The organism is Streptomyces sp. PKU-EA00015 (assembly GCF_013387495.1).
Taxonomy (GTDB): Bacteria; Actinomycetota; Actinomycetes; order Streptomycetales; family Streptomycetaceae; genus Streptomyces.
This window is the reverse complement of sequence record NZ_JABZEE010000001.1, coordinates 171,743-229,413: the sequence shown is the minus strand read 5'-3', so window position 1 is coordinate 229,413 and position 57,671 is coordinate 171,743. Positions and strand designations below refer to the sequence as shown.

Sequence of the window (57,671 nt, the reverse complement as noted above, 5' to 3'; positions counted from 1 at the left end):
GGACCTGGCTGCCCGCCACGGACGAGGCCCGGGCGCGCCTGCTCGAGGGGCTGGACCGGATTGTGCCCCTCGTGGACGACGCCGCAACCGGAGCCCGGCTCCTGCCGGCGATGCTGGGGGAGTACGGTCCGCGGCGTTACTTCTTGGTGTTCCAGAACCCCGCGGAAGCCCGAGGAACCGGCGGAATGCCAGGTGCCCACGCCATGTTGACGGCCGACAAGGGGGCGCTGGTACTGACGAGCTTCGGGCACGACGGTGAGATGGTGACCGCCCGGCCGAAGGTCGACCTCGGTGCCGAGTTCAACGCGATGTACGCAGTGGCCGACCCGGTGAACTCATGGCCCAACTCCAACATGAGCCCGCACTTCCCCTACGCGGCGCGCATCTGGTCGGCCGCCTGGCTGGAAAGAAGCGGCGAGCGTGTCGATGGCGTACTTTCCGTGGATCCGGCCGTCCTCGCCCGCCTGCTGGCGGCCTCCGGGCCGGCGCGTACCAGCGACGGAACGGTGGTCTCAGCGGACACCGTCGTGGAGATCAGCGAGCGCACCAACTACGTGACGTACGCGGACCCGCTGCAGCGCAAGGCATTCCTCCTCGAGGTGGCACGGGCCGCCGCGGGGCGATTGCTGACCGCGGCCGAGGACCCGCGGCTTCGGCCCAGACTGCTGACAGCCCTGTACGAGGTGCTGGGCAACGGGCAGATCAACGCCTGGAGCACCCGCCCCGACGAGCAGCGGGAACTGGAGTCACGGCCCGTCGGCGGCTCCCTGCCGCACGGGCCGGAGCCCTATGCGGGACTGGTGGTCAACAACGCCGCCGGCACCAAACTGGACTACTACCTGGACCGCACCCTGGACTGGCACTCCGGCCGGTGCACCGCCGCGGGCCGCGAGGTTACCGTGAAGGCAGTGCTCACCAACCGTGCGCCGTCCTCCGGACTTCCCCCCTATGTCACTCACCGCATGGACAAGCCCCCCTACGCGACGCGCAAGGGTGACAACAGGCTGCTGGTGTCCTACTACGCGACCTCCGGAGCGAGGCTCGAGGAGGCGACTGTGGACGGCAGGCCCGCTCTGCTGTCATCCGGCCTCGAACGCGGCCACCCGGTGTACACGCTCGATGTGGAAGTCCCTGCGGGTGGCAGCCGTATGGTGACGCTGCGCCTGCTGGAGCCTCCGACCGACCGGTCGCCCACGGTGCTGCACCAGCCGCTGCCCCGCCCCCTGAAGGCCACGGTGCACCGTGCCTCGCCCTGCCCCGCGACCTGAGTGCCTCGTCGGCGCTGGGGGCGGGCCATGAGGCTTCTGGGTGGATACTGGCGTCATGTCTGACTCATCCCTCTCCGTGGCGCACCAGGCGTTTCGAGTACTCACCGTCTGCACGGGCAACCTCTATCGGTCACCCGTCGCCGAGTGCCTTCTGAGACAACGCCTGGCTCCCCTGCTGGAGGCGATCCACGTGAGCAGCGCGGGCACGGCTGCGGCCCCGGGGATCCCGGTCGCGGGCACCGCCGCGTCCCTCCTCGGAACGGCTGTGGACCCGCCGGGTACGGTCACCCGCCGATTGACCGCAGGGTTGGTCGAGAGTGCCGATCTCGTTCTCGGAGCCGCCACCGAACATCGCGAGGCGGCTGTACGGCTTTCTCCCGTGCGGGCGTTGTCCCGGGCCTTCAGCCTGCGCGAGTTCGCGCGGCTGGTGCAGGCCGAGGACGCCGCAGGTCTGGTGGACCCGGCGGTGCGGTTCACTGCGCTTGTGAAGGGGGCGGCGGCTCGCCGCGGTTCGGCCGGGGCGGACGTGAGCGACGACGATGTGGCCGATCCTCTCGGCGCGAGTCCCCCGGAGGTGCGGGAGGTTTTCCGGAGGATCGAGGAGTCGGTTGACCGGATCGCGTCCGTGGTATTGGCACGCTGAGGCATACAGTGAGCTTTTTCATCCTCGGTCTGGTGCTGGCGGGATGAAGGCTGAGGATGGCTTGGACGAGGTTCGTGACCCGGGTGGTTGAGCACGGGAGCTTGCGGAGGAGTCTCCAGAACTTGAGGGTGGTGACGGTCTGCTCAAGGGCGTCCCGCCGACCGCGACAGGGGACACGCACCGTGCCGCCGGTGCCTGAGGGCCCTTCCCTTCCGCCCAGTTGTCGATCCCGGATTCGTTGAGGGCCTCGTCGGCCTTGCCCGGCCTCGTGCGCTACGTCGACGCCCTGCTCACCCCCGTTGACAGCCATGCCGCGCCAGTTGGCCACCTGGATCGCTGACGCGCGGTCGCCGATTTACTCCGCCTGCACGCCTTCACCCGCGGAGCTCCCTTCTCGTCCCGACATCGAATCCTTCTCGGCTGACGTCATCAGTCGTCACCACCGAAGTGCGACGGAGCCGAATTTCGTACAGGTAACGCCCTGGAAGAAGTTGCGGCGATGCGGTACTCGAGCTCTGGCAGGACTCGTGGTGGTATCTGAAATACCGGCATGCTGGGAGCGTCGTACTCTCGCGCTCACAGTGGCGGATGTATGGTCACCAGCTATGGGCGTTCCACTTGAACCGAGGAGTCTCACGCATCAGCACCTACTGGCTGCGGTGAATACCGAACTGTCCAGCAAGGCTGAGCGCGACACTGTGCGAGTGCTGGATGTGGGCTGTGGTGAGGGTCACCTAATGGCTTTTCTCCAAGCAGGGCTGACCGCCCTCAATCCGGGGGTCGCCGTCGAGGTGCACGGATTTGACGTGATCGACTCCTCATCGAATCGATCCGAGTTTCCCGTCTCGACTGTGGATCGTCTGCAAAGCCTACTGCCGATCGTCCCGTGGAACGACCGTGTGCAATCCATCTCACAACATGAGGCATGGCCGTACCCGGATCAGAGTTTCGACCTCGTGGTCTCGAACCAGGTCTTGGAGCACGTCGTCAGGCTTCCGCCATTCATGATGCAGCTCAGCCGTGTACTTGCGCCGGGCGGGTGCTCGGTACATGTGTTCCCGCTGAGGAACGCACTCTGCGACGGACACGTACTCATGCCGTTGATTCATCGAGTTCGGGGATATGAGCAACGTGCTGCAATGGCCTGTATGTGGAGTCGGCTTGGGGTGGGAAATGGTAGAACGGGAAACATCAGGGAAACCGCCGAACGCATCTCAACGTACCTGCACCTTGGTACGACGTACCGATATTTTCAGGAGTTCGTGAATGAAGCGAAGCATGTCGATATGAAAATTTCCTACCGGTATACACAGGAGCTGTACCAACAGAAGATCGCTGCCGTTGTCGGTGGAAAGAGCTTGAAGTCGTATCGCCGCTCCAGGCGAGCCGTGATGGACTGGATCACATTTTGCATGCTGCGACACGTGTCGTCCGTTACCCTAGTATTCGAAAAATAGAGCGAGCCGTTGTGGCGAAGGACCGGCAGACGCCAACTTCGTCGACAGTGCAGTATCTGCCCTGGCTGCGGGTCGGCTGCGATCCGCGACGTCCGGCGCGGCGGAGCCAGCCATTTCACCAAACCCGCGATCGGATGCCGAAAGCTCGACCATTCGATCGATTTTCCCGACTGCAGCCGCAGATCGGTCTTATTCTCCCCGAACATCTGATATATCCGCGTTAGGACGCGATAGATAAGCACAGCGGAAGGAGACACCAGGTGACCGACTGCACCAGCGAGGTGGAGCGAGGTAAGCGCTTTGCCTTCGGCCGCAACTGGCAGAACTTCAGCAGGCTGGTCGATGAGGACCGTATTACCGCCGCCCGGGAGTCCCTCGCGTTGGCCCTCGGTGTTACCGATGACCTCAAGGGCCGTACGTTTGTGGACATCGGCTGCGGCAGCGGGCTGTTCTCGCTGGCCGCGGTCCGGCTCGGCGCCAAGGTGCACTCCTTCGACTACGACCCGGACGCGGTGGCCACCACCCTGCAGTTGCGGGAACAGTACGCACCCGACAGCGACTGGAAGGTCGAACAGGGGTCGATTCTGGATCCGTCCCTGGTCTCTCGCCTGGGCCAGTTCGACATCGTCTACTCGTGGGGAGTGCTCCACCACACGGGTGCTCTGTGGGAAGCCCTGGACACCACCTGTCGTATGGTTGCTCCTGGAGGGCTGATGTACGTCTCGGTCTACAACGACCAAGGCCTGCAGAGCCGCTTGTGGAGGCGGATCAAGCAAAAGTACAACTCCTCCGGCTCGTTGACGCGCAGTATGTTGGTCGCCGGCAGCAAGATGTATCTCACCGCTCCCGGACGTGCGCTCGCGCTGGTGCGTTCCCCCAGGCCCGGACGAGCGACCGCTGACGGCCGACCGCGGCGTGCACGCGGCATGTCCGCCCATTACGACCTCATCGACTGGGTCGGCGGCTATCCATTTGAAGTCGCAGCTCCGGAGGAGGTCTTCCGTGTGGGGCGGCGCTACGGGTTCGAGCTCCGCCACCTCAAGACCTGCGGAGGTGGCCTGGGCTGCAACGAGTACGTGTTCGTCTCGAAGACCGATCCTGGCGTCCCGGCACCGTCGGCCGACTGCCGCCCGGTCACGGCATCGGCGTGACGCATTGCCGACGGCGAAGCGACCGTGCTGGCCGCCGACCGGCGCCATCAACCGTCTTGGGCATGCCGGCTGCGCGTCCGGAGAGCACTGCGCCGGCGGCGTCCGCCTAGTAGTACTTTGTCAGGTGGTGTCGTAACGCTGCCATGGCACGGTCTGTTGGCAGGTGGGGCAGGTGCGGTCCAGGTGGCGATGAGGTATCGGAGGAGGCCCAGGGCCTGGTAGAGGTCAGGCCCTGGAAGGTTGGAGATCCAGTACTTCACCGGCTCCGGCTCGTCCTCGGCCCACTGGGCGATCAGCCGGACCAGCGGGATCGTCCCGTCCGCGGCCGGCTTCGGGCGACGGTCGGCGAGACGGATCCGCAGGAGCACGAAGTGCGAGCTCATCGCCGCTCTCGAGCCCATGCGCCAGTCACGATCCGGCGCTGGTGACGGCCCGCGGCCAGTACGTGCTCTCGTAAGGACAGCGGTCGGACACGGTAGCGGAGCAGGGGCTTTGGCCCGACCTCAGGGCGGTGATGTTCGCCGTCGGGGATGCGGCACAGTTCCCGCCGCCTGGCCGCCTCCGACGTGTCCCAGCAGGCGGCCAGGGACCTGTGTTCTCCCATCGGCCGATGGCTATCACGCCTGGCTTCAGGGCCGCTACGAAATCTGGTTCAGCTCACTCAGTATCGAAATCCGGCCGAATCGCTTCCCTGCGACGCTCGCCCGGCGGCTCTACGGTCCAGCAGCTTGCGGTACAGCGCAATGTGCCGCTCCACCATGGTCTTCGCGCTCAGGTGTTCGAGGGCCCACTCCCGCGCCGCGTCGCCAAACCGTGCGGCTGCGGTGTCGTCGGAGAGCATCCAGTGCAGACCCCGCGCCAGCGCCTCCGCATCGGCCGGAGGCACCAGCACACCACGGTCCTGCAACAGCTCGGGGGTTCCGCCCACCGCAGTCGCCACCACAGGCCGACCGACCGCCATGGCCTCCATCACCGCGTTGCTCAGACCTTCTTGCAACGAAGGCAGGACCACGACATCGGCCCGAGCCAGGAAGGACGCCACATCCGTGCGATGCCCGAGGAAGCGTACGTCAAGGCCCAGCCGGTCCGCCTGTTGTTGGAGACGGGAGCGCTCCCCGCCTTCTCCGATGAGCACGAGCGTGCATCGGAGCCCGCGCTCCTGCACCATTCCCACCGCGTCCAACAGGTACTGGTGCCCTTTGTACCTACGGAGGTTGGCGACACAGAGCACCACGGGTAGGGACGTGTCCACCACGGCCGGAGCGGCCGACCGGTAGTCACACGCCTCCATTCCGTTGTAGATGACGCCGATCTTGTCCTTCGGCAGGCCTTCCTGACGCCGCGCGTCTTCGGCGACGGCGTGTGCATTCGCCACGACGAAGTCCGTCATGCTGGTTGCGATGCGTTCCACTGCCAGCCAGGTCCGGCGCCCCTCCTTGAAGTTGCCCAGACTGCGCCGTCCGGCCAGGCACACCGGAACCCCCGCCACACGGGCCGCCGGAGCTGCCGCGACATAGCAGTGGAACAGGAAGGCGTGGAGGATCTGTGGGCGTGTGTGCCGCAGGTGGGCTACAAGCCGGAGGAACGCCCGCGCGGACACCGCAGCGTTCGTCGCGACCCCCCGGGGACTGGTCATGGGCCGGATTCCCCGGCATCCCAGGCTGATCACAGGTACACCGGAACGCACCAGCTCGGATTCGCGTGGTCCCCGCCGCTCGGAAAGCAGCACCACGGTCGTCTCGATGCCACGCTCGGCGAGCCCGCGGGCCAGCATGACGAGTTGCTTCTCGGCTCCTCCCAGACCCAGTTGCCCGATCATCAGGCACACGCGGGACAGGCCTTGCCCGATGACAGCCTCGGGGGTTGGCAATAGCAGGGTGTCGTCGCGGTTCGCAGCCACTGATACCAGCTCCATCCAGCCAGCAGTTCAGGTCCGAAGCAGTGTGCCGTCGACCTGTCGTCGTCCAGCCTCTCAACTCTTCGCGTTCCGATATGACCCGCGACGCGCCATCGTCCGAGTGATCGAACGGAGAGCCGCACGCGCTCCGGACCGCAGGGCGAGCGGGCTTGGAGCAGACCGTGGCTGTTCGCCGGGTACCGTGCGCCGAAGCGCCGCAAGGAGGGCCGTCATATCCGCGTATGTTGGCAGCATCGCCATGGCTCGGGTACCGGTCACCTTGGCGAACAGGCACATCTGCGTGACGGCCAGCATCAGATAGGACACGGAAGAGGCCACCGCGCAGCCGACCGCACCCAGGACCGGCATCAGCACCAGGCTCAGGGCGATACTGCCGGCCAGGGCGGTCACGGCCGGCACGACAACCAGCCTGGCGCGGCGCAGCCGCAGCAAGTAGGCGCTCGGCGGCCGGCTCGCTCCGAGAGCCAGAGCACCCGGCGCCAGCAGCACCACGAGCGGCACGGCGTCCACGTACGCTTTGCCGAAGACGGTGGGCACCATCACCGGCGCGCAGGCGGCCAGAAGCAGGGCCGAGATCAGGCTCAGCAGAACCGACAGACGAGTGGTCCGCACGGTCACGTCGGCCGATTCGGCCGCACTGCGCTGAAACTGCCGGTTCAGGACGACCTGGGAGAGCACGTCGGGCAAGAGGCGGCTGTAGACGGTGAGGGTAGCCGCCAGCGTGTAGATCCCGACTTCCCGGGCGTCCGTGAAAATCCCGAGGAGAAATACGTCTGCATGCAGCAGCAGGAAGACCGATGCGGGACCGAGGTGGTACCGCATTCCGGTGACCACGGTGCTGCGCAGGAGCCCCACGTCCGGTCGGCGTGCTCCGGCCCCCCCCACCGCCATGAACACCAGCAGTGAGACGCCCTCCGTGGCGACCCACACGAGGACAACCGACATGGGTGACAACCCGCTCGTGGCAGCGAGCACCAGCAGCGTCCCGCACTGCAGGACGGACCTGGCGAGCGCCGCCAGGTTCGCGACGTGCGGCCGCCCCAGAAGAAGCACGATGTTGTTGGCATAGATGACTCCGACCCCCAGCGGGACGCCGATACATGCCGCCACAACGATGAGAATTCCCGAGAGGTGAAGCGTCTCGGGACCGATTGCTGCCACGCAGGCCGTTGTGACGAGTCCGCCCAGCGTCCCGAGCACCAAGGCGAGCGGAACACTGTTCCCTGCGAGTCCAGCCCTGCGCTCCGCGTCGGTCCACAACGTGCTCTGCGCCTGCTCGACGGAGAGGTGTCCGAGCGCGGTGGCCGTGGTCGCGACGGTGACCGCCATGTAGTAGACACCTCGGCCTTCCGGCTCCAGGGAACGGGCGATCACCGCGCTCGTGAAGGCGGACAGCACAAGGCATGCGACCTGGCTGCCCAGCATGCCCAGCGCCTGCCGTGCACCGTCAGCCACGGCAGTGCGGTGTGGCGGTCTCCGGGACGGCCTGCAGGTCCGCACACGTCCGGTGCCACAGTTCGAACTGCAGGAGCGCCCAGAGCCTGCTGGAGTGATTGCGCCCGTCACGGTGGGCGTCCAGCAGCCGCCTCACTTCTTCCGGCCGGAAAAGGCCGCGGGAGCGAGCCGTGTGATCGCTCAGCAGGTCGTTGGCCAAGGTCCACAGGTCCCCGCGCAGCCACTCCGCCAACGGCACTCCAAAACCCGCCTTCGGCCGGGAGAGCAGCTCCGTGGGCAGCCAAGGAGCGACTGCTTTCCGCAACAGCGTCTTAGTCTCCTGGCCGTCGACCTTCCAGCGAGCGGGAAGCCCTGCCGCCCACTCCATCACATTGTGGTCCAGGAATGGTGAACGGGCTTCCAGCGAGTGGGCCATGGTGGTGATGTCCACCTTCACCAGTAGATCCCCCGGAAGATACGTGTTGACGTCGACATCCATGAAGCGACTGACGTCATCGCCGGCACACGATTCCTCGTACGCTCGGTCGATGAGTGCGTAACTGTCGACACCGGCCACCTGTTCGCGCATGGCCTGGGAGTACAGCGCTGCCTTCTCGTCGTTGTGGAAGTACGCCATCAGGCTCGCATAACGGCGCTGCGGTGCCTCTCCCAGCAGACGGAGGATACGGCCGCCAGTGTGGAGACGTGTCCCCCTGCCGGACTGCTCCTCCAGCGACGAACCGATGCGCCTGAACATGCCGCGGAGCTGTGCGGGGGGCTGCACCCGTCCCAGTTTCTGCATGAACGCATAGCGGCGGTAGCCGCCGAAGCACTCATCTCCGCCGTCTCCGTTGAGTACCACCGTCACGTGGCGACGGCTCAATTCGGCAACGAAGAAGCTGGGAATGGAGGAGGAATCGGCGAATGGCTCGTCGAACTGCCGGGTCACGCGGGGCAGGACGTCCAGTGCCGACGACCCGGCCACCACGAATTCGTGATGGTCCGTCCCGTAGCGGCGCGCCACGGATGCCGCGTACGCCCGCTCGTCGTAGCGCTGGTCGTCGAAACCGATGCAGAACGTCTTGACGGGTCGATCGCTGAGGCGGGCCATGGCGGCCACCACGGAGGAGGAGTCGATGCCGCCGGACAGGAACGCGCCCAGGGGCCGCTCGCTGACCATGCGAACCCGTGTGGCATCCAAGAGCAAGTGCCTTACGTGTTCTGCCGCTTCCTCCTCGCTATCGACCGGGCGTGGCGTGAAGTCCAGTTTCCAATAGCGCCTCAGACGCGCCTCGCCGTCCTCCCACACCAGCAGATGCCCGGGGGGAACCTTGCGGATACCGCGGTAGATCGACCACGGAGCTGGCACGTACTGGTAGGTGAGGTAATGGTGCAGGGCTACCGGGTCCACTTCCCTGGGTACCGACGGATCGGCCACCAGAGCCTTGAGCTCGGATGCGAACGCCAGTGAGGACCCGGCCTGCCGGTAGTACAGCGGCTTCTTGCCCACCCGGTCCCGCGCGAGGAGGAGTCGCCGACGCGCGGTGTCCCACACCGCGAAGGTGAACATCCCGCGCAGGTGACCGACGAGGTCCTCGCCGTATTCCTCGTACAAGTGGACCAGCACCTCCGTGTCGCCATCGGTGGTGAACCGGTGCCCGCGGGCCGTCAACTGTGCGCGCAGCTCACGGAAGTTGTAGATCTCGCCGTTGAAGACGGCAGCGACGGTGCGGTTCTCGTTGTAGACCGGCTGGTCCCCGCCCGCCACGTCGATGATGGCGAGCCGGACCATTCCGAGGGCCGCCCGGTCGTCGACGTGGTAGCCCTCTCCGTCCGGCCCCCGGTGGGCGATGACCCGGCACATCGCGCGCACCTGTTCCGGGTCGGGAGAACTGGTGGACACGATCCCGGCTACGCCGCACATGAAAACTCCCATTCACCACGGATCGCCGATGACGAGTCCGCCCGACATCATCGCCTCCGGCTCGTCGGTGCATCTCTCCGAGCCAACCGACCACCAAAGCTGGCAGATTCGTACCACACGGATATACGTATTCCCCGGCACCCCGCCCGGGCTGCAGCCGCTTTCGGTTGGCGAGAGATTCACCGTGTGCTCTGATCCGGTGACCTCCTTCGTGCAGTGCCCGGAAAGGTGCCGCAGGGCACACACTCCGGGTTATGGTCGCCCAGCCCTGACCGGTGGTCCTACATGGGAGCCCATATGGCAATCGACACCGCTGAAGCACTCGGTAACCAGGCGATGGCTTCAACCTGCCAGGCGGTGCTGGCGCGCCGTGGCGGGCTCGTCAGCGGACAGCGCATCCTGGATTTCGGATGCGGCTCAGGTCGGCATGTGCGTGAATTCTCCGCGGCGGGCTACGAGGTGATGGGCGTGGACCGGCCTGTGGAGAAAGTGCTCGCAGGGTGGGAGGAACTTCCGGCGGAGCGCAAGGAGAAGATCTACTTCTCGGACGCTGAGGGAAGGTTCCCGTTTCCCTCGGATTTCTTCGACTTCTGCTACTCCACCTCCGTCTTCGAGCACGTGATGGACTACGACAAGGCAATCGGTGAAATCGCGCGGGTCCTGAAACCGGGCGCCTGGACGCTGCACATCTTCCCGGCTCGTTGGCGCCCGGTCGAACCCCACATCTTCACCCCCTTCGGCGGGCGGTTCCAGCAGCCCGCGCTCATTTCGCTGTGGGCGAGGCTCGGTATCCGCAACTCCTTCCAGCGGGGACTCAGTGCCGCCGAAACCGCTGCTCAGAACGTGGAATACAGCAGGACCGGAATCAACTACCCGACGAGGCAAGTAATCTCACGGTCCTTCGGGCGCTATTTCGCACACGTGGAGTTCGCCGAACGCGCGTTCGTGCGGGCAACGCGAAACGTGAGCCGTGTCTCGGGACTCCTAGGACCGGTGATCTCATGGCCAGCGGTCGAGTCGTTCTACCGGGGATTCCACACGCGCGTTGTGCTCGCTCGCAAGGCGTAGGCGACACAAATGCACCCTTTTATTGCTGCCGTCGTCGTCCTGTGCCTCGCAATGGTGGCCCTGCCGCGGCCCGACTTGGCACTAGTGGCACTCCTGGCGATCGTGCCGGCCGCCGCCATCGTGGATCCCGATGGCGCGACGGTTCCTCTACTCGCCGCCACTGCCATCGGGGTCGTTCTGTTCCGAATGACACTGACCGGTTTCCGGCCGCGCGTGCACCTCGGGCTGATCCTGCTGATCGCTTTCGCGGTCATGTGGAGCTATCTGATGCCTCAGGTGGCGCAGACGCCGGACCGGTCGTGGGGCGACCTCGCCTGCCTCTTGACGGGTCTCGGCGTCCTGGCGGCTTCCGCCGTCGTTCATCCGAGCCCTCGTTCCGTCGCGTGCTGCGTCGCCGGCACGGGCGCCTGCGCCGCCGGATACCTGCTCATCGGGGGAGAGTACGTTGCCGACCGTCTGACGGGTCTCGGCCTGAACTCCAACTATCTGGGCGCCATGCTCGCACTCGCCCTGGTCGCCGCCGTGGGTCTGGCACGACTCGACCGTTCCTGGGCCTGGCTGCTGCCGGCCCTGGCGTGTGCGCTCGCGCTCCTGGAGACCCGGTCGCGCGGTGCCTTTCTGATGGCCGCGGCGGGGCTGGCCTGTGTGCTCCTCGTGGGTCGCCCAATGCGCCAGAAGGTCGTCATCACGCTGACGGTACTTGCCGTCGCCATGGCGCTCCCGGGGACGTTTGACGCGGTGGAAGACAACCTGATGGGCAAGCGGTCCTCGACCGAATTGACCGCGAACACCGAAGTACGGATGGAAGCGGCACTGCTGGCCCTCCGTGTGGCGCTCGACCACCCGATCCGAGGCATCGGGTACGGCGGGTTTCCGAGTTACGCGCATTCCCCGTCGGCCCTCAGCATCTACATCAACACTCACAACGACTACCTGCGCCTTGCGGCCGAGGCCGGAGTTGTCACGCTGGCGCTGTTCCTAGCTCTGCTCTGGCTCGGTCTCTGCCGGCGCCACGCCCCGGACCGGGTGGTGCTCCAGTCGCTGTGCGCGGCCTACGCGGTGGGGCTTCTGTTCGCCAACACCCTTGGGAACGTCGTGGTGACTGCGCCCTTCTGGGTCTCACTGGGCTGTCTTCTCGCTCAAGCACGTCGCCCCCATCCCGGTGGTGCATCGCGCGGGCGGCCATCAGGTTCGACGCACGCCTTCCCGGCGCCTCAGGAAGCCGCACGTCGGGCGTCGGCCTATGGTCCGGTCGGCGCGGGTGACCGTCCCTCGGCAGAGACAGGCGCCCATGCGGACAAGTGACGGCGGGCAAGTGATGACTGAGCGCTTTTCCACTTGCGGCAAAGGCGTTTTTGTGCCGGTCCGGTGACGTGTCCAGCTCTGGCCTTCGCTTCCTCTCAGCCGGGCGGCGGGCACACCGTCGTGTCCCCGGCACGCCGTGGCGGCGCCTGAGTGCAGGGCGGCATGCCCTGCTCACCCTGGTCCACCTTCACCACGGGCATACAGCCCAGCAGTCGATGAGGAATCCATCACCGGGACGCAGACAGCGCTGCAGAAGGTCATGTACCGGAAGTCGGGAGGGCCGCCGAAATAGAGCAGGTGCCCACATCTTAGTGATGTGGGGGCGGGCCCGGAACCGCATGCCGTCGTAGACCTCAGGTGGAAGGACACGCTCACCAGGCGTTTATGCGCCTGCCGCAGCGCTATGCGCGCGCGTAGGCCCCCATTCGGTGGCCCCCGGCGGCCGGGTGGTTCCAGACCAGTCTGAAAATCTCCTGCACGGTAGTCGGCATGAATTCCTGCTTCCGACCCAAATTGCAGCGCATTTGCCGTCCGTCACCCGAGTGAGAATACCCGGCTCAGGCTGCCGTCTATATCTGGCGCGACCGGGCGTGCCGGGGACGCCACGCGGGATTCTGGTGCCCTTGACGGACACGTGACTGCGCTCCGTCTAATATCGGGCACATGTCCACCGCCACGCAGCGAACCAGCGGTTCCGGAATTCCTCGCCTGCGCGTGATGAGAGTGATCGCGCGAATGAACATCGGTGGTCCGGCCGTCCAGGTCTCGGCACTCATGCGTGGCATGGATCCCGAGCGGTTCGAGCATCGTCTGGTCACCGGATTCGTGGGTCCGGGAGAGGCCGACCATCTGGATCAGCGTGCGCCCGGCCTCCCAGTGCACCGGATCAACGGCCTGGGGCGTGCCGTGCGCCCCTCGGACGACGCACGCTGCCTCGCCGAACTCGTGGCGGCCATGCGCCGGTTCCGGCCCCACATCGTCCATACGCACACGGCGAAGGCCGGCGCGCTCGGCCGGACCGCCGCCGTGCTGGCCCGGGTGCCCTCACGAGTGCACACCTTTCACGGCCATCTCCTGCACGGCTATTTCTCCCCGGCGAAGACCAAGGTCGTGGTGACCGCCGAACGTGGGCTCGCGGCCCTCACGGACCGTCTGGTCGCCGTGGGCGGGCGGGTACGCGACGATCTGGTCGCCGCGGGTATCGGAAAGGCCGGCCAGTACACGGTGGTTCCGCCCGGCACCAGTCTCGCCCCCGCGCCCGACCCCGCGAAGGCCAGGAGCATGCTGGGACTGCCGCAGGGGTGCCCGGTGGTCGCGTACGTGGGGCGCATCACCGGGATCAAGCGTCCCGACCGTCTTCTCGCCGTCGCCCGCGAAGTCCACCGAGCCGTACCGGAAGCCCATTTCGTGGTGTGCGGAGCAGGAGATCTCCGTCCGGACCCGGAAGCCGTCGCCGAACTCGGCGACTCACTGCATCAGCTGGGCTGGCGCGCCGACGTCGAGACCGTGTACGCCGCCGCGGACATGGTGCTGCTGACGTCGGACAACGAAGGCATGCCGGTGAGTCTGATCGAAGCGGGCCTCGCCGGGCTGCCGAGCGTGGCCACCGATGTCGGCAGTGTCGCGGAGGTCGTGCGGGACGGATCGACAGGATTCCTGGCCGCACCGAGGACCGCCGACCTCGCACGCCACACGGTGACTCTTCTGCGCGACCCGCAGCTGCGCCGGGAGATGGGGGCACAGGCGCGAGCGTTCGCCACCCGGCGGTTCGGCGAGGAACGCCTGGTGGCCGACACGCAGGCCCTCTACACCTCCATCGCCGTCGCCCGCGGCTGGTGGACCGCACCCTCGTCCGAAAGGTGAGCACAGTGAACGTCCTAGTTACCGGAGGTGCCGGGTTCATCGGTGCCAACCTGTGCCGAGAGCTCGTAGAGCGTCCGAATGTGGGCAAGGTCATCGCAGTCGACGACCTGAGCACGGGCTCCGCGGCCAACCTCGCGGGGACCGACGTCGAACTGGTCGAGGGCAGCATCCTCGACGCCGGTCTCCTCGCCAATGTCGTGCCCGGAATGGACGCCGTCGTGCATCTCGCGGCGCGCCCGTCCGTACCTCGCTCGCTGGCCGACCCGGTCGCCAGTCATCACGTCAACGCGACCGGCACGGTCACCGTCCTCGAGGCATGCCGGCGTGCGGGCGTCCCCGTGGTCGCCGCCTCGTCCTCCTCGGTCTACGGAGCCACCGACGTCCTGCCGAAGCACGAGGATCTGGCGACCCGCCCACTGAGCCCCTACGCCGCGAGCAAGCTCGCCACCGAGGCGTATGTCCTCGCGTACGGCGCCTCGTTCGGCCTGCCCACCCTGGCGTTCCGTTTCTTCAACGTCTACGGGCCGCTGCAGCCTGCCGGCCATGCGTACGCCGCCGTGGTCCCGGCCTTCATCGACGCCATGCTGCGCGGTACCCCGGTGCGGATCTTCGGCGACGGACTGCAGAGCCGGGACTTCACCTATGTCGGAACCGTCGTCCGGGTGCTGGCCGACGCGGTGATGCGCAAGGTCTCCTGCGACCGTCCGGTGAACCTCGCCTTCGGCACCCGGGTCACCGTTCTCGACCTCGCCCGGGACCTCATGGACATCACCGGACTGCCGGCCGACATCCGGCACGAACAGCCGAGGGCGGGGGATGTCCGCGATTCCCAGGCGGCGGACGACCTTCTGCGCGAACTCTTCCCCGACGTCGTCCAGGTCCCTTTGGGGGAGGGACTCGCGAGGACGGTGAACTGGTTCCGCACCCTCCCGGACTATGCGGTGCAGGGTGCGGGGCGGCAGCCCGCGGAGACTGTTTCGGTGGACGTGGGCTGACGCGCAGCGCGGAGGACCTGCTCCTTCGTCGCAGCGGTTTCTTGTACGACGTCGAGGCCCGCCAGGGTGCCGGTGACGCTGCCGGTCCCGGCGGACTGGCGCTGGGCGCCGGGCTGGTTGTCGATCCGGCGATACGCTCCGGCACGAGCTCGGCGAGGAAGGCGTCGAAGCCGGCGAAGGGCCGGCTCGCGCACGTCGCGGACGGCGACCCCGTCGGCACCGTGCATCTCCTCCTTCTCTCGCTCGGACCGCCGACATGGCACGAGAGCACAAACTCGATCCTGAGGTGGCGACGTGCGAAGAGACCTGGGAGCCGGCCGGCCGGAAGTTCGATGTGGTCGGCTCCGGCCGAACCTGGCACCGGGTGGACCCCGCCGGCGGGAGTGGCCAAGGCGGCGCAGGCCCCACGGCCCGGTGGCCCGCCGGCCGTGTCCTGGAACGCGGGCCGACCCTTGCCCGACCCGGCGGAGTCCTTCGCCGAGGTCTGTCGCCGGGTGATGACCGACTCGCTCGCTGCCCCCAATGGACGACGTCGTCCGTGGACGGGTACTCGGTGCCACCAGGGCGACCGACGGGATACGGGAGGAGGTGGCGTTCGGCGACCCAGGGGCGATTCGACTGGGAACGGTTCCTGCGCCCGGGACGAGTGGCTTGACCGCTGCCCACTACCGGCGGGCCCCGGCTCCCGCCGACCGAGCTGGAAGAGGTGCCGGTGGGCATCGGCACCGTCATCGACGGCGGGAGAGGAAGGTTCACGATGCGCGGTCCGTCCAGAGGTCCGCCTGACTGGGCCTGCGGGCCCCTCTTCGTCGTGCCGACTTGGGTGGTGGCCGGGGCCACCCAGGGGCCGCTGGTCGCCACCCGGCCGTCACGCCGCCTTGCTGTGGCTGCCCTCAGCGCTGTTTGTCGGAACCGCGCTGTACACGGGGACTCGCAGAAGCCGGAGCCAGACGACGGCGGTCACCGCGACAACACTGAGCAGTACGACTGGCTGAGGGACGGCCTTGAGCATGACCAGGACGGCCGTCAGGCTCGTCATCGCCGCGAAGCCGCCGATGACGACGGCCACCTGTCGAACCGTCAGCCCGAGCTGACGGAGCCGGTGTGCGATGTGGTCCTTGCCGCCCTCCAGCACAGGCCGACCCTCCCTGCGCCGCGCCACCATGACCAATCCGGTGTCCGCGGTGACCACGAGCGTGATGAGCAGCAGACTGCCGTACCCGGTGAGCGCGGTGCTGTCCTTGTGCAGCGTCATGCTCGCGGACGACACCAGGAAACCCACGAAGAGCGCGCCCGCGTCACCGAGGAAAATGCGCGCCGGGTGCCAGTTGTGGAAGAGGAACCCGGCGCAGGCCCCGGCCAGGGCGGCGGTGACCGCGGCGATGTCGAGCCGCCCGGCGGACAGCGCCGCGCAGCAGAGGAAGGCCGCGATGACTGCGGTCACTGTGGACACGACGCCGTCCATGTTGTCCAGCAGATTGAACGCATTGGTGGTGAAAAGGATCCACATTACCGCGAGGACCGCATCGAGCCACGTGCCGAAGAGCACGGGATGGCCGCACCACGCGACGACCACGAGCGCCGCGGCCGCCTCGACGGAGAGCCGCACCCGGATACCGAGCGGACGCAGGTCGTCGACGAGACCGAGCACGGCGATCACGGCGGCACATCCGAGCACGATGCCGAGGGTGGAGTCACTCCGGCCCACAATCAACATCACGAGACTCGCGGATCCCGCCGTCGCCACTGCGACGGCCATGCCGCCCAGATAGGGCGTGGGGGAGACATGCACCTTACGCGCCGCGGGCTGGTCCGTGTATCCGCGCCGCACAGCGAGGAGACGCAGGGGCTCCGTCAGCAGAGCGGCGACGGCCAGAGCCCACAGCCCCGCGAGTGCCGTCACCGTCCAAAGATTCAGACCGGGCATGGACGTGCCGCCGTCGTTCGGCCGTTGGTGTCGCCGGTGCGTTCTTCGCCCGTGCGAACGGAAGCGGCCCCCGGCTCCTGCTGCCGCATTTCGCCGCGGGCGTCTGCCACCGCGTCCGAGAGGATGTCGTCGAGATTCCGCCGTGGTTGCCAGCCGGTGAGGGCTCTCAGTTTCGTCGTGTCCGGGACCCGGCGGTCCATGTCCTCGAATCCCGGTCCGTACGCCTCGTTGTAGGAGACACGCTCCACGGTCGAAGCGCTCTTCGCGCACGTGATGATGCGTGCGGCGAGATCGAGGACGCTGATTTCCTCGTTGCTTCCGATGTTGAACGTCTCTCCCTCGGCCTCCGGACGGTCGATCAGCGAGACGAGTGCAGCGATCACGTCGGTGACATGGAGGAAGCAGCGACTTTGCCGACCGGTGCCGTAGACGGTGAGCGGCTTCCCCTGTACCGCCTGTCGGGCGAATCTCGGAATCACCATGCCGTAGGCCGGGCTCTGCCGGGGACCGACGGTGTTGAAGAAGCGCACAATCGTCGAACGCAGTCCGTACTCGCGGCGATACAGCTCGGCGAGGATCTCGTCCACCGCTTTGGCCGTGCTGTAGGACCATCGCGGCACGGAGGGACTTCCCAGAATGCGGTCGGACATCTCGGTCAGTGGCCCCGAGGAGTTCTTGCCGTAGATCTCCGATGTGCTGGCAAGAATGACCGGCCTGCCGTGGCGGTACGCCGCTTCGATGACTGTTTCGGTTCCCTTGGTGTTGATGGTGAAGGACCTCAGTGGTTGCTCCATGATGAGCTTCACCCCAACTGCTGCAGCCAAGTGAACGACCCGGTCGCATTCACCTACCAGCTTTTCGACCAGCGGCGCATCCAGCACGGATCCGTGGATGAACTGGAAGTGTCCGTGATTGCGTGCGCCGGCAAGGTTCTGCAGGCGTCCAGTGCTGAGATCGTCGAGTGCGACGACAGGCTCGCCACGGGCCAGCAGTGCATCGACGAGATGGGAGCCGATGAATCCGGCTCCTCCTGTAACCAGGTACTTCGGATGGTCCGTCACGCCGTCACTCCATGTCTGTGGGTGGGGCATTGCCAGGGTCATGTCCACCGGCGACGCAGGGCAACGATAGCCCGGAACGGCACAAGCAGTGTGAATTGATAGATCTGTTAGTCCAATTGCCCCGCCGCTCAGGGGACAGCGTGACTCTGTTTGCCTGAAGGGTGTCACTCTGCAGACAGACGGTGGTGTAGGCCTGGCATACATGGCGAATATTCCACCGAAGCATTCAGTGGGGGCGGGCGAGAGGAGAGACAGACGTGTCGGTGTCAGTGAAAAAGGTGGTCGTCGTCGGGCAGGGTTACGTAGGCCTTCCACTCGCCATTCGTGTGGTCGAGGCCGGGCACAACGTCGTGGGTCTCGACCTGGACGAGATGCGCGTCAAGCGCCTGGCGGCCGGTGAATCGTTCGCCGAGGACGTCACGTCTCCCCGCCTCCTGGCCGCCCTGAACTCGGGCCGCTACCTCCTCAGTACCGACTATGCGGATGCCGCGCACTTCGACGTGTGTGTCATCACGGTGCCCACGCCGCTGAAGAACGGCGCGCCCGACCTGAGCTTCGTGGAGAGCGCCGCAGAGGCGGTCGCCCCCCACCTCCGGGCGAACGCCACGGTGATCCTCGAGTCCACCACGTACCCGTGCACGACCGAACATGTCGTGCGCCCGCTTCTGGAGGCCCGCAGCGGACTTCGGGCCGGCGAGGACTTCTTCCTGGGATACAGTCCGGAACGGATCGACCCGGGAAACCCGACCTGGCGGTTGGAGAACACACCCAAGGTGGTCTCCGGGATCGATGACATCTCCCTGCGGCATGTCCAGGAGTTCTACAACGATGTGGTGGACCGTACCGTCCCGGTGAGTTCACCGCGCACCGCGGAGCTGACAAAGCTCCTGGAAAACACGTTCCGTCATGTGAACATCGCCCTGGTCAATGAGCTTGCGATGTTCTGCAGGCCGCTCGGAATCGACATCTGGGAAGTGATCGACGCGGCGTCGACCAAGCCTTTCGGATTCATGCGCTTTCTGCCGGGGCCCGGCGTCGGCGGTCACTGCCTGCCCATCGATCCTTCGTATCTCTCGTGGCAGGTCAAGCAGGCGTTGCAGCACGACTTCCGCTTCGTGTCACTCGCCAACGACATCAACAGCCATATGCCCGATCATGTGGTTCTCCGGGTGGCCAGAGGACTCAACGCGCGGCGCAAGCCGGTCAACGGCAGCCAGATCCTGGTCCTCGGGCTCGCCTACAAGAGGAACACCGGCGACATCCGGGAATCCCCTTCCCTCGCCGTGGCCCAGGGCCTGCAGAAACTCGGCGCACATGTTCTCGCGGTGGAACCGCATGTCGATCCGTCGCAGCTGCCCCAGGACATTCTGTGTGTCGACCTCACCGAGGAGCAGGTCGCGTCAGCCGACGCGGTGGTCGTCGCCACCGATCACGACGCCTTCGACTACGCAATGGTGGAACGTGTCGCCCCTTACGTGTTCGACGCCTGCAACCGTTGCCGTTCAGGCGCCGCCGAGCGCCTCTGAGAAGGCGCCGCCGATGCACTTCGCTGAGGAGTGCTGATGGTACCGAGTGGCCGAACACGCATGCCGTGCGCCTGAAATTCTCGGTGCCGACCCTAACGTGACTGTGTCATTACTCGCTCCGATCGGGGAAGACCTTGGATTTGCATCAATACCTACGAGTCCTTTCCCGCCGATGGCGCGTCATTGCCTTCATGGCCTTGCTGGGAGCGGCGGCAGGTGTTCTCGCAAGTGGCATTGCCACTCCTCAGTACCGGGCAACGACCACACTCTTCGCCACCATCCAAAGTGGCGACGACACGTCCCAGCTCTACCAGGGGAACTCATTCACCCAGGCCAGGGTTCAGTCATACGCCGACATTGTGGCCAGCCCACAGGTGACCGAACCCGTCGTCGAATCCCTCAAGTTGAACATGACGCCGAGCGAACTGGGCTCGCGGATCTCGGCCGAGGCTCCGGTCAACACGGTGCTGGTCCGTCTGACCGTCACCGACACCCGCGCGGCACGAGCCGCCCGGATCAGCAATGCCGTCGCCGACCGGTTCGCCCAGGTGATCACGGAGCTGGAGAGCCCCGACGGGGACATGGCCGAGTCACCGGTGCGGCTCACCGTCGTCCAGCCCGCGGCCGTGCCGCCCGCCCCTTCGTCACCGAAGACGACGCTCAACGTCGCACTCGGCCTGGCCGTGGGCATGCTCCTCGGGCTGGGGATCGGCGTCGCACTGGAGACCGTCGACACGTCGATGCGGGACTCCAAGGCTCTGGCCGAGTGCCTGGCGGCCGCTGCTGGGCCACCTGTGCTGTCGAGCATCGTGCACGACTCGCGAGCCTCACGGCGCCCGGTCTCCCTGCGCGACGACACGCACAGCCCCCGTGCGGAGGGCTTCCGGAAGCTGCGGGTCAATCTCCAGTTCGCCGAAGTGGGCAGACCGCCGAAGGTCATTGCCGTCACCAGTCCGCTGCCGCGCGAGGGCAAGAGCAGCGTGTCGGTCAACCTCGCCGCCACACTGGCCGAGGAAGGGGCCAGGGTATGCCTGATCGACTGCGACCTGCGCCGCCCTTCCGTCCACTCGGCCCTCGGCCTGGTCAGGGACGCCGGGCTGACCACTGTCCTGGTGGGCAAGGCGGGGGTGCGTGAGGTGCTGCAGTCGGCAGGGTCCTTCTCGGTGCTCACCAGTGGGATGATTCCGCCGAACCCGACCCAGATCCTCGGCAGTGCGCAATTCGCGTCCGTACTGCATGACCTCGCGGAGGACTTCGACCACATCGTCGTGGACACCCCTCCGGTGCTTCCGTTCGCCGACACGCCGGCGATGGCGCAGGCCGTCGACGGTTACCTGCTCGTCGCACGCGCCGGACGGACGAGCAGGGGCCAGATCCTCGACGCCCTGCGCATCCTCGAACGCGTCAACGTGCCTGTACTGGGAGCCGTCCTGAACGCGGCTCCGGCACGAGGCGACGGCGAGGCGCACGGCTATGCGTACCGGTACCAGCCGAAGCCGGACTCGACAGGCCGCCTCTCGGCGCTCGTGCCGGCGCGCCTGGCGCCTCGCCGTGGGGCGCCCGCCAACGGTCACAAGCCGCCGGCTCCGGCCAAGACGCGGTCGTAGAACCGCACGGCCACGGCCACCCTCGGCGCATGCTGTTGTGCCAGGTCCGGCGATGCCCCAACAGGGCGTCGCCGGACTTCGGCGTTTTGGTGGGGCTGGGCCGGGGTGCCACCTGCCCTTGGGGGGCATGCGGCGGGAGCCGCGACGCGCCGCGGTGGCACCCGGGCGGCTGCGCCATTGGGACGACCGTCGCGATCCGGTCCGGCGGGCACGCCCGACCCCGCCGGACCCGTGTGCCAGTGTGCAGCCATGCGGCTTGCGTTCGTGGTCACTGTGGCGATCGTCGCTCTGGTCGGCGGGATGCTCGTCGGCTCGTGCGACACGGGCGACGGAGCCGTGGATCGCGGACGGGGCATGCCCGGGCAGACGGCGGCACGGGTCGAGCCGTTGACGGTCCGGGTCGTCGAGACCCTGCCTCATGATCCGACGGCTTTCACCCAGGGCCTGGAGATGGCCCACGGCAGGCTCTACGAGAGCACGGGCCTGGCCGGCCGCTCGACGCTCAGGGCAGGCCGGCCCGGCGCCCCGCCGGCGCAGCGCGCCGAACTGCCCCCGCCGTTGTTCGCCGAGGGAATCACCGTCGTGGGACCGACGCTCTGGCAGCTCACCTGGCAGGACGGCATCGCCATCGAGCGGGACGCCGGAACGCTGGCCGAACTGCGCCGGGTGCCGTACGAGGGGGAAGGCTGGGGGGTGTGCCACCAGCGACACCGCGGTCGGCTCGTGACGACCGACGGCACCTCCCGGCTCGTCTTCCGGGACACCCGAACGCTTGAGAAACGGGGCGAGGTCGCCGTCACCGCCGAGGGACGGCCTGTGGGACGGCTGAACGAGCTGGAATGCGTCGGCGACACCGTGTACGCGAACGTGTGGCCCACCGATCGGATCGTACGCATCGACGCCGCCTCCGGTGAGGTGACCGGTGACATCGCCGTACCGTCACTGCTCAGCGAAGGCGAGAGACGGCACGCGGACGTCCTGAACGGCATCGCTGCGGTTCCGGGGACCGAGCAGTTCCTGCTGACGGGCAAGTGGTGGCCCAGAATGTTCCGGGTCCTGTTCGTCCCCCGCGACGGTCGGTGAGGGGTAGTCGGGCGCCGACGAGGGCGATGAAGAGGGGGCGTCTTCCCCGCCCAGCCGCGCGGCGGTCAGCTGTTCAGCGCAGTCGCCAGTTGGGCCCGTGAACGGACGTCCAGTTTCTGGTAGATGCGGGTCAGCCTCGCCTCGACGGTCTTCACGCTCAGGTACAGCTTCGCCGCCGCCTCCTGGTTGCTCGCTCCCTGGCCCACCAGCCGCGCCAGTCGCAGTTCTGCGTCCGTGAGGGCCGACAGGGCGCCGCCCCGCGCGGTGGGCACCGGCTCCGCCGGGGGAGTCGGGCTCTCCGTCGCGAGTGCCAGCCAAGGTGTGGCGCCCGCCCGTTCGAAGACCGCGGCCGCCGCCTGCAACGCGCTCGCGGCCGCCGACCGCCTGCGGCGGCGGCGTTCGACACGGGCCAGTGTGATCAGCGCCCGGCCGCGCTCCAGCGGCAGGCCCGCCGCGCCGTACCGTTCGGCGACCTCCGTCAGCAGCGACGCCGCCTCGTCCGGGCAGCCGCTCGCGGCGAGGTGGACGGCACGCGCCCGGTCGCAGCCGAGCAGCACCGTCGTGCGGCCGAGCCGGTCGGCCACCGGGCGGACGTCCGCGAGCAGCGCCTCCGCCTCCTCCAGTGCGTCGACCGCGACCAGGGCCTCGGCGAGCTCCTCGTGCCAGCGCAGCATCGACGGATCGACGGTCGCCTGGGCACGCTCGCCGGCCTGCACCCGCCGGAGGGTCTCCAGCGCCGTGGCGACGTCACCGCAGAGCAACTGGACCCGGCCGAGCGCATAGAGGCTGCGGGACAGGAAGACGTGGTCGCCCTCCTCCTCCGATGCCTGGGCGCTGCGCCGCGCGTAACTGGCGGCACGCGCGAAACTTCCGCCGGCCGTCTCGGCGAGGGCCAGCGCGTACCAGGCGGGTCCCGGCGAGAGCCCGGCCTCCAGCGTCAGGGCGAGCGACCGGCCGGCGTGGGCGAGCGCGGCGGCGCAATGGCCCTGCCGCGCCTCGACCTCCGCGAGCGTGCGGAACAGTTCGATGGCGTCCTCCACCGAACCGCGGCGTTCGACGAGCGGCAGCAGCGCCCCCAGCTGGTCGCGGGCCTCAATGAGGCGATCGTCGAACATCGCATGGCGGATCGTGAGGATCTGGGCGGCGTTGCGGATGCCGAGCGGGCGCGCCGCCCTTTCGAGGGCGCGCGCCTCGGCGAGTACGCGCTCCGCGTCCGGCGATCCGAGCACCCGGTCCATGCGTGCCTGCACCGTCAGGGCCTTGGCCGCCGTGCCGCGGTCGTCCACCGACGCCGCGAGCGCAGCCGACTCCACGGCCGCCGCGCGCGAACGCACCGGGTCGCCGTCGGCCAGCACGTACTTGACCGCCAGCCGCAGCTGTACGGCGGCCCGCAGCGCCGTGTCGCCCTCCGAGTCCTCCATGGCGTGGACGTAGATCTCGTCGAGGTCCGTCAGCCCTTGACCCGCGGTGTCCAGCACCGCGAGCCGGGCCCGCACCCGGTCGGCCGGGGACGCGTCCCGTGCCAGCAGGTCCGTCGCCGCGCGCATCGCCAGATCGGCGCGGGCCGCGCGGGCCGCCTCCTCCGCCGCGTCGACGAGCCGCGCGATGCGCTGCGGGCCGTGCAGGCCCGGAGTGGACTCGGCGGCGAGCAGGGCGAGTTCCGCGGCGAGCGTGCTGTTGCCGCGCCGCCGGGCCGTCTCCGCGGCGGCCGACACCTCCGCGGCCAGCTCCTCGTCGGGAACGTCGGTGGCCAGCGCCCGGTGCCGTACGGCCTCGACCGGGTCGTCGACGACCCCGGCGAGCGCCGCGTGGCCCGAGCTGCGCTCGGTCCAGCAGGCGTCGTGCACCAGGGTCGAGGGCAGGACGCCGGCCGAGAAGGCGACCGTGCCGTCCTCCGTGAGCCGGATCAGCGACGCGCGTTCCGCTGCCGCCAGATCCGCCTCGGCGGTCGGCCGCCCGGCCCGGCGGATCAGCGAGGCCGACGGCCGCAGGGCGAGCGCCGCGAGCAGGAGGGTCGCGCGGACGTCCGGCGGGACGGCGCCGAGCAGTGCGCGGGCGAGGTCCCGGGCGCGGCCCGACAGCGACAGGGACTCGGCGTGGTGCACCGGTGTGCGTGCGTCGGCGAGGGAGCGGCCGACGGCCAGCGCGAGCCGCGGGTTGCCGCCGCTGGCCTTGTGGATGCGGCCCGCCATGCGGGCGGGCAGCCGGTGGTGGATGAGGAGTTCGGCGATCTCGTCGGCCTGCAGGGGCGGCACGTTCAGCACGTCGGCCTCGGACGGCTCCCAGAGCGGCTCCACGGTCGCTCGTGGTGCCGCCCGCCCGTCGGACGGGTCGCCGCCCGTGCCGTACGCGGCCGGGGTGTCGACGGCGACGGCCCGCAGTTCGGGGGGCGCCAGGCGGAGCGCGAACCGGAGCAGATCGGCGCTCGCCGGGTCGATGCACTGGACGCCGTCGAGCACCAGGAGGGCGGGCCCGCGCGCGGCCAGGGCGCGCAGGATGCGGGCGAGGGCCAGACGCAGGGCGACCGGGTCCCAGCCGCCGTCCGGCATCGGCGCCTCACGGCACAGCATGGCGACGGCGGCGCGCTGCGGGCCGGGCAGATCCGCGAGGACGTCCCCCTCGCGGCCCGGACCCTGCGCGGGCGGGGCGGCCGCGGCGACGGAGGCGATGAGCGCGGCCGCGGCCGCACCCGGGATGCCGCGGTCGGCGGGCAGCGCGGCCAGCCAGAGCACGGTCTCGCCCCGTGCCTCGGCGCGCGCGGCGGCGGAGAGCGCGACCTCGGTCTTGCCGACTCCCGGGGGACCGGTGAGCAGCGCACGGCCGCCGGTACTCAGCACCCGGTCCAGGCGGGCGAGCAGTTCCGCGCGGCCGACCGGCTCGGCGCGGTATGCGGCCGATGTCATGAGCCCACCACCACCCTCCGGCGTGTGCGGGCCCCCTGCCCGTTCGAGCAGAGGATACGAACCCTGTCCCCGCAGTCCAGGCCCGTCGTCCGGCATGCGGACAGGTCTGGGCCTATGCAGCCGGACGGCGCGCCCCCTGCAGAAGCCGGGAACGCGCCGTGACCTGCGGTGATACACCATCGATCGGAGGGATCAGAAGGTGAGGCTCCAGGAGTCGATGTAGCCGGTGTCACCCGAGGCCACATCGCGGACCTGAAGCTTCCAGGTGCCGGCTGCGACCTCGGTGGAGGCGTCGACGGTGTACGTCGCGAGGACGTTGTCCGCGCTGTCCGAGCCGGAGGACGCCTTGAGGTTGCGCACCGTGCCGTCCGGGGCGATCAGGTCGATCACCAGGTCACCGCGCCAGGTGTGCTTGATGTCCACGTCGACCTTGAGGGCGGCGGGGGCGTTGCCGGTGCGGTCCGTGACCGCGATCGACGACGTGACGGTCGAATTGTCCGAGATGGTCACGTTGTTCGTGTTGCTGTAGACCGAACCGCCGGGGGTGGCGCCGGAGACGGCGTTCACCGTCTTGGTCGCGTCCGCGATGCCGGCGCCGCAGCCGCCCGTGCACGTGCCGGGCAGCGGCCTGGCGTTCGCCTTGATGGCGGACTCGATGTCGGCCGGGGTCAGCGTGGGCTTGGCGGACTCCAGCAGCGCGGCGAGGCCGGCGATGTGCGGGGCGGCCATCGACGTGCCCTGGTAGGGCTTGTAGTTCTCGGTCGACTGGGTGGTGGTACCCGAGTTGAGCGTCGAGAGGATGCCGTTCTCCGGGGTGGTCACCGTGCCGGGGGTGTCCGTGGCGCGGCGGGTCTCGCCGCCGGGTGCGGCGACGTCGACGATGGTGCCGTAGTTCGAGTAGAACGACCGGTTGCCCTCGCGGCTGGTGGACGCCACGTTGATGATGTTCGCGCAGTTGGCGGGCGTGAAGCCGGAGGCGTTGGTGTTGCTGTTGCCCGCCGCGACGACCACGGTGGTGCCGCGGGAGACGGCGCCGTTGATGGCGTTCTGGTAGACGCTCGGGCAGGTGCTGCTGGCGCCGCCCAGGCTCAGGTTGATGACCTTCGCCGGGGTCGCGTTGGCCGGGATGCCCGGCACGGAGCCGCCGGAGGCCCAGGTGATGGCGTCGGCGATGTCCGAGGAGGAACCGCCGCACTTGCCGAGGACGCGGACGTGCTGGACCTTCGAGTCGTACGCGATACCCGCGACGCCCTTGGCGTTGTTCGTCGTGGCCGCGATGGTGCCCGCGACGTGCGTGCCGTGCCAGGAGGAGTTGCCGGCCCGCGAACCGACGCCGCACTCGCCGTCGGTGGCGTTCCAGTCGCCCTCGTCCTTCGGGTTGCTGTCGCGGCCGCCGCCGTCACGGGCGTCGGTGGCGCTGGAGATGAAGTCGTAGCCGGCGACGGTGTTCGCGGCGAGGTCGGTGTGCGCCGCGTACCCGGTGTCGATGACGGCGACGGTCACGCCGCTGCCGGTGGTCTTGTCCCAGGCGCCGGGCACGTTCATGCCGCCGGTGGCCTCGAAGAGGTCCCACTGCTTGGCGTACTCGGTGTCGTCGGGGGTGACGGCCATCGCGTAGGCACGGATGTCCGCCTCCACGGAGGCGACCTGCGGGTCGGCGCGGAAGGCGTCCATGACCTCGGCCAGGTCCTTCGTGGACGCCTCGCCCCCGAGGTCGACCAGGGCCGAGCCGCCGGCGAGCCGGCGCTCGAAGGACAGGCTCTCGCCGGTCTTCCCGGCCTTGTCGGCCGCGTCGCTCCTGGCCGCCGTGTTGGACGTGGCCTCGGCGGCCTTGGACTTGTAGGTGACGATGACCTTCTCCACCGGCGCGGCCGGAGGGGTGGACATCGCCTGCGACGCCGGGGCGGGCTTCGGTGCGGGATTCGCTGGCGTTGCGGCAAACGCCACGGAAGTCGTCGCGGCAACGCCGGCGAGCGTGGCGCTCGCTGCCGCGACGGCTATGAGTCTCCGCCTGGAACCGTTCAAGGTGTTCCTCTCGAATGACGGTTTCTTTCGCCGAGCGGGCGGCGCGGGAACCGCGGTCGCAGTGTGGGGGTTGCTCCCCGCGGTTCCCCGGGCCGGGTAGCCCGCGCGCCGCCGCCGGCACAACGGCCCCCCTCTTCGGGGCCGCACCGGCAGAGCCCGATCTGCATGCACCTGACAGGCGAGGCGTGGAGCTCGCGAGTCAGGGGGCGGGATCTGCCGGTGCGGCAGACAGTAGGAAAAGCTGAGGTGAACGCGATACGGGGAAAACCCTTGTCCCCCTCGCCGCTCCCGAGAGGGAGGGAGGGGGACGAGGCGTCAAGGGCGCGAAACTCCCAGGGAAACAGCGAGCCGCCCGCGGCCTGTGGCCGACGGACGGCTCGCCCTTTCCTGCCCTGCCCGAGCCGACGAGCGTCGGCTCCTCACCTCCACCCCGGCGACGTCGTCGGTCGGGAGGCCGGCTCAGACCTCACCGAGGTCCGAGCTCAGCCAGCGCTGCGGCCGCATATGGACGACCACCTGATCACCGTGGTTCTTCCAGGCGAAGTCGACGTAACCCTCGACCTTCTCGGCCGGAAGGTAGCGGGCGGAGATCTCCACCAGCTGCTCCCGCGTGGCCGGCACGGTGTCGATGACAGGGCCTTCGACCGATACGTACCGGATGGTGGGTTCCACGCGGTCGACCATGAGGCTGAACCGCCCCGCCTCCGCGATCAGCTGCCCCTTGCGGGAGTCGCGGCCCGTCATGATCCATACGTCGCCGCCCGGGGCGTACTGGTACCAGATGGGCACCGTGAGCGGCGCCCGCCCGCCGTTGTCGCCCGACTCGACCGCGAGCGCGGCGATATGGGGCTCGGCGAGGAACTGCTCACGCTCGTCACGGGAGAGGGCCACGACACACTCACTCCTTCGGTAGGCACAGCACGCAGGACGTAGGACTCCGGCAACGGAGCTCCTTGTGCCCCAACACCGTTGCCACGCCGGTCATTCCGGTGCACGTGGTCAGCGGAACGTCAGACGATGTTCTCCGCGATCTCCGCCTGCTCGCGGGCGTTCCCGTACGCGGCGGGCGTGCTGTACGTGCGCCGCGCGACGAACCACCACACGGTGGCCAGGACCAGCACGGCCACCAGCGCGATCGAGGCGTAGTTCATCGAGTCGGCCGTCACCGGGCTCGACTGCGGCAGGCAGAACAGGACCGTCACACACGCCACCCACACGACGGCGACCCAGCCGATCGGCCTGCTCCAGCGGCCCAGGCTCCACGGCCCCGGCCGGAAGCGGTCACCCGCCCGCAGCCGCAGATAGACCGGGATCGCGTACGCCGGGGTGATGCCGATGACGTTGATCGCCGTGACCGCGCCGTACGCGGTCGCCGAGTACAGCGACGGCAGCGCCAGCACGCAGGCGAAGCCCACGGACAGCCACACCGCGGGCACCGGCGTCTGCGAACGGCTGCTGACCTTGCGCCACAGTGCCGAGCCCGGCAGGGCGTTGTCCCTGCTGAACGCGAACACCATGCGGCTCGCCGCCGCCACCTCCGCGTTGCCGCAGAACAGCTGCGCGACGATCACCACGAGCAGCAGGGCGGACGCGGCGCCGCTGCCGAGCGCGTCGATCAGGATCTGCGCCGGCGGCACGCCGGTCGCGGTCTCCTGCGTGCCCGCGTAGTCCTGGATGGCGAAGGTCAGGCCGGCGAGCAGCGCGAAGCCCGCGATCCACGACACCCAGATGGAACGGACGATGCCCTTGGCCGCGCTGACCGAGGCGTTCGACGTCTCCTCCGACAGATGCGCGGAGGCGTCGTAGCCGGAGAACGTGTACTGCGCCAGCAGCAGACCGATCGCGGCCACGTAGAGCGGGTTGTCCCAGCCGGTGTCGTTCACGAACTCGCCGAAGACGAACTCGGGCGACTGGTGGTCGGACGGGACGATCGCCAGCGTGCCGACGATCAGGGCGACACCGGCCAGGTGCCACCACACGCTGATGGAGTTGAGCAGGCTCACCAGGCGCACGCCGAACAGGTTCAGCGTCGCGTGCAGCAGCAGGATGCACAGGAAGATGAGCATCGTGGATCCGGGTGTCGGCTCGAAGCCCCACTGCAGATTGAGGAAGGCGCCCGTGAACAGGGCGCAGCCGTAGTCGATGCCGGCTATCGCGCCCAGCAGGCCGAGCAGGTTCAGCCAGCCCGTGTACCAGCCCCACTTGCGGCCGCCGAGCCGGTCCGCCATGTAGTACAGCGCGCCCGAAGTCGGGTACGCGCTCGTCACCTCGGCCAGCGCCATGCCGACGCACAGCACGAAGAGACCGACGCCCGCCCAGCCCCAGAGCATCACCGCGGGGCCGCCGGTGCCCAGGCCGAAGCCGTAGAGCGTCATGCAGCCCGACAGGACGGAGATCACCGAGAAGCTGATGGCGAAGTTGCCGAAGCCGCCCATGCGGCGGGCGAGGACCGGCTGGTAGCCGAGTTCCCGCAGCCGCTCCTCCTCGTCCCTGGGCGGGGTGTGGCCGGAGCCGGGCTGGTCCGTCGCGGGCGATGGTGACGGCGGGGACGGCGGGGACAGGGACAACGGAAACACCTCCGGGGAAAGGCGTGCAGGGAGCGGACGCGGACGGGAGCGAACGGGCGGAAGCGAACGGGGACGAAGCGGATGGGGGCCGGAGCGGGGACGCCGCGCCAAGGACGGGCGACGCCTTGCGGACGCGGGCCCTAGGGACCGGAGCGCGCCTCCCGGGCCGCGGTGAGACACCGGGACCGGGCGCGCAGGAACACCTCCTTGGCCAGCGAGGCGTCCTGGGGATCACGGGTGCGGTACGACCACGGCGGCGGCGTGTAGTACGGGCCGAGCGCCTCGAACACCCGGCCCGCGTCGGCGAACTGCTGCGCACCCCAGAGCGCGTGCGCCAGATGGCCGAGGTCCAGCAGTGACCGGCGGGCCGGATCCGCCGCGTCGAACCATCCGGCCAGCGCGCTCCGCGCCTCACGCGCCGCGTCGTCGGTCACCCAGTGCAGGTCGAGCGCCTTCTCGTGGCCGTGCTCACGGCGGTAGCGCTCCACGCGCACGTACAGCGGGAGCACCTTCACGGCCGACCCGGGCGGAGCCGATGACGACGCCCACTGGACGAAGTCGAGCGCGTCCGACAGATGCCCGCCGGCCCGTCGGCCGTACACGAACTGCAGCATCCGGTGGTAGGCCTCGCGGTTGTGCGGATCGCGCTTGTCCGCCTGCGCCAGCAGGCCCCACGGCCCGGCAAAGAGCATCGGACCCGGCGGCGCCGCACGGTGCTCCTCCAGCCGCTGCCCCTCGTCGAGCTGCGCCAGGGCCAGCAGGCACACCCAGGGCACCGGGTCCTGGGGAGCCGCGTGCGCCGCCGCACGGCACGCCTCCCAGCCCTCCTGCCACAGTTCGCCGGTGCGGTGATGCCCCTCGCGGTGCGCCCGCAGAGCGCGCTCCACGACCACACGGCAGTGCATGACGGCCGCCGCGGGACTCGCCGGCTCCTCCGAGCGCCATGCCTGGACCGTGTCCGATCCGGCGGCGACCGCGGCCAGCACCTGGGTCCGCTGCGTCCACACCGCCCAGTCCGTCGTGTCCTCCAGCAGATTCCGCATCGCCAGCCAGCGGCCGGTGCGCAGGTCCTGGAGGGCGGCCCGGAGTCCGCCGTCGTGACCGGCCGGGTGGTACACCGGCCTGAAGCCGTCCTGCGTCATCAGCCGGCCCTCCCGTGCCGGGCCGTGCGGGGCTCGGCAGTCACGGCCCGGACCCCTCCGATCCCCTCGGTCCGTGGCAGCGCTCGGGCGGTGAACTCAAAATCATGGGGCCTCTTGGGAGATGGGGAGGATGAGGCGTGCGAGTCCGTCCGGCGGGCGTCGGCGTCCACGGGACCGGGCACGTCCGGGGCGGCCGACCGCCGTGGGCGAGGAGCCGGACGCCCGGCAGCGCAGCGGCCGTCCGTCGTGCGGGCAGACGTCCGGTGGTCGGCCGGACGCCGATGGGCGATGTCACACCGACGGGGAGCTGCGCCGGCCCCCCGTTCCGCCTGCCGTGACGCGCCGATCTTACTCAACCACTCGAACAGATCAAGGAGTTGCTTGATGTATCAGTGGCAAGGGAGGCCGGTCGGGCCTTGACGCGGACGCCGGTCTGCACCACGCTCGTCGGCAGCGATCAAGATTTGGATCAAGGTTTCTTCGAGCGGGAACGGGGTGGCCGTGACAGGCCCTGTACTTGCCGTCGACCAGGGCACTTCCGGGACGAAGGCGCTGGTCGTCTGCCCCGAGAGGGGCGTCATCGGAAGCGGCTTCGCGCCCGTCGCGCCTCGCTACGGTCCCGGCGGCCGTGTCGAGGTGGACCCCCGCGCGCTGCTCTCCTCCGTCGTCGACGCCGGTCGCCAGGCGCTCGCCCGCGCGGGCGAACCGGTCATGGCCGTCGGCCTCGCGAACCAGGGCGAGACCGTCCTCGCCTGGGACCCCGCCAGCGGCGAGCCGCTCACCGACGCCATCGTCTGGCAGGACCGCCGCGCCGCACCCCTGTGCGACGAACTCGCGCCCCACGCGAACGAGTTGACCCAGCTGACCGGACTGCCGCTCGACCCGTACTTCGCCGCCCCGAAGATGGCGTGGATCCGCCGCGAGCTCACCCGTGACGGCGTTGTCACGACCAGCGACTCATGGCTCGTGCACCGGCTCACCGGAGCGTTCGTCACCGACGCGGCCACCGCGGGCCGGACCCAGCTCCTCGACCTCGACACCACCGACTGGTCGCCGCGAGCCCTCGACCTCTTCGGTCTCACGGGCGAGCGCCTCCCCGACGTCGTCGACGCCGACGGACCGGTCGGCGTCACAACCGCGTTCGGCCCCGGCATCGCCCTCACCGGCCTGCTCGTCGACCAGCAGGCCGCGCTGCTCGCCCAGAGCGTCACCGAAGCAGGCACCGCCAAGTGCACCTACGGCACGGGCGCGTTCCTGCTGGCGCAGACCGGACCGACACCCCGCCGTGCCACGACCGGTCTCGTCAGCTGCGTCGCCTGGCGGCTCGGCGGGAACACCAGTTACTGCCTCGACGGCCAGGTGTACACGGCCGCGTCCGCCGTGCGCTGGCTCACCGGCCTCGGCGTCATCTCCGGCGCGGCCGACCTCGACGCCGTCGGCTCCGCCGTCCCCGACAGCGGCGGCGTCACCTTCGTCCCCGCGCTCGCCGGGCTCGCGGCCCCCTGGTGGCGCGGCGATGTGCGCGGCTCGGTCACCGGACTGGGTCTGGACACCGGACCCGGGCACCTCGTCCGCGCCCTGTGCGAGGGCATCGCCGCCCAGGTGACCGGGCTCACCGACGCCGTGGCCGCCGACCTCGGCACCCCCCTCACCTCGCTGCGCGTGGACGGCGGGCTCACCCGCTCCGCGCTGCTCATGCAGACCCAGGCCGACCTGCTCCAACTGCCCGTGGAAGTCTCGGCGTTGCCCGACGCGACCGCGCTCGGCGTCGGCGCCGTGGCCCGGCTCGGCACGGACCCGGCACTGTCACCGGAGCAGACCGTCCCGCAGTGGGCGCCGTCCGCCGTCTACGAGCCGCGGATCGGCGCCGACCAGGCCGCCGAGCGGCTCGCGCGCTTCCGCGCCGAGGTGGACGTCCTGCTGGAGCGCTCGTCCGCGACGGCACCCGCCGTATGACCGTCACGACCAGCGGCGAGCTGCCCGGCGGACTGCACGACGTCGTCGTCGTGGGCGCCGGTGTCGTCGGCGCCGCCGTCGCCCGTGAACTGGCCCGGTACCGGCTGCGCACCGCGATCGTCGACGCGAGCGACGACGTGGGCAACGGCACGTCCAAGGCCAACACCGCCATCCTCCACACCGGTTTCGACGCCGTCCCCGGTTCCCTGGAGGCCCGGCTCGTACGCGAGGGACAGCGCCGCCTGGCCGCCTACGCCGCCGAGAGCGGCATCCCCGTCGAACCCGTCGGCGCGCTCCTCGTGGCCTGGGACGAGGAGCAGCTCACCGCCCTGCCCCGGCTCGCCGACAAGGCCGTACGCAACGGCTGCCACGACACCCGCCTGCTGAATGCGGCCGAGACCTACCGCCGCGAACCGCGCCTCGGTCCCGGCGCGCTCGGCTCCCTGGAGGTCCCCGGCGAGTCGGTGATCTGCCCCTGGACCACGACGCTCGCCTACGCCACCCAGGCCGTACACGCCGGAGTCGCTCTCCACCTCAACTGCCGGGTCCAGTCCGTCACCTGGGGAGCAGTCCACGAACTGTCCACCGACCGCGGCCTGTTGCGCACCCGCTACCTCGTCAACGCGGCCGGCCTCCACGCGGACGAGATCGACCGCCTGCTCGGCCACGACGACTTCACCGTCACCCCGCGCCGCGGCCAGCTGATCGTGTACGACAAACTCGCCCGCCCCCTCGTCCGCCACATCCTGCTGCCCGTGCCGACGGCGCTCGGCAAAGGCGTGCTCGTCGCGCCGACGGTGTACGGCAACGTGCTGCTCGGACCCACCGCCGAGGACCTGGACGACAAGCGGGCGACCGGGTCCACGGCGCAGGGAATCGAACTCCTCCGAGAGAAGGGCCGGCACATCCTGCCCGACCTGATCGACGAGGAGGTCACCGCCGTCTATGCCGGACTGCGCGCCGCCACCGGGCACGAGGACTACCGCATCCGCTCCCGTCCCGCGCAGCGGTACCTCACCGTCGGCGGCATCCGCTCCACCGGGCTGACCGCCTCGATGGCCATCGCCGCGTACGTCGTGGGGCTGCTCCGCGACGCGGGACTCGACCCCGGGCCCGCCGGGCCCCTGGAGCCCGTGCGCATGCCCAACATCGGCGAGGCGTTCGCGCGCCCGTACCAGCGGGCCGACCTGATCGCCGCCGATCCCGAGTACGGCACGATCGTCTGCCACTGCGAGCGCGTCACCCGCGGCGAGATCCGCGACGCCCTCACCGGCACGCTGCCCCCCGCATCACTCGACGGTCTGCGGCGCCGCACGCGTGCCCGCGGCGGCCGCTGCCAGGGGTTCTTCTGCGGCGCCGCCGTCCGCGACCTCTTCGACGCCCACCGCGCCGGGGAGCCGGCGGGCGGAGACGCACGATGAGCCGACGTGACCCCCGGGGCGGGGGCGCCCGATGAGCCGCCGTGACCTCTGCGGTGATGCGGTCGGCCCGCAGCCGCGCCGGGAACGCGCCGTCGACGTGCTCGTCGTCGGCACCGGCCCGGCGGGACTCGCCGCGGCCGCCCGGCTCGCCGCCCGCGGCGCGGGCCGGGTCGAAGCCGTCGAACGCGAACAGGAGCCCGGCGGCAGTCCCCGCCACTCACCCCAACGGGGCTTCGGCCCCCGCCACCGCCCCCTCGACGGCCCCTCCTGCTCCCGCGGGCTCGTCGACGCCGCCACAGCGGCCGGAGCCGTCCTGCGAACCTCGGCCACCGTCACCGACTGGGCCGGGCCGCTCACCCTCGACCTCACCACCCCCGCGGGACTGGAACGGGTCACCGCGCGAGCCGTCGTCCTCGCCACCGGCGCCCGCGAACGTCCCCGCAGCGCCCGCCTCGTCCCCGGCACCCGGCCGGACGGCGTGCTCACCACCGGCGAACTCCTGCGGTCCGCGCCCCGGTTCGGGCGATGCGCCGGCGGCCGCGCCGTCGTCGTCGGCTCCGAGCCCGTCGCGCTCACGGCCGTCCGCACCCTGCGCGGGAGGGGCGCCGAGGTCGTCGCGCTCGTCACCGACCGGGCGCACGGCCCGCTGCAGTCGCCGCGCCATCGCGTCCCGGTGCTGACCGGCACCACGGTCGCCGAACTGACCGGACGCGGCCGGCTCACCGGCGTACGGCTGCTCGGCCCGGACGGCGACCTGCGTCTGATCGCCTGCGACACGGTGGTCTTCACCGGCGACTGGATCCCCGACCACGAACTGGCCAGGCACGGCGGCGTACCGCTCGATCCCGCCACCCGTGGCCCGGCCGTCGACACCGCCCTGCGCACGGCCCGGCCCGGCGTCTTCGCCGCGGGCAACCTGCTGCGCGGGACCGAGCCCGCCGCCACGGCCGCCGACGAGGGACGGCATGCCGCCGCGGCCGTCCTGTGCCACCTCGGCGGCTCACCCTGGCCCGGTGAGGGCCTGCCCGTCCGGTGCGAGCCGCCGCTGCTGCGGATCACCCCGAACGTCGTCACCGCCGCCGGCCCTCCGCCTCCGCACGGCCGCTTCCTGCTGCGCACGGCGGAACGGCTGCCGCACGCGGTCCTCGTCGTGGAACAGGACGGCCGGCTGCTGCACCGGCAGCCCCTGCCGGGCACCGCCGTACCCGACCGGGCGGTCCACCTGTGGCCGGACTGGCTCGGCGGCGTGGACCGGGACGGCGGCGAGGTCCGCATCAGCGTCATGTCCGATTTCCGCCAGCCGGGGACCGTGGAGCCTCCGATACTGGCCCTATGACCATCGACGGCAGCCAGACGTCCGACGGGCGCCCCGCGCGGACACGGTCCGAGGACGTCCTCACCGGGGCCCCGACCGAGGACAGCAGGTACCAGGCGGTGACCAGCCGCGACGCCCGCTTCGACGGCATCTTCTTCTTCGCCGTCTCCACCACCGGCATCTACTGCCGCCCGAGCTGCCCGGCGGTCACGCCCAAACGCCGGAACGTCTCCTTCTACCGCACCGCCGCTGCCGCCCAGAGCGCCGGATACCGCGCCTGCCGCCGCTGCCGCCCCGACGCCGTACCGGGCTCCGCCGAATGGAACGTCCGCGCGGACGTCGTCGGCCGCGCCATGCGGCTCATCGGCGACGGCGTCGTGGACCGCGAGGGCGTCGCGGGACTCGCCACCCGCCTCGGCTACAGCGCCCGCCAGGTGCAGCGCCAGCTCAACGCCGAGCTGGGAGCGGGGCCCATGGCGCTGGCCCGCGCGCAGCGCGGTCACACCGCACGCGTCCTGCTGCAGACGACGACGCTTCAGGCCGCGGAGATCGCGTTCGCGGCCGGGTTCGCGAGCGTACGGCAGTTCAACGACACCATCCGCGAGATCTACGCCGCCACCCCCAGCGAGCTGCGCTCCGCCCGCCCGGCACGCGCCCTCGCGCCGGGCGGGGGCGCGGGCGTCCCGCTGCGGCTGGCCTACCGGGGCCCGTACGCCGCCCGCGACATGGTCGACCACCTGGCGGCCCGCTCGATACCGGGCGTCGAGGAAGTCGTCGGCAACGACGGCTCGCGCACCTACCGGCGCACCTTGCGCCTGCCCGGCGGCGCCGGAGTCGCCGAGGTGTCCGAACAGCCGGGTCCCGGTGGCTGGCTGGAGTGCCGCCTGCACCTCGCCGACCTGCGCGACCTGACCACGGCGACGCAACGCGTGCGCCGTTTGTTCGACCTGGACGCCGACCCCTGCGCGGTCGCGGACCGCCTCGGCGCCGACCCCGTCCTCGCCCCGCTGGTCGCGGCCCGCCCCGGCCTGCGCGTCCCGGGCGCGGCGGACCCGCACGAGGCCGCGATCCGGGTCGTGGCCGGCGGATCCGCGGCGGATCTCGTGGCGGCGTACGGAGAGGAGCTGTGCGTCCCCAGCGGCGGCCTCACCCGCCTCTTCCCACGCGCCGAGAGCCTGACGGAGGCCGGTACGCCGGCGCTGCGTTCCCTGGCGACCGCCCTCGCCTCCGGCGACCTGACGCTGGACCCGGGCGCGGACCGCGAGGAGACCGAGCGCCGTCTGCTCGCCCTCCCCGGCATCGACGCGGCGACGGCCGCCCGCATCCGCATGCACGCCCTCGGCGACCCGGACGTACTGCTGCCCGACGACCCTGCGCTGCCGGCCGGCGCCGACCCGGAACGCTGGCGTCCGTGGCGCTCGTACGCCCTGCAGCATCTGCGGGGAGCCGAGGACGACCGTCAGTAGACGGCGTCCAACGGCACGATGTCGCGGAACGGCAGCCGTACCGACACCCACTCCCCGAGCCGGGGCACCGGTACACCGACGTTCGCCGCGAGCCGCTGGTCGGTGCGCCGGTGTCCGAGCACGGTGATCCCCTCGTCGGGAAAGTCCCGCCATACCCGGCCCGGACCGCTCCGGGCGAGGTCAGAGACCTCAACAGGTGAGCGTGCGAACGGAGTTGTCCCGAGCACCGCCGCCCGGAGCCGCCGGAACGCGGAAGGACACGCGTCCGCCGGGGGATGCTCCCGCTCGGGCCCGCCGTGGCCCCGTCACCCGTACGGACCAGCAACGCAGCGGCCCGTACGCCCGGCGGGCCGAGAGTGGATGGCGTCGCCCATGTCGTCCGCACCGGGAGCAGCCATGACCACCTTCAACCGCCGTGACGTCGGACTCTTCGTCCTGCGGGTCGGCACCGGCGCCGTGCTCGCCGCCCACGGCACGCAGAAGCTCTTCGGCTGGTTCGGGGGAGGCGGCCTGGAGGGAACCAGCAAGGGGATGGAGGCCATGGGGTTCCACCCGCCCAAGGGGAGCGCCCTCGCCGCCGGCCTCGCCGAGACGGGCGGAGGTGTGCTGCTGGCCCTGGGGCTCGCGACTCCGGCCGCCGGCGCCGTGGCGGCGGGCAATATGGCCGGAGCCGTCTCCGTCCACGCGCCGGCAGGCTTCTTCGCGCAGTCCGGAGGTTTCGAGTACCCGGCGTTCCTCGGATTCTCGGCGGCGGCCCTCGGCGTCGCCGGTCCCGGCCGGTACTCGCTCGACCACGTCACCGGCCACCGCTTCAACCAGCCGTGGACGGTCGCCGCAGCCTTCCTCGCCAGCGCGCTCGCGGCGGCAGCCGTCGTCGGCAAGCGCGCCAAGGACCAGGCGGAGCCCGACCCGGACGCGGAGTCCGAGGACCCCTTCGACGAGTGACCCGTAGTCCGCTGCACCGACGTCCCGTGGCCGCTCCCGCCCGTCAGGACAGGCTTGCCACCACGTCCCGCACCCGGGCGGCCAGCGCCGGCGGCAAGGGTGCGTAGTGCAGCTTCGCCAGCTGGTTCTGGCCCTCCTTGCCCGCCGTGTACGTGAGGAAGGACTTGAGGGCCGGGAGCGCCGCGGCCGGTGTGCCCTTGTCGCAGACGACCTCGTACGTGACCTGGACCAGCGGGTACGCCCCCGGGGCCTCGGTCGCGTAGTCGAACTCCACCGTCAGGTCCTTGCCGCCGCCGGCACCCACCTCGGCCGCGGCGATGCCCGCCGACGCCGCCTTCGCCGAGACGGCGACGGGCTCCGGCGCACCGGTGTCCAGCCTGACCGTGGGAATCCTCTCCTCCGCGGCGGAGGACAACTCGAAGTACCCGATGGCGCCGTCCGTGGTGTACACCTGCGAGGCCACGCCGTCGGAACCCGCCGCCGAGTGGCCCCCCTTGGCCTGCCACGCCTTCTCCGCCTCGTAGGGCCAGTCCTCTGGGGCCGCGGCGCCCAGATAGGCGTTGAAGTTCTGCGTGGTGCCCGAACCGTCGGAGCGGTGCACCGCGCTGATGGGGGTCGGCGGCAGCGCGACGCCGGGATTCAGCCGCCGGATCTCCGGGGCGTCCCACGTGGTGATCTCCGAGTCGAAGATCTTGGCGAGCGTCGGCGCGTCGAGGACCAGATCCTCCACGCCGTCGACGTTGTAGCCGACGGCGATCGGCCCGCCCACCATGGGCAGGTCTATGGCCCGGCCCCCGGGGCAGGACTGGCGGGACGCCTCGACCTCGTCCGGCTTCAGCGCGCTGTCCGTGCCGGCCAGCACCGTCGCACCGCGCAGGAACTGGGCGACACCGCCGCCCGAACCGATGGCCACGTAGCGGATCTGCACGCCAGGGCACGCCTGCTGGTACTCCCGCATCCAGTGCCTCATCGCGTTCTGCTGGGCGGTGGAGCCCGACGCCGGTAGCTGCCCCTTCTGCGCGCAGACGATGTCGCTCGGCGCCTTGGCGGCAGCCTGCTCGCCGTCGCCGGTCGCACCGGTCCCGCACGCGGACAGCGACGCGGCGCCTGCCAAGGCCGCCAGCCCCGCGCCGAACCGACGTAGCCGATTGATCCGTCCCTGCCGCACTTGCGTTCCCTCCCCGAGCCAGGGACACAGATGTTTTCCGACATGGATGCTGGTTCGGTGACGCCCAGGCAAACGGCGGGCGTCGTTCAGGTATTCTTCGGTCCCGAAGTCGATACCGGCCTGCTGTGCCCGTGGGGCGAGAGTCACTGGAGCGCGTCGCGGTCGCGGGCGGGGGCCGTCGACGGTCAGGCCGGCGACCCCCAGGCCGTTGTCAGCCCGTCCAGCCACGCGGGCGGCAGCTCGGCGGCGTCCCACTCCTCCCGTAGCGCAGACGGCGCGGTGGCGAGTCGCTCCAGCACGGCGATGCTGGTCGGGGAGTGGATGAGGGAGTAGCGGCCGTGGATCGCGATGCTGCTGCCGGGCCCGTAGCCCGCGTAGAGCCGCTCCAGGCGCACCCGATTGGCGGAGGCGAAATCCGCCAGCAGCCCGGCGTAAGCGGCCCGTTGCCTGGAGGTCATCGTGCCGAGGACGGCGGTGAGCACCTGTTCCGTGACCTCGGGATCGAGGTCGGAGGCCGCGGTGAACGACAGGTAGAGGGGCGTGACCGCCACCTTCGCCCGCTCCACCTCCATCCTCCGGACAGGAGGACGATGGTCGGGAGAGCCGGCCGACGGGTCGGAGCCGACGACGTGTTGCAGCGCTCGTTCGGCGATGGCGCCGAGGGCGTCGGCGACGGCCTGGGCGCCGTCGAGCCGGCCGGACTCGTAGAGATCGCCCTTGTCCGCCGGCGCGGTCCGCCCGATTCCGCTGAGCTCCCTGTGCGCGAGGGCGAGGGCACCGGCCTCGACGAGTCCGATCAGCTCCTCCGCGTCCCCGGAGTAGACGCCCGCCCGCGCGAGGAGCTGGAGGAGCGTCGTCTTGGCGTTGAGAACGCTGACCGCGTCCAGCTGTTGCCGTCCTTCTTCGGCGGCATTCATCAGGTCCTCCTCATCGCATGGGCGGTGCGGTGCGCATACGTTCCCGCTTCACGGTCCTCGGCTGTCGATGCTCTCAGCTCGGCGCGGCCGCCGTTCCGCCGACTGCCCGGAGACACGAGGCGGGCTTCGGTCTGCCCGGCCGTCACCGTGCCATGCGGGAGGGACGACTCGTTCGACGCAGCACCCTTTGCGGCACGCACCTGTGCTGGGGCGAGGTGGGCGTCGGAGCGGTCCGCGCTGTGCGCGGGCGAGGCCGCGAGCAGTCCTGCTGGGAGTACGGCCACTCCTCATGAAGGCCCGTACCACGGCGAGCCGCCGGGTTGTGGGGCGGCCGATCGGCGTCGCAGCCTCGCGCGCCGACGCCGGCTCCTGCATGTGCCGCCGCGGGCCCAGCCCGCCGGGTCGCCCGGTCACCGGCGGGATGCCGCGCCGCTCGGCGGGCGAGCGGGCTGACCAGGTAGCAGCATGCCAGATGACAATGAAAACGATTATCGATAAAGCTTGACCTCGCAAGACAGGCACACCGGGAAGGCGTCGGCGCCCACGGGCGAGCCGGAACCCGGCCTCGGGGTCTGTCGGCGTACCGAGGGAACGGGGCATCAGCCGTGAGGGCATGGCGCGAGTTGCGCGGTTTCCTCCTGGCGCTTCGCCTCCTCCTGGTCAATCAATTCGGTGTCAGCACCGGCGGCTTCTATCTGTTGATCCCTTGTCTCGCGTTGCACTTGAGCGAGGACCTGGGGATGTCCGCGGTGGTCGCCGGCATCGTGCCCGGCGTGCGCAACCTGAGTCAGCAGGGCCTGTTTCTCATCGGCGGATCGGCATCGGACCGGCCCTGCACCGAGCCGCCGTGGCGGGATGGCGACCTGACCGCCGCAGACCAGTCCGCCGCGGCGGCCGACACCGACCGGCTGCACCTCCTCGCCCGCCTGACGCACGGCCGCTGATCCCACGTGCTCGCTGCCGCCCCCCGCGGTCCGATATCCGCTCGTACAACCAAGGACACCGACATGCGCGAAACCCCCGTCACCGATCCCCGCTTCCCCGGTCTGCGCCGCCGCGGCTTCCTCGCCGCTGCCGGAGGGGGGCCGGCCTCGGCGCGCTCGCCCTCAGCGGTTGTGCCGGTGCCTCCGGCGAGCCCGGCGCCTCCGGGAAGGGGGACGGCAAGCCCCGGCGCGGTGGACGGCTGCGCGCCGCCTTCGCCGGTGGTGGCGGCAGCGAGACCCTCGACCCGCACCTGAGCAACCTGTTCGCCGACGTGGCCCGCGCCAAGGCGCTCTTCGACAAACTCGCCGACTACGGGCCCGACCTGTCCGCCCAGCCGCGCCTGGCCACCGCATGGGAGCCGGACGCGAGCATGGCCCGCTGGAAGGTCACCCTGCGCGAGGCCACCTTCCACGACGGCAAGCCCGTCACCGCCCAGGACGTCCTCTACAGCTACCGCCGCATCACCGACCCTGAGAAGGCGTTCCGCGCCAAGGCGTCTTTGGAGCCCATCGACCTGAAGGCCAGCCGCGCCCTCGACGAGCGGACCATCGAGTTCGTCCTCAAGCGGCCGACTGCCGAATTCCCCAACGTCCTCGCCGCGTTCGGCGCGTACGTCGTCCCCGACGGCGCTCAGGACTTCGACAGGAAGCCGGTCGGCAGCGGGCCGTTCCGCTTCGTCTCCTTCGCCCCCGGCCGGTCCGCCGTCTTCAAGCGCAACGACGCCTACTGGGACGGCGCCCCGCACCTCGACGAGCTGGAGTTCATCGTCGCCAACGAGGAGTCCGCACGTGTCAACGCACTCCTCGGCGGCCAGATCGAGTACGCCCACGAACTCAACCCCACCACCGCACGCGCCCACGAGGGCAAGGGGCAGATCGAGATCGTCCGGCTGCGCAACAGCGCCATGCAGTCGTTCGCCATGAAGACCGACCGGCCGCCCTTCGACGACAAGCGGGTCCGCGAGGCGTTCTTCCTGATCGCCGACCGCAAGGAGCTGGTCGACGGCGCCCTGTCCGGCGCGGGCGAGATCGGCAACGACCTGTTCGGCAAGGGCTACGAGTACTACGCCGCCGGCCTGCCGCAGCGCGAACAGGACCTCGACAGGGCCAAGGCGCTGCTCGGGCAGGCCGGCGCCGAGGGGCTCAAGGTCACCCTGGACACCTCGCCCGTCGCCGCCGGATTCACCGAGGCCGCGACCATCTTCCGCGACCAGGCGGCCAAGGCGGGCGTCACCGTCACGATCAGGACCGGCAGCAAGGACAGCTACTGGAAGGACATCCTCGACTCCGGCACCCTCTGCTCCTACCGCTCCGGCGCCATGCCCATCGAGGCCCACATCTCCCAGCGCCTGCTCACCGGTTCCACCACCAACGCCACCAAGTGGCAGCACAAGGACTTCGACGCCCTGTACCAGCAGGCGCAGTCCACCAAGGACAAGAACGCTCGCGCCGCCGTCTACGACCGGATGCAGCGCCGCCTGCACGCCGAAGGCGGCTTCCTGGTCTGGGGCTTCGCCGACTGGATCCTCGGCACCGCCCGTAACGTCCGGGGTGTCGATGTCAAGGCGCCCGCGAACTCCCTCGACTGGGCACGGTTCGACAAGGTGTGGCTGGCGTGAGCGGACCCGGACCGGGTCTGCGCTCCTGGGTCGCTCGGCGGCTGCTGCTCGGGGTGGGGCAGACGGCGGCCGTCGTGCTGCTCGTCTTCGCCCTCACGGAGGCGTTGCCGGGCGACGCCGCCGTGGCGCTCGCCGGTGACCAGCCCGACCCGGAGCGGATCGCCGCCATCCGCGAGGCGATGGAGCTGGACCGGCCGGCCCACGAACGTCTCGCGGACTGGGCTGCCGGGCTGACGCACTGCGACTTCGGCACCTCCCTGGCCTCCGGGCGGCCCGTCAGCACGTACATCGCAGACGGCCTCGGGCCGACCGTGCTGCTCGCCGTCCTCACGGTGGCGCTCCTGGTGCCGGTCGGCGTCGGCCTCGGTGTACTGGCGGCCCGCCATGAAGGGCGACTCGTGGACCGGGTCGTCAGCTCGGCCACGCTGGGGGTGTACGCGGTGCCGGAGTTCGCCTTCGGGGTGCTGCTGATCACGGTCTTCGCCCTGCGTCTGGGCTGGCTGCCACCGACCGCCGTCGGCTACGACACCGATCTGCTCGCGCACCCCGCCGCCCTGGTGCTGCCCGTCCTCGTCCTGCTGTCCCGGCCGGTGTGTTCCCTGGCACGGCTCGTACGCGCCGGGATGATCGACGCGCTGGCATCGCCGTACGTCGCTCAGGCCCGCCGCTACGGAATCCCGGGCACGCGCATCCGGTACGCGCACGCGCTGCCCAACGCGATCACCCCCGCCGCACAGCAGCTCGCCCGCACGATCGACTGGCTGTTGTGCGGGGTCATCGTCGTGGAGGCCCTGTACGTGATACCCGGGCTCGGCACTGTCCTGATGAACGCCGTCGCGGAACGCGACGTGCCCGTGGTGCAGGGCTTGGCGGTGGTCTTCGGTCTCACGACCGTCGTCCTCAACCTCGGCGCCGACCTGGTCGCCCACCGGTTCGCGCCCCGGGCGGGGGTGGCCGCATGAAGTCCCGCTTCGCACTCGGCACGCTGATCGCCGGCGTACCGCTCGCCCTTGCCGTGCTCGGCCCGCTCTTCGCGGGCGACGCCGGGCCGCGCGCCGCGTCCTTCACGCTCGGCGGCGGGCACTGGCTCGGCACCGACTTCATCGGCCGGGACGTAGGGCGTCAAGTCCTCCTCGGCGGACAGTCAGTGGTGCTCGTCGCGCTCGCCGCCACCGCCCTCGCGTACCTGGTGGCGCTGCCGGTCGGGCTCATCAGCGCGCTCACCCACCGACGGTGGCTGGAAGAGCTGCTGATGCGGCCCTTGGACGTGCTGCTCGCCGTGCCGTCGCTGCTGGTGATCCTGCTGGTGGCATCCGTCTTCACGCCGGGTGCGGCCGGCCTCGCACTGCTGGTGACACTCGTCAACATCCCCGACGCCGCCCGGATCGTGCGGGCCGCGGCCGCCGAGGTGGCGTCGCGCCCGGCGGTCGAGGCACTGCGCATGCAGGGGGAGACCTGGTGGCGCATGGCCGTCGGGTACGTCGGCAGGTCGGTCGCCCGCACGCTCGCCGCCGACGCGGGCGTACGACTGACGGGCGTGCTGTACCTCGTCGCAACCGCGGCGTTCCTCGGCGTCGGTGTCGCACCGGACGCCTCCGACTGGGCGGTGATGGTGGACCGCAACCGAACCGGACTGTTCGCGCAACCGTGGGCCGTGGTGGTGCCCGCCCTGCTGATCGTCGCCCTGACCATGGGGAGCAACCTGCTCTTCGACGCGGTACTGGAGAAGAGGAAGCGGACGTGAACGCGGTCGCCGAAATCAGGAATCTGCGGGTCGAGATCGGCGGCCGGGCGATCGTCGACGGGGTGAACCTCCAGGTCGTGCCAGGAAAGATCACCGCACTCGTGGGCGCCTCCGGGAGTGGCAAGACGACCACGGGCCTCGCCCTGCTCGGCGAGTACCCGGCAGGCGCCCGCGTGACCGGTGACGTACGCGTGCCCGACGCGCTGGTCGGCTACGTACCCCAGCACCCGGGCTCCGTTCTCAACCCCGCACGCGGGGTCGGCGCGCTGCTGAGCGACATCGCACGGGGTCAGGTGCGGCACCTGCTCAGGTCCGAGCGCCGGTCTGCCGCCCGGCAGCGCATCGTGCAGGCCCTCTCACTGGCGCAACTACCCGAGCCGGACGCTGTGTTGCGCCGCTACCCGCACCAGCTGTCGGGCGGCCAGCAGCAACGCGTCGTCCTGGCTCAGGCACTGCTGCTCGGCGCCGATGTCGTGGTCGCGGACGAGCCCACCACCGGCCAGGACGCGCTGACGAAACGGCACATCGTCGACCAACTGGCGGCTGTTGCCCGGCAGGGCATCGCCGTGGTGCTGCTCAGCCACGACCTGGATGTCGTACGGGCCCTCGCCGACGAGGTTCTCGTCATGAGCGGCGGCCGAGTGGTGGAGTCGGGCCCGGCGCAACGGCTGTGGCTCGCGCCGCGCCATCCATGGACACGTGAACTCCTCGCCACGGGCACCACGTTGGCCGAGCCGGCCCAAGAGGAACCAGGCGATGCCGTACTTCGGGTAGACCGCCTCAGCGCCCGCCACAGCCGGACGACGGTGCTGCGCATCACCGACGCACTGGCCCTCCGCGCCGGCGAGTGCCTGGCGGTCGTCGGCCGCTCCGGCAGCGGCAAGACGACGTTGGCCCGATGCCTCGCCGGACTCCACCGCGACCACGACGGCGACATCCTGCTCGACGGCATCCCGCTGCCCCGCAGCCTGCGCGCCCGCACTCGTGAAGAGTTGGCCGCGGTGCAGTACGTCTTCCAGGACGCGCGCGCCGCCTTCGACGAACACCGACCCGTGCTCGACCAGGTGGCACGCACGGCGATACGGCTACGCGGGGCCACCCCGGCCGATGCCCGCACCGAGGCGCTGGGCACCCTCACCGCACTCGGTCTCCCGGACGAACTCGTACGCCGCCGGCCGGCCCACCTGTCCGGCGGCGAACTTCAACGCGCCGCACTGGCACGTGCCCTGCTGGCCCGCCCCCGAGTCCTGATCTGCGACGAGATCACCTCCGGGCTCGACACCGTGACCCGACGCGCCATCCTCGACCTGCTGGCCGCGCTGCTGCGTGAGCGCACAGACCTTGCCCTCGTCCTGATCACCCACGACCTCGACACGGCGGCCCTGGCGGCCAGGATCGCCGTACTGGACGCCGGAGAACTGGTCGAGCAGGGCACGGCACAGCAGGTGCTCACCTCGCCCCGTCACCCGTTCACCGTCTCCCTGATGCGAACCGCAGTGCGTACGACGGCGGAGGCGTGGCCATAGACGGCCAACCTTGCCGACACAGCATCGATGACGTCGGCTCGGCGGAGACCACGGTGCACGGCGTGGAAAGCGAGCCCCGCTCCGGAGAACGCTGGGGCGTCCCTCCGCCAGGGCTGCACTTCACCGCCCGCAGGTGAGCGGCTCGGGAGCGTATCGACGAAGTCATCATCGAAGCCGCCGTCGAGCTTCGCCGTCATGACCGCTGCCACCGTCGTACACGCCGCGGCCTTCACCATCGGCCGCCGACGGCACGCTCCGGCGTCCTCCCCACCGTTCTGAGGGCCGCGCGCCGTCTCGGCACCTTGCCGGTGGGCGTTCGTGCGTTGATTGCCGCGCGTTCGCTCACAGGTCCACAATTGATAAAGGTTGGGTGACGGGGGCGCGTCTCTTTGAAGGAGCGCCCGATGCATCCCGCTGCTCTGGTCGGTGCCGCCGCAGGCCGCATGGCACACTTCGCCGTTTCCGGCGTGGTCGGTGGATTGATTTTCCGCAGTGCGGCCAAAGCCGCACCGATAGTCAAACCCGCTGCTCGCAAGGCACTCGTCGGTGGCATCGCCGGCGGAATCGTGGCGGGTCGGTGGCTCGGCTCGGCCGCAGAGGAGGCCCGTCTCAAGGCGGGCGACATGCTGGCCGAGGCCCGCTCCTCGCTGGGTGAGGAGGCGCCGCCGCCGTCCGCGGTCAGCGTCGACCACGACCATGACCACGACCACTGATCATGTCCGGCATCACCATCCGCTCGGTCGCCGCGGGACGGGTACGGCTGACCGTGCCATGGCTGCAGGCCCGGCCAGGGTGCGCCGGACTGGTCGATGACCGGCTCGCCGACGTGCAAGGCTTCCGGGCGCTGCGGATCTTTCCCCGTACCGGCAGTGTGGTGGTCTGGGTCGCGCCCGACCACCTGGATGTGGACGGACTGGTCGCGGCTCTGGAGGAGGCGCCACCACCGTCTGCCGTGGCCAGAGCGAGCCGTGCCATGCCCGACTCGTCCACCGGCGAGGTCGCCCGGCTGGTGGTCGGCGGCGCCGTACTCGCGCTCGTAGCCGTACACCGCCTTCTGCTGCGCCGCCCACCGTGGACGGCCGGCGCTCCCCTCGGCATCCTGCGCGTCGCTACCGTCTTCAGTGGCCTGCCCTTCTTCCGTGGGGCGCTGCACACTCTCCTGGGCCGCCGATATCCCGGCACGGACACGCTCGTCACAGCGGCCACACTGATCTCCCTCATGCTGAGGGAGAACGTGGTCGCGCTCACCGTGCTGTGGCTGTTGAACATCGGCGAGTTCCTGCAGACCCTGACGCTGCGCCGCACCCGGCGGGCGATCGAGGAGCTGCTGAGCATCGGCGAGGAGCGGGTGTGGCTGGTACGGGACGGCGTCGAGGTCGAGGTGGCGCTGGAGGATGTCGAGACGGGCGACGTGGTCGCCGTTTATGAGCACCACAGGATCCCGGTCGACGGCCTTGTCGTCTCCGGCGAGGGGCTGGTCGATCAGGCGGCGATCACGGGTGAAGCCCTCCCCGTATACGTACGCGAAGGCGCCGAGGTCTATGCGGCCACCATCGTCACCAACGGGTCCCTCGCCGTCCGCGCGACGTCCGTCGGCTCTGACACCACGGTCGGCCGCATCATCGGCCGGGTGGAGGAGGCCCAGGCCGACCGTGCGCCGATCCAGACCGTGGCCACCCGCTTCACCCGCCGCTTCGTCCCGGTCTCCTTCGCGCTGGCGGCAGGGACGTACGTCCTCACGCGTGATGCCCGACGCGCCATGACCATGCTGCTCATCGCATGCCCGTGCGCCGCCGGCCTGGCCACCCCTACCGCGATCAGCGCTGCCATCGGCAACGGAGCCCGCCACGGCACCCTCATCAAGGGGGGCACCCACCTGGAAGGCGTCGGACGCGTCACCGCTGTGGTCTTCGACAAGACCGGCACCCTCACGCTGGGCCGTCCGCTCGTCACCAGCGTGGTCACCTTCCACGAGGCGTTCACCGCCGACCAGGTGCTGAGCCTGGCGGCCTCGGGTGAACTGCACGCCCGGCACCCGCTCGCCGAGGCCATTGTCCGCCGCACCGAGGAGCAGCACCTGCACGTACCCATCCACCAAGCGTGCGAAGTGGTCCTCGGTATGGGCATGCGCGCCGAACTGGACGGCAGTCGCCTGCTGGTCGGCAGCCCGGCCCTGTTGCGCCAGCACGGCATGGAACTGCGCGAAGAGGTACAAGCGTGGACCGAACGCCTGCGCGCGCAGGGCGAAACCGTCATCTGTCTCGCCCACGACGAGGACCTGATCGGCATGCTCGGCCTGTCCGACGCCGTACGAGGCGGCGCCCACACCGTCGTACGGCAGCTGGAGGACCTCGGCGTGCAGCGCATCATCCTGGTCACCGGAGACGCCCCGGAGACGGCCCAAGCGGTCGCCGACGCACTGGGCATCACCGAGGTGCACGCCCATGCCCTGCCCGAGGGCAAGCTCCAGTTGATCCGCGACCTGCAGGACGAAGGGCATCTGGTGGCCATGGTCGGCGACGGCACCAATGACGCCCCGGCCTTGGCCCTGGCGGACGTCGGCATCGCGATGGGCGCGCACTCCTCGCACGTGGCGCTGGAAACCGCCGACATCGCGCTCGCGGGCAACGACCTCCAACAGGTCGCCGCCGTCGTCGAGCTCAGCCGCCACACGCTGCGCCTCGTCCGCCAGAACTACGGCCTGGCCATCGGCGTCAATCTGATCGGCCTGGGCGCCGGAGCGGGAGGCTCCATCAACCCGGTGGCGGCGGCCCTGCTGCACAACACCAGCAGCATCGCGGTGGTCGGCAACTCGGCCCGGCTGGTCAACCACACCCCGCGCCTGCCGGGCGAACGCGGGCCGGCCCTGTACGCGGCACCGCTCGAAGAGCACCGAGTGCTCTGACGCCGAGCGGGCTTCGTGGCTGTACGCGCAGCCTGCTCGCTCGCGGTCGATGTGGCCGTCGCCGCAGTACGGCTCGCGGTGCGCGCCGGGCAGGGCAGGTGTAGAGAGGAGGGGTGTTCCTGCGCCTCGTCGGTCTTCGCCGGTCGGCGCGAGGGGGCCATGCCATGGTGGCCATCCCGATCGCGCTCATGGTGGCGGTTGTCGTGATCGACGTGCTTGCGCCGCCCCACATTCACCTGGGCCCCCTGCTGGTCGCAGCCCCGGCGATCACCGCGTCGTTCGCCGGCCCCAGACTGACCGGGCTGATCGCCGTCCTCGCGGTGGCGGCTCAGGCGATCATCGCGGTGCTGCGCGATCCGGACGAGTTGTTCTCGGCGAACCACCAGGCACAGATCGCCGCCCTGGTCCTGGTCGGATCGAGCCTCGTGATCTTCTGCGTACTGCGGGAGCGCCGTGCCGATGAGCTGTCGCAAGTGAGGTACGTGTCCGAGACCGCCCAGCGCGTCGTCCTGCGGCCGCTGCCCAAGCAGATCGGAGCGCTGGGAGTCGCCTCCCTCTACCTTGCTGCCGAGGCCGAGGCCCAGATCGGCGGTGACCTGTATGCGGCCGTACGCACCGGCTCCGGTACCCGGCTGATCATCGGCGATGTGCGGGGCAAAGGCATGACCGCCGTCGGTGACGCCGCCCTGCTGCTCGGCGCGTTCCGGGCCGCCGCCCACCGCCAGGCGACTCTGGTCGAACTGGTCACGTATCTCGACGGCAGCGTGTGCTGGGGCTTGGCCGAGCCCGGCGAGACGGACCAGACCGGAGAGACCTTCATCACCGCCGCCATTTTGGACATCCCCGACCAGGGCGGCGTGGTTCACATGATCGACTGCGGCCACCCGCCGCCCGTTGTGCTGCGAAACGGCCGTGCCACGACGATCGAGGCCTACCAGCCCGCGCCTCCGCTGGGCCTCGGTGAACTTGCGCGCCCTCGATACCAGATCGACGCGTTCAAGTTCGAGGCGGGAGACCTCCTGCTGCTCTACACGGACGGGGTCCTCGAGGCCCGCGACTCCACCGGTGTCTTCTATCCACTCACCGAGCGGATCACGGGCTGGACCGAGAGCAACCCCGACGCATTCCTGCGTCACCTCCGGCGTGATCTGCTCGACCACGTCGGGGGACGCCTGGGCGACGACGCGGTCATGATCGCGATCGAGCGCCATCCATACCCAGGCGATGGGGAACGCGACTGAAGATCCGGCTCGACGAGGTCGTCTGCCGGCACCCCGGCAAGGACAACCCGCCGTCGACGGCGTCTCGCTCACACCGTGCCGCGGCGAAATCCTGGCCGTCGTCGGCGAGAACGGCTCGTTCACGGAGCAGACCGCGGTGCGATCCGCATCCCAACTCGATGGGTCCCTGCGCCTCACCGGCCGCGCTGACGGGCCGAGACCGAAGCCGGCTCAGGGGGGCCCGGGGCACGCTGGTGGGCACGTGTCAGCGCCGACGCGTTCCCGCCGATACGCGTCGGCCTGGCCCCTCAGACGGACTCAGAGGTCTTTGCCTTGGCGATGAGCAGGTCGAGGAGCGAGAGCAGGGCGTCGCGGACGTCGTGACGGGAGCGGGCGTCGAGCATGAGGACGGGCGTGTTCGGGTCACGCAGATGCAGCGCCGCCCCGATCTCCTCCGCGGTGTACAGCTGCTCGCCGTGGAAGCAGTTCGCGGCGACCACGAACGGAAGCCCGCGGTTCTCGAAGAAGTCGACAGCCGGGAAGCTGCGGTCCAGGCGCCGGGTGTCGACCAGCACGATCGCTCCGAGAGCCCCGTTCAGCAGGTCGTCCCACATGAACCAGAAGCGCTCCTGGCCCGGCGTACCGAACAGATAGAGGACGACCCCGGCGTCGGTGAGGGTGATACGGCCGAAGTCCATCGCGACGGTGGTCACCGTCTTGGACTCGATTCCGTCGAGGTCGTCCACGCCGACACCCGCGGCCGTCAGCCGCTCCTCCGTACGCAGCGGCTCGATCTCGGAGACTGCCTCGACCAGCGTTGTCTTGCCGACGCCGAATCCCCCGGCGATCAGGATCTTGAGGGGGGCCGCTTCCCGGGCAGGGGAGTCATATACGGGCAAGGCTGTCCCTGATTCTCATGAGCAGGTGGACATTGGTGGTCTCGGCCTCTTCCAGGGGCGGCCGGTGGTCGACCAGCCCGCGGTCCGCGAGTTCGCCGAGCAGGACCGTCATCGGAGTGAGGCGCATGTGCATCCGGGCCGCGATCTCGGCGACCGCGCGCCCGTCCGGAGCCGGGCACATGGAGAGGATGGCCTGCCACTCGGTGGGCAGGCCACCGCGGGCGTCCGCGGCGACCGCCGCCGTGATCGTGGTGTCCATGGTCAGGACGGTGTGCGGGGCGGCTGTACGGCCATCGGTCAGTGCGTACAGCCGGGTCCGGCGGCGGCCTCTGTGCTGCGGGTCGTCCGGCATTACGACGTGGGCGCCTGAGTGCGTTCAGGTGTGCCCAGCCACTCACCGAGCGCCTGCGCGGTCCGCACCGCCTCGCCGCCCAGCTCCCCGAGCCGTGCCTTGCGGGACGTCACGACGATGAGTGTGCTGCCCTCGCCGCACCCGACGATGCAGAGATACCTGTCGTCCATCTCGACCAGGTGGCGGATCACCCGGCCACCGTCGACCTCCCTGGATATCGCCTTCATCGTGGCCGCGATCCCGGAAGACGCCGCGGCTATGCGCTCCGCCTGTGGCCTCTCCAGCAGGTAGGCGCTGAGCTTGATCCCGTCGTTGGAGAGGAGCACGGCCCCCTGGACACCGGCGATCCTGCTCAGATTGTTGTCCAGGATGCTGTAGATCATGTCGTTCGATGTCGTCGTCATGGCTGATCCTGTCGGAGCTCTTCTTCTGCTGTCTGGGTTCCGTGTTCGTAGTCCGCCCAGGCGTCGGCCACCTCTTCGGGTGTCGCCGCGTTCCGGCCGACCACGGGTTCCGGTGCGCGTGGCTCGCGCAGCTGCTCGGCGATATGGGTCTGCGGGACACGCTCGGGCAGGACGGGCCGCGAGTCGCCGTCCGGCGCCACGGGCCGCACCGGGAGCGTGCTCTCCCGCGACCGCTCATGCGTCCGACGGCTCGGCAGACCGGACCGCGAATGCAGGACCAGTTCGGGCTTGCGTTCCTCGGGGCGGCCCGGTGCGGGGAGAGGCCCGGCGGGGACAGGCTGAGGGGGGACGGGCGAGGTGCGTGGCTGTTCCCGCTCGGTCGGCACGAGCAGCTCCTTGGGAATGATCACTATGGCCGACGTCCCGCCGTACACCGACCTGCGCAGCGTGACCCTGGCCCGGAGTTGCTCGGCGAGGTGGCCGACGACGAAGAGACCCAGCCGGTGCGCGTTCTCCGCCAGGACGGCGTACGGCGGGGCCGAGTGGAGCCGGCCGTTCATCTCCTCGTAGCTCGCGGGTGCCACGCGAGGACCGCGGTCCTCGATCTCGACCGAGAGACCGTCAGCCACCAGGTCCGCCCGGATGACGACCTTCGACTTCGGCGGGGAGAATCGGGTGGCGTTGTCGAGCAGCTCTGCCAGCAGGTGGCTGATCTGGCTGATCACGCGCGGTTCCACGCTGATCTCGTCCAGGGCCTGCCGCTCGATACGCCGGAAGTCCTCGACCTCCGCGGCGGCTTCGCGCAGCAGATCGGCGACGCGCATGGGCTCGGTGTGCGGGTCGGGGATCTCACCGCCCGCCAGGATGAGCAGGTTCTCGATCTGCCGCCGCATGCCCACCGTCAACTGGTCGGATCGCATCAACTGGGCGAGGAGCGCTTCGTCGTGGCCGAAGGTGTCCTGGAGGTCCTCGGTGAGGCTCAACTGGCGGCTGACCAGATTTCCGGTACGTGAGGCGATGCCCGCGGCGAACATGCCGAAGCCATGTCGCTCGTCCGCGAGTGTCCTGTGCCCGTCGACCGATACGGCGACGACCCGGGCGAACGCGTCGCTGATACGTCCGACTTCGTCCTGCTCTCCGCGGACCGTGGGCAGCATGTCGGCTGCGACGGGCTGCCCCCGCTGCAGGCGGTCGACGATGTCCGGCAGCGTGTCCTCGGCGATGGTCACCGTGCGTTCGTGCAGACGGCGAAGGCGGTGCAGCACCGAGCGCGTGGTGAACACGACGGCGGCGGTGACAAGCAGCAGCCCGACGCCGCTTCCCGTGATCAGCCAGGCGACCTCTGCCTCGAGCTCCGCCGCCTCGGTGTCGGCCTGCGCGAGCAGCCCCCGCGCCCGGCCGGCGTTCAGCGTCTCCAACTGCGGCGCCCACTTCTCGTGCGCGGCCGGCCAGCCGCTCACCGACGGGGGCAGCTTCACGCCGAATCGGGTGTCCGTGTGCTCGGAGACGACCTCGTTCTCGATGCGGGTCTTGGTCTGCCACGCTTCCGAGTGGGCCATCCGAGCGTAGAGCTCGTTGTCCTCGGCAGGCAGATACGGCACGATCCACATGTCGTACAGGTACCTGTGGGCGCCGATGGTATTGACGATGTCGGCGAACCTGGAGGTGGTCAGCTCCTTGGACGGCCCGGCCTGCGCGAGGATCGTGTCCTGCTGCGCCAGCATCTCGGAGGCCGAGAACATGGCGACGACCACGCGGCCTTCCTGAGTGAGACGGCCGTCTTCCGTGTGGCTGAACTCGTCCTGGTAGAAGCGCACCATCTGGCTGATGACGCCGGTGTAGTAGGCGATCGTACTGTCGGCGCTGCCGCTGCGGGCGTCCGCGCGTTCGCGGTAGGCATCCAGGTCGTCGAGGCCTTCCGTCACCTCCAGGAGGCGACGGTCGGCCTGCTCGGATCGCGCCCCGCCGGTGGGAGACGACCGGCGGAACTCGGCTGCTGCCCGGTCCGTGGCGGCACGCCGCTTGCGCAGGTCTTCCTCGGACACGGAAGAGCCCGCCCACCGCGCGGCAGTCATGGTCCGCTCGGCCTGCATCTCGACCATGAGGTCGTACAGGGGTACGCCGATCCGCTCACCGGCCGCCACGTCGGCGCGCAGGTGATGCGCACGCTCCAGCAACCGGTCAGCGGTGACGAAGGCTTGGACACCCATGGCCGTGGTGGGGACCACCGCCAGCCAGATGAGCAGCGTACGCAGGCGCACGGTACGCCGCCGCCGACGAGCCGGCGACCGGCCTTGTGACCCTTCGCGTTCTATGGGAGACATCAATCCTCGGGAGCGGGGAAAGCGGGCGGCAGACCGCCGGCCGGGCCAGGCGTAGTCCTGGGGAGGGGACTTGGGGAACGCCCGGTCCGCTTGGGTGGGACGTAGGGGTGCCGATCATAACCAGCCACGCCGAGAAAGAGAGGGCTTGCGGAAGTGATCAATTGCGTGGTAATGACCCCGGAAAGCGTTGAGGGTCAGAGCCTGCGTCGGGCCAACCTGTATGTCTCCGAAGGAATCCGGTGCCGTACACGGTTGTCACCGATCAACTTCCACGGCCGCCGCTGCGGCCACCTCCGGCAGAAAGGGGACCGAGCTTCGCGCGACGGTGCGGACGGCCCAGCCGTGGCGGTATACCCCTTCAGTACATGGTCGAAATTTCGCCATATGCGGGTGAGCAGTTCGCGGCAGCGCTGTCCGGCGATACGGGGCAGGCGAGAGCGTGCGCAGGCGCGCCAGAGGGTGAGGAGCACCTTGGTGGCGCGGTGCTCGTCCATCGCCTTGCAGCGCTCGGCTACCGGACGCTGACGGTGTTCTTGCGCACCCGCGGGGTCCGCGCCGGTGTCATGTCGGACCGATGACCTTCTTGCGCATGTGCCCGTAGACCACCGACGTCCGTACGTCGGCGAGTTCCGGGCGCTTCGTCAGCTTGTCAAGGACCACTGCGTGCAGATGGTCTGTGTCCCGGACGGCGACGTGCACGAGGAAATCGTCGTTCCCGGTGAGGATGAAGATCGAGATGACCTCGGGCATCTCCTCCAGGAAAGTCTGGAAGGCCTCGATCACCGCACGTGTCGGCGGGCGGACCCGTACGGCGATCACCGCCTGCAGCCCGCGGCCGATCGCCGCCAGGTCTGCCTCCGCGTGAAATCCCGTCAGGATGCCGCTCCTGCGCAGCGCCCGGATCCGCTCCAGGCACGTGGACGGGGCGATGCCGAGCTCTTGGGCCATGTCCCGGTTGGTGCGCCGACCGTCCTCCTGGAGCATCCGCACCAACGCCGAATCTAGTTCGTCCATGCTTGCCTCACCCCGCCGGATTCCGAAGGTAATTCGGACTATTCGCATCACCTTCGATGATCTTGTTAGCCTCCAGCCTAGTTGACTGACGTTCGTTCGGTCACGGTGTGGTGGCCGCAGTGGGTAGTGGAGAGGGGCGACTTGACATGCGTGACCGAGGACCCACGGTGGGGGCGGTGTGTGCGGTCATGGCGGCCGCGCTGTTCTGGAGCAGTTCGTACGCGGTGACCAAGCAGGTGCTGGAGGATGTCGGCCCGCTCAGTATCGGCGCCATCAGGTTCACCCTCGCGGCGTTACTCCTGGGCGTGATGGTACGGCTGAGCCGGCACCGTCCGGCCCGGCCGGACCCGCGGCAGCGGCGGCAGCTCTATCTGAGCGGGTTCCTCGGCATCACCGTGTACTTCATCCTGGAGAACGTCGGCGTCGACCTGTCCACGGCATCCGACGCGTCGCTGATCGTGGCCACGTACCCGCTGATGACGATGCTGGTGGAACTGGTCGTCTTCCGCACCCGGATGCCGCCTCTGAGGGTGACGGGCGTGTTGCTGGCCACCGTCGGCGCGTTCCTCGTCGTACGCAACGGGGCGGAAGTCGGCGGCAGTTCCCGCTGGCTGGGGGACATCCTGCTGCTGCTCGGTGGGCTGGCCTGGGCCGGCTACAACGTGCTCGGCAAGCGCGCGAGCGCCGGCCAGGACGCCGCGAGCGTCACCTACTACCAGACCCTGGCGGGCGCGGCCGGCTTCCTGCTCGCGTCCCTGCTGGAGGCCGACGAGTGGCAGATGCCGGGCGCGACCGCCTCATCGCTGCTGGTCCACCTGGCCGTGGCGTGCTCGGTAGGCGGCTTCCTGCTCTACAACTACGGCCTGCGCAGGATGGCGTCGAGCGTCGCGGTCAACATCCTCAACCTGGTCCCGGTCTTCGGCGTCATCGGCGCCGTCGTGATCAACGGGGAGTCGATCCGGCTCGCCCAGGTGACGGGCGGCGTGATCATCGTCGTCGGGGTGGCGCTGGGCATGATCGAGCGGGGGCAGGGAGCCACGGCGAAGCCTGACGCGGGGAGAAGCGAGCCTTCCGGGACCGTGACCCCTCGGACTGCGGCGGAGGCGACAGCCGTGTACGACCCAGCCCAGCCCACCCGGGGTCATGGCGCATGAGCAGACAGGGCTCACGTGTCGGGTGTCGTCAAGGCTCCGCGTCAGGACGGGGCGAGGACGCAGAACTCGTGGCCCTCCGGGTCGGCCAGGCACGTCCACGGGACGTCGCCCTGGCCGAGGTCGAGGTCGGTGGCGCCGAGGGCCCGCAGCCGAGCCACCTCCGCGGCTTTGTCGTCACAGGGGTACGGCAGCAGGTCAAGATGGACGCGGTCCGGCACGGTCTTCACGCCGGGCGTGCGGAGGAACTCGAGATACGGGCCGACACCCTTGGATGAGCGCCACACCGCATGATCGTCGGTCGCCTCGTGCAGGGTCCAGTCCATCGCCTCACCCCAGAACCGGGCCATGGCCCGCGGATCCGCACAGTCGACCACCACCCGGGCGATCGGCCCGGTGTCCCGGTAGATCTCCCGGGGCTCCAGCACGCAGAACTCGTTGCCCTCCGGGTCGGCGAGGACCGTCCACGGCACTTTGTCCTGGCCCACATGGGCGGGCGTCGCACCGAGAGACCGGAGGCGCGCGACCACCTCCGCCTGATGGGCCGCAGAGGTGGTGGCGAGATCGAGGTGCACACGGTTCTTTGTTGTCGTCTTGGGTTCCGGGACAGGAACGACGTCGATGCCGACGGTGACCGGGTGCGGCCAGACGAGGCCGCCGACGGGGCCGACGTAGGTGGTCACGCCGGGGCTGTAAGCACTCCACCCGAGCGCCTCCGCCCAGAACCGGCCGACCGCCGAGGCGTCAAGAGCCTTGATGTTCACCATGACAGGTCGCAGTGCCATGCCGACGATCCTATGCGCCGCTCTGCAACGACATCCGCAGTGCGTGGTGGAGCGGAGGGATGCGACGCTCCTCGCCTTCCTCGGCGAACCGAGGACGCTCGAGGAGATCGTCGCGCACCGGCTGGTCTACCGGCCCCACGTCGAAGGGCCCCAGGTGGGACCGGTGGAGCGGAGGACGGCGACGCAGCACCTGGAGCGGTTGCTGAACGGGGGACTCGTCGCCGAGGTGGAGAAGGGACGGTACCGCGCGACGTGATCCCCGGGCGGGACGCGGTGATGACGCAACCGGCGGCTTCGGGGAGGAACGGTGCGCACCGTGCGGCGGATGGGCCGCCGTTCGGGGCCTGACCGGCGACCGGTGCCGGACCGGCCCGTGGCTGCGGTCTTGACCTGGGCTCCCACCTCTCGGTGCCGGGGATCTCTCAACGGCCGCGAGCCGGCGGCGAGACCGGCTCCTCGGATTGCGGGTGCCGTGCGAACCAGCGGGCGACAGGTTCCGCGGTCACTCCGTGCAGGATCACGCTGAGCAGGACGGTCGCGGCCGTCACGTTGACGACCAAGGCAGCGTCGTCTTGCGGTAGTTGAACGTACGCAAGGACCGCGAAGACGATGGAGGTGACACCGCGTGGGCCGAGCCAGCCGACCGCGGCACGTTCGGGACGACTGAACCCGATTCCGGTGAGTGAGGCG

Annotated in this window: 44 protein-coding genes and 3 pseudogenes (2 of these 47 running past the window's edge); 26 read left to right on the top strand and 21 right to left on the bottom strand. The window is 70.0% G+C overall.

The features are described 5' to 3' along the window. Positions 1-1,268: the 3' portion of a DUF4012 domain-containing protein gene (locus HW130_RS00990; protein WP_256355726.1), read on the top strand. Its footprint begins 526 nt before the window's first position; only the last 1,268 of its 1,794 coding nucleotides appear in the window; its start codon lies beyond the left edge, outside the window; it ends in the stop codon at positions 1,266-1,268. A 55-nt stretch (positions 1,269-1,323) separates the two neighbouring features. Beyond that, entirely contained in the window at positions 1,324-1,911 is a 588-nt protein-coding gene (locus HW130_RS00985; protein WP_177147517.1) for a low molecular weight phosphatase family protein, read from the top strand. Between the two features lie 31 nt (positions 1,912-1,942). Here the strand turns inward: HW130_RS00985 and HW130_RS35525 are convergent. Next, positions 1,943-2,160: pseudogene (locus HW130_RS35525) on the bottom strand (IS5/IS1182 family transposase); the annotation flags it as partial. A 410-nt stretch (positions 2,161-2,570) separates the two neighbouring features. Here HW130_RS35525 and HW130_RS00980 point away from each other — a divergent pair. Both HW130_RS00980 and HW130_RS00975 read left to right on the top strand, forming a co-directional pair. After that, positions 2,571-3,368 (top strand): class I SAM-dependent methyltransferase, encoded by a 798-nt coding sequence (locus HW130_RS00980; RefSeq protein ID WP_177147389.1) that lies wholly within the window; start codon positions 2,571-2,573, stop codon positions 3,366-3,368. Between the two features lie 260 nt (positions 3,369-3,628). Then, the gene (locus HW130_RS00975) at positions 3,629-4,519 is read left to right on the top strand and encodes a bifunctional 2-polyprenyl-6-hydroxyphenol methylase/3-demethylubiquinol 3-O-methyltransferase UbiG (protein ID WP_177147388.1); all 891 of its coding nucleotides are present in this window, start codon (positions 3,629-3,631) and stop codon (positions 4,517-4,519) included. Positions 4,520-5,180: 661 nt separating this feature from the next. Here HW130_RS00975 and HW130_RS00970 read toward each other — a convergent pair. The 3 genes from HW130_RS00970 to asnB all read right to left on the bottom strand — a co-directional run bounded on the left by HW130_RS00970 (position 5,181) and on the right by asnB (position 9,795). Beyond that, positions 5,181-6,419 (bottom strand): glycosyltransferase, encoded by a 1,239-nt coding sequence (locus HW130_RS00970; RefSeq protein WP_177147387.1) that lies wholly within the window; start codon positions 6,417-6,419, stop codon positions 5,181-5,183. Between the two features lie 72 nt (positions 6,420-6,491). Further along, positions 6,492-7,892, bottom strand: a complete 1,401-nt coding sequence (locus HW130_RS00965) for a lipopolysaccharide biosynthesis protein (protein ID WP_177147386.1) — start codon at positions 7,890-7,892, stop codon at positions 6,492-6,494. After that, complete coding sequence (gene asnB / locus HW130_RS00960; RefSeq protein WP_256355724.1) at positions 7,885-9,795, bottom strand: asparagine synthase (glutamine-hydrolyzing); 1,911 nt, start codon at positions 9,793-9,795, stop codon at positions 7,885-7,887. The genes HW130_RS00965 and asnB overlap by 8 nt, the downstream gene beginning before the upstream one ends. Positions 9,796-10,092: 297 nt before the next feature. On the opposite strand from asnB, the gene HW130_RS00955 reads away from it, so the two are divergent. The 4 genes from HW130_RS00955 (at position 10,093) to HW130_RS00935 (ending at position 15,026) form a co-directional block, all read left to right on the top strand. Beyond that, a complete protein-coding gene (locus HW130_RS00955) occupies positions 10,093-10,863 on the top strand; it encodes a bifunctional 2-polyprenyl-6-hydroxyphenol methylase/3-demethylubiquinol 3-O-methyltransferase UbiG (protein ID WP_177147384.1) in 771 nt (256 codons plus the stop codon). Between the two features lie 9 nt (positions 10,864-10,872). Further along, entirely contained in the window at positions 10,873-12,168 is a 1,296-nt protein-coding gene (locus tag HW130_RS00950; RefSeq protein ID WP_177147383.1) for an O-antigen ligase, read from the top strand. Positions 12,169-12,831: 663 nt separating this feature from the next. Then, on the top strand, positions 12,832-14,031 hold the full coding sequence (locus tag HW130_RS00940) for a glycosyltransferase (RefSeq protein ID WP_177147382.1): 1,200 nt from the start codon (positions 12,832-12,834) through the stop codon (positions 14,029-14,031). Next, positions 14,004-15,026, top strand: a complete 1,023-nt coding sequence (locus HW130_RS00935) for an NAD-dependent epimerase/dehydratase family protein (RefSeq protein ID WP_309140277.1) — start codon at positions 14,004-14,006, stop codon at positions 15,024-15,026. Before HW130_RS00940 ends, HW130_RS00935 begins: the two co-directional genes overlap by 28 nt. Before the next feature lie 868 nt (positions 15,027-15,894). On the opposite strand, the gene HW130_RS00930 is transcribed toward HW130_RS00935, so the two are convergent. Beyond that, the gene (locus tag HW130_RS00930) at positions 15,895-16,929 is read right to left on the bottom strand and encodes an MraY family glycosyltransferase (protein ID WP_177147380.1); all 1,035 of its coding nucleotides are present in this window, start codon (positions 16,927-16,929) and stop codon (positions 15,895-15,897) included. A gap of 11 nt (positions 16,930-16,940) precedes the next feature. Beyond that, positions 16,941-18,014, bottom strand: a complete 1,074-nt coding sequence (locus tag HW130_RS00925) for a GDP-mannose 4,6-dehydratase (RefSeq protein WP_309140276.1) — start codon at positions 18,012-18,014, stop codon at positions 16,941-16,943. Positions 18,015-18,271: 257 nt separating this feature from the next. On the opposite strand from HW130_RS00925, the gene HW130_RS00920 reads away from it, so the two are divergent. From HW130_RS00920 to HW130_RS00910, 3 genes are all read left to right on the top strand, one after another. After that, a complete protein-coding gene (locus HW130_RS00920; RefSeq protein WP_309140275.1) occupies positions 18,272-19,540 on the top strand; it encodes a nucleotide sugar dehydrogenase in 1,269 nt (422 codons plus the stop codon). A gap of 134 nt (positions 19,541-19,674) precedes the next feature. Then, complete coding sequence (locus HW130_RS00915; RefSeq protein WP_309140274.1) at positions 19,675-21,147, top strand: polysaccharide biosynthesis tyrosine autokinase; 1,473 nt, start codon at positions 19,675-19,677, stop codon at positions 21,145-21,147. Between the two features lie 249 nt (positions 21,148-21,396). Further along, positions 21,397-22,230: a glutaminyl-peptide cyclotransferase gene (locus tag HW130_RS00910; RefSeq protein WP_177147378.1), complete on the top strand. Its 834-nt coding sequence runs from the start codon at positions 21,397-21,399 to the stop codon at positions 22,228-22,230. 65 nt (positions 22,231-22,295) lie between these two features. On the opposite strand, the gene HW130_RS00905 is transcribed toward HW130_RS00910, so the two are convergent. From HW130_RS00905 to HW130_RS00885, 5 genes are all read right to left on the bottom strand, one after another. Continuing rightward, positions 22,296-25,133, bottom strand: a complete 2,838-nt coding sequence (locus tag HW130_RS00905) for a LuxR family transcriptional regulator (protein WP_177147377.1) — start codon at positions 25,131-25,133, stop codon at positions 22,296-22,298. Positions 25,134-25,325: 192 nt separating this feature from the next. Beyond that, positions 25,326-27,020, bottom strand: coding sequence for a S8 family serine peptidase (locus HW130_RS00900; protein WP_177147376.1), 1,695 nt, complete (start codon positions 27,018-27,020; stop codon positions 25,326-25,328). Between the two features lie 597 nt (positions 27,021-27,617). Continuing rightward, positions 27,618-28,049 carry a pyridoxamine 5'-phosphate oxidase family protein gene (locus HW130_RS00895; RefSeq protein ID WP_177147375.1) on the bottom strand — a complete coding sequence of 144 codons (432 nt, stop codon included), beginning with the start codon at positions 28,047-28,049 and terminating at the stop codon, positions 27,618-27,620. A gap of 119 nt (positions 28,050-28,168) precedes the next feature. Beyond that, on the bottom strand, positions 28,169-29,632 hold the full coding sequence (locus HW130_RS00890; protein WP_256355753.1) for an amino acid permease: 1,464 nt from the start codon (positions 29,630-29,632) through the stop codon (positions 28,169-28,171). A 233-nt stretch (positions 29,633-29,865) separates the two neighbouring features. Continuing rightward, positions 29,866-30,867: a hypothetical protein gene (locus tag HW130_RS00885; protein ID WP_177147373.1), complete on the bottom strand. Its 1,002-nt coding sequence runs from the start codon at positions 30,865-30,867 to the stop codon at positions 29,866-29,868. Positions 30,868-31,368: 501 nt separating this feature from the next. On the opposite strand from HW130_RS00885, the gene HW130_RS00880 reads away from it, so the two are divergent. The 4 genes from HW130_RS00880 to HW130_RS00865 are packed head-to-tail and all read left to right on the top strand — an operon-like array spanning position 31,369 to position 37,025. Then, positions 31,369-32,823 carry an FGGY family carbohydrate kinase gene (locus HW130_RS00880; protein ID WP_177147372.1) on the top strand — a complete coding sequence of 485 codons (1,455 nt, stop codon included), beginning with the start codon at positions 31,369-31,371 and terminating at the stop codon, positions 32,821-32,823. After that, entirely contained in the window at positions 32,820-34,244 is a 1,425-nt protein-coding gene (locus HW130_RS00875; RefSeq protein WP_177147371.1) for an FAD-dependent oxidoreductase, read from the top strand. Before HW130_RS00880 ends, HW130_RS00875 begins: the two co-directional genes overlap by 4 nt. A gap of 31 nt (positions 34,245-34,275) precedes the next feature. After that, on the top strand, positions 34,276-35,580 hold the full coding sequence (locus tag HW130_RS00870; RefSeq protein ID WP_177147370.1) for an NAD(P)/FAD-dependent oxidoreductase: 1,305 nt from the start codon (positions 34,276-34,278) through the stop codon (positions 35,578-35,580). Continuing rightward, positions 35,577-37,025: a bifunctional transcriptional activator/DNA repair enzyme AdaA gene (locus HW130_RS00865; RefSeq protein WP_177147369.1), complete on the top strand. Its 1,449-nt coding sequence runs from the start codon at positions 35,577-35,579 to the stop codon at positions 37,023-37,025. The genes HW130_RS00870 and HW130_RS00865 overlap by 4 nt, the downstream gene beginning before the upstream one ends. Here HW130_RS00865 and HW130_RS36625 read toward each other — a convergent pair. Next, positions 37,019-37,252, bottom strand: a complete 234-nt coding sequence (locus HW130_RS36625; RefSeq protein ID WP_218182971.1) for a NaeI family type II restriction endonuclease — start codon at positions 37,250-37,252, stop codon at positions 37,019-37,021. The two genes, HW130_RS00865 and HW130_RS36625, sit on opposite strands and share 7 nt — an antisense overlap. A 169-nt stretch (positions 37,253-37,421) precedes the next feature. Here HW130_RS36625 and HW130_RS00855 point away from each other — a divergent pair, with 169 nt between their 5' ends. Next, positions 37,422-37,970 carry a DoxX family protein gene (locus HW130_RS00855; RefSeq protein ID WP_177147367.1) on the top strand — a complete coding sequence of 183 codons (549 nt, stop codon included), beginning with the start codon at positions 37,422-37,424 and terminating at the stop codon, positions 37,968-37,970. Positions 37,971-38,013: 43 nt separating this feature from the next. On the opposite strand, the gene pstS is transcribed toward HW130_RS00855, so the two are convergent. Together pstS and HW130_RS00845 are read right to left on the bottom strand one after the other, a co-directional pair. Next, the gene (gene pstS / locus HW130_RS00850) at positions 38,014-39,138 is read right to left on the bottom strand and encodes a phosphate ABC transporter substrate-binding protein PstS (protein ID WP_177147366.1); all 1,125 of its coding nucleotides are present in this window, start codon (positions 39,136-39,138) and stop codon (positions 38,014-38,016) included. A 185-nt stretch (positions 39,139-39,323) separates the two neighbouring features. Further along, entirely contained in the window at positions 39,324-40,055 is a 732-nt protein-coding gene (locus HW130_RS00845; protein ID WP_177147365.1) for a hypothetical protein, read from the bottom strand. Positions 40,056-40,660: 605 nt separating this feature from the next. Between HW130_RS00845 and HW130_RS00840 the strand changes: the two are divergent. The 8 genes and pseudogenes from HW130_RS00840 to HW130_RS00810 form a co-directional block, all read left to right on the top strand. After that, a pseudogene (locus HW130_RS00840) lies at positions 40,661-40,885 on the top strand (MFS transporter); the annotation flags it as partial. 177 nt (positions 40,886-41,062) lie between these two features. Beyond that, positions 41,063-42,657 (top strand): annotated as a pseudogene (locus tag HW130_RS00835) (ABC transporter substrate-binding protein). Next, positions 42,654-43,619, top strand: coding sequence for an ABC transporter permease (locus HW130_RS00830; RefSeq protein ID WP_177147364.1), 966 nt, complete (start codon positions 42,654-42,656; stop codon positions 43,617-43,619). Before HW130_RS00835 ends, HW130_RS00830 begins: the two are co-directional and overlap by 4 nt. Continuing rightward, entirely contained in the window at positions 43,616-44,401 is a 786-nt protein-coding gene (locus HW130_RS35515) for an ABC transporter permease (protein ID WP_256355722.1), read from the top strand. Before HW130_RS00830 ends, HW130_RS35515 begins: the two co-directional genes overlap by 4 nt. Then, positions 44,398-45,927 carry an ATP-binding cassette domain-containing protein gene (locus tag HW130_RS00825; protein WP_309140273.1) on the top strand — a complete coding sequence of 510 codons (1,530 nt, stop codon included), beginning with the start codon at positions 44,398-44,400 and terminating at the stop codon, positions 45,925-45,927. The genes HW130_RS35515 and HW130_RS00825 overlap by 4 nt, the downstream gene beginning before the upstream one ends. A gap of 404 nt (positions 45,928-46,331) precedes the next feature. Beyond that, positions 46,332-46,640: a DUF1490 family protein gene (locus HW130_RS00820; RefSeq protein ID WP_177147363.1), complete on the top strand. Its 309-nt coding sequence runs from the start codon at positions 46,332-46,334 to the stop codon at positions 46,638-46,640. Between the two features lie 2 nt (positions 46,641-46,642). Beyond that, positions 46,643-48,832 (top strand): cation-translocating P-type ATPase, encoded by a 2,190-nt coding sequence (locus tag HW130_RS00815; protein ID WP_177147362.1) that lies wholly within the window; start codon positions 46,643-46,645, stop codon positions 48,830-48,832. A gap of 164 nt (positions 48,833-48,996) precedes the next feature. Next, complete coding sequence (locus tag HW130_RS00810; protein ID WP_177147361.1) at positions 48,997-50,073, top strand: PP2C family protein-serine/threonine phosphatase; 1,077 nt, start codon at positions 48,997-48,999, stop codon at positions 50,071-50,073. Positions 50,074-50,360: 287 nt separating this feature from the next. Here HW130_RS00810 and HW130_RS00805 read toward each other — a convergent pair whose 3' ends face one another. From HW130_RS00805 to HW130_RS00785, 5 genes are all read right to left on the bottom strand, one after another. Then, positions 50,361-50,951: an ATP/GTP-binding protein gene (locus tag HW130_RS00805; protein ID WP_218182970.1), complete on the bottom strand. Its 591-nt coding sequence runs from the start codon at positions 50,949-50,951 to the stop codon at positions 50,361-50,363. Next, entirely contained in the window at positions 50,938-51,303 is a 366-nt protein-coding gene (locus HW130_RS00800) for a DUF742 domain-containing protein (RefSeq protein ID WP_177147360.1), read from the bottom strand. The genes HW130_RS00805 and HW130_RS00800 overlap by 14 nt, the downstream gene beginning before the upstream one ends. Continuing rightward, positions 51,303-51,707, bottom strand: a complete 405-nt coding sequence (locus HW130_RS00795; RefSeq protein WP_177147359.1) for a roadblock/LC7 domain-containing protein — start codon at positions 51,705-51,707, stop codon at positions 51,303-51,305. Before HW130_RS00795 ends, HW130_RS00800 begins: the two co-directional genes overlap by 1 nt. Then, on the bottom strand, positions 51,704-53,968 hold the full coding sequence (locus HW130_RS00790; protein WP_309140272.1) for a nitrate- and nitrite sensing domain-containing protein: 2,265 nt from the start codon (positions 53,966-53,968) through the stop codon (positions 51,704-51,706). Before HW130_RS00790 ends, HW130_RS00795 begins: the two co-directional genes overlap by 4 nt. Positions 53,969-54,592: 624 nt before the next feature. Then, a complete protein-coding gene (locus HW130_RS00785) occupies positions 54,593-55,045 on the bottom strand; it encodes an Lrp/AsnC family transcriptional regulator (protein ID WP_177147357.1) in 453 nt (150 codons plus the stop codon). A 146-nt stretch (positions 55,046-55,191) separates the two neighbouring features. Between HW130_RS00785 and HW130_RS00780 the strand changes: the two genes are divergently transcribed. Further along, a complete protein-coding gene (locus tag HW130_RS00780) occupies positions 55,192-56,199 on the top strand; it encodes a DMT family transporter (RefSeq protein ID WP_177147356.1) in 1,008 nt (335 codons plus the stop codon). A gap of 41 nt (positions 56,200-56,240) precedes the next feature. On the opposite strand, the gene HW130_RS00775 is transcribed toward HW130_RS00780, so the two are convergent. Then, complete coding sequence (locus HW130_RS00775; protein ID WP_177147355.1) at positions 56,241-56,981, bottom strand: VOC family protein; 741 nt, start codon at positions 56,979-56,981, stop codon at positions 56,241-56,243. On the opposite strand from HW130_RS00775, the gene HW130_RS00770 reads away from it, so the two are divergent. Continuing rightward, a complete protein-coding gene (locus HW130_RS00770) occupies positions 56,980-57,237 on the top strand; it encodes a hypothetical protein (RefSeq protein ID WP_256355721.1) in 258 nt (85 codons plus the stop codon). The genes HW130_RS00775 and HW130_RS00770 overlap by 2 nt on opposite strands. A 166-nt stretch (positions 57,238-57,403) precedes the next feature. On the opposite strand, the gene HW130_RS00765 is transcribed toward HW130_RS00770, so the two are convergent. Then, positions 57,404-57,671, bottom strand: the 3' end of a protein-coding gene (locus HW130_RS00765) for a cation:proton antiporter (RefSeq protein WP_177147354.1). 956 nt of this gene lie beyond the right edge of the window; only the last 268 of its 1,224 coding nucleotides appear in the window; its start codon lies off the right edge, out of view; its stop codon occupies positions 57,404-57,406.

What these genes read in the sequence shown, in the direction of transcription:
- asnB (WP_256355724.1), bottom strand. Translation starts at nt 9,795, where the DNA reads ATGTGCGGCGTAGCCGGGATCGTGTCCACCAGTTCTCCCGACCCGGAA.
- HW130_RS00800 (WP_177147360.1), bottom strand. Translation starts at nt 51,303, where the DNA reads ATGCCGGACGACCCGCAGCACAGAGGCCGCCGCCGGACCCGGCTGTAC.
- HW130_RS00780 (WP_177147356.1), top strand. Translation starts at nt 55,192, where the DNA reads ATGCGTGACCGAGGACCCACGGTGGGGGCGGTGTGTGCGGTCATGGCG.
- HW130_RS00820 (WP_177147363.1), top strand. Translation starts at nt 46,332, where the DNA reads ATGCATCCCGCTGCTCTGGTCGGTGCCGCCGCAGGCCGCATGGCACAC.
- HW130_RS00775 (WP_177147355.1), bottom strand. Translation starts at nt 56,981, where the DNA reads ATGGCACTGCGACCTGTCATGGTGAACATCAAGGCTCTTGACGCCTCG.
- HW130_RS00955 (WP_177147384.1), top strand. Translation starts at nt 10,093, where the DNA reads ATGGCAATCGACACCGCTGAAGCACTCGGTAACCAGGCGATGGCTTCA.
- HW130_RS00870 (WP_177147370.1), top strand. Translation starts at nt 34,276, where the DNA reads ATGAGCCGCCGTGACCTCTGCGGTGATGCGGTCGGCCCGCAGCCGCGC.
- HW130_RS00950 (WP_177147383.1), top strand. Translation starts at nt 10,873, where the DNA reads ATGCACCCTTTTATTGCTGCCGTCGTCGTCCTGTGCCTCGCAATGGTG.
- HW130_RS00845 (WP_177147365.1), bottom strand. Translation starts at nt 40,055, where the DNA reads ATGAATGCCGCCGAAGAAGGACGGCAACAGCTGGACGCGGTCAGCGTT.
- HW130_RS00940 (WP_177147382.1), top strand. Translation starts at nt 12,832, where the DNA reads ATGTCCACCGCCACGCAGCGAACCAGCGGTTCCGGAATTCCTCGCCTG.
- HW130_RS00795 (WP_177147359.1), bottom strand. Translation starts at nt 51,707, where the DNA reads ATGACGACGACATCGAACGACATGATCTACAGCATCCTGGACAACAAT.
- HW130_RS00910 (WP_177147378.1), top strand. Translation starts at nt 21,397, where the DNA reads ATGCGGCTTGCGTTCGTGGTCACTGTGGCGATCGTCGCTCTGGTCGGC.
- HW130_RS00900 (WP_177147376.1), bottom strand. Translation starts at nt 27,020, where the DNA reads ATGTCCACCCCTCCGGCCGCGCCGGTGGAGAAGGTCATCGTCACCTAC.
- HW130_RS00865 (WP_177147369.1), top strand. Translation starts at nt 35,577, where the DNA reads ATGACCATCGACGGCAGCCAGACGTCCGACGGGCGCCCCGCGCGGACA.
- HW130_RS00875 (WP_177147371.1), top strand. Translation starts at nt 32,820, where the DNA reads ATGACCGTCACGACCAGCGGCGAGCTGCCCGGCGGACTGCACGACGTC.
- HW130_RS00810 (WP_177147361.1), top strand. Translation starts at nt 48,997, where the DNA reads ATGGTGGCCATCCCGATCGCGCTCATGGTGGCGGTTGTCGTGATCGAC.
- HW130_RS35515 (WP_256355722.1), top strand. Translation starts at nt 43,616, where the DNA reads ATGAAGTCCCGCTTCGCACTCGGCACGCTGATCGCCGGCGTACCGCTC.
- HW130_RS00815 (WP_177147362.1), top strand. Translation starts at nt 46,643, where the DNA reads ATGTCCGGCATCACCATCCGCTCGGTCGCCGCGGGACGGGTACGGCTG.
- HW130_RS00770 (WP_256355721.1), top strand. Translation starts at nt 56,980, where the DNA reads ATGCCGACGATCCTATGCGCCGCTCTGCAACGACATCCGCAGTGCGTG.
- HW130_RS00985 (WP_177147517.1), top strand. Translation starts at nt 1,324, where the DNA reads ATGTCTGACTCATCCCTCTCCGTGGCGCACCAGGCGTTTCGAGTACTC.
- HW130_RS00785 (WP_177147357.1), bottom strand. Translation starts at nt 55,045, where the DNA reads ATGGACGAACTAGATTCGGCGTTGGTGCGGATGCTCCAGGAGGACGGT.
- HW130_RS00905 (WP_177147377.1), bottom strand. Translation starts at nt 25,133, where the DNA reads ATGACATCGGCCGCATACCGCGCCGAGCCGGTCGGCCGCGCGGAACTG.
- HW130_RS00885 (WP_177147373.1), bottom strand. Translation starts at nt 30,867, where the DNA reads ATGACGCAGGACGGCTTCAGGCCGGTGTACCACCCGGCCGGTCACGAC.
- HW130_RS00855 (WP_177147367.1), top strand. Translation starts at nt 37,422, where the DNA reads ATGACCACCTTCAACCGCCGTGACGTCGGACTCTTCGTCCTGCGGGTC.